The organism is Shewanella sp. 30m-14 (assembly GCF_052977125.1).
Genome location: NZ_JBRILW010000006.1, coordinates 1 through 57671 on the forward strand (window position 1 = coordinate 1; position 57671 = coordinate 57671).

55 protein-coding genes and 1 tRNA gene (1 of these 56 running past the window's edge) are annotated in these 57671 nt (G+C 43.0%); 38 read left to right on the plus strand and 18 right to left on the minus strand.

All coding sequences use genetic code 11. The features are described 5' to 3' along the window. Positions 1 to 120: 120 nt before the first annotated feature. The 3 genes from ACVBIU_RS06065 (at position 121) to ACVBIU_RS06075 (ending at position 1388) form a co-directional block, all read left to right on the plus strand. Positions 121 to 195: transfer RNA gene (locus ACVBIU_RS06065), tRNA-Gln, on the plus strand. A gap of 274 nt (positions 196 to 469) precedes the next feature. Then, on the plus strand, positions 470 to 928 hold the full coding sequence (locus ACVBIU_RS06070; RefSeq protein ID WP_447163302.1) for a hypothetical protein: 459 nt from the start codon (positions 470 to 472) through the stop codon (positions 926 to 928). 43 nt (positions 929 to 971) lie between these two features. After that, the gene (locus ACVBIU_RS06075) at positions 972 to 1388 is read left to right on the plus strand and encodes a hypothetical protein (RefSeq protein WP_447160189.1); all 417 of its coding nucleotides are present in this window, start codon (positions 972 to 974) and stop codon (positions 1386 to 1388) included. 83 nt (positions 1389 to 1471) lie between these two features. Here the strand turns inward: ACVBIU_RS06075 and ACVBIU_RS06080 are convergent, their stop codons facing one another. From ACVBIU_RS06080 to lolB, 3 genes are all read right to left on the minus strand, one after another. Then, positions 1472 to 2419 carry a ribose-phosphate pyrophosphokinase gene (locus ACVBIU_RS06080; protein WP_044556501.1) on the minus strand — a complete coding sequence of 316 codons (948 nt, stop codon included), beginning with the start codon at positions 2417 to 2419 and terminating at the stop codon, positions 1472 to 1474. A 66-nt stretch (positions 2420 to 2485) separates the two neighbouring features. Further along, positions 2486 to 3340, minus strand: coding sequence for a 4-(cytidine 5'-diphospho)-2-C-methyl-D-erythritol kinase (gene ispE / locus ACVBIU_RS06085; protein WP_447163303.1), 855 nt, complete (start codon positions 3338 to 3340; stop codon positions 2486 to 2488). Further along, a complete protein-coding gene (gene lolB, locus ACVBIU_RS06090; RefSeq protein ID WP_447160187.1) occupies positions 3337 to 3996 on the minus strand; it encodes a lipoprotein insertase outer membrane protein LolB in 660 nt (219 codons plus the stop codon). The genes ispE and lolB overlap by 4 nt, the downstream gene beginning before the upstream one ends. A 269-nt stretch (positions 3997 to 4265) precedes the next feature. Here lolB and hemA point away from each other — a divergent pair, with 269 nt between their 5' ends. From hemA to prmC, 3 genes are read left to right on the plus strand one after another with little or no spacing between them, the layout of a single operon-like run. Continuing rightward, the gene (hemA, locus tag ACVBIU_RS06095; RefSeq protein ID WP_447160186.1) at positions 4266 to 5516 is read left to right on the plus strand and encodes a glutamyl-tRNA reductase; all 1251 of its coding nucleotides are present in this window, start codon (positions 4266 to 4268) and stop codon (positions 5514 to 5516) included. A gap of 13 nt (positions 5517 to 5529) precedes the next feature. After that, positions 5530 to 6615, plus strand: coding sequence for a peptide chain release factor 1 (gene prfA, locus ACVBIU_RS06100; RefSeq protein ID WP_447160185.1), 1086 nt, complete (start codon positions 5530 to 5532; stop codon positions 6613 to 6615). A gap of 47 nt (positions 6616 to 6662) precedes the next feature. After that, positions 6663 to 7505 carry a peptide chain release factor N(5)-glutamine methyltransferase gene (gene prmC, locus ACVBIU_RS06105; RefSeq protein WP_447160184.1) on the plus strand — a complete coding sequence of 281 codons (843 nt, stop codon included), beginning with the start codon at positions 6663 to 6665 and terminating at the stop codon, positions 7503 to 7505. Between the two features lie 82 nt (positions 7506 to 7587). Here the strand turns inward: prmC and ACVBIU_RS06110 are convergent, their stop codons facing one another. Next, positions 7588 to 8010 carry a GNAT family N-acetyltransferase gene (locus tag ACVBIU_RS06110; protein ID WP_447160183.1) on the minus strand — a complete coding sequence of 141 codons (423 nt, stop codon included), beginning with the start codon at positions 8008 to 8010 and terminating at the stop codon, positions 7588 to 7590. 216 nt (positions 8011 to 8226) lie between these two features. Between ACVBIU_RS06110 and ACVBIU_RS06115 the strand changes: the two genes are divergently transcribed. From ACVBIU_RS06115 to ACVBIU_RS06140, 6 genes are all read left to right on the plus strand, one after another. Next, a complete protein-coding gene (locus tag ACVBIU_RS06115; protein ID WP_447160182.1) occupies positions 8227 to 8622 on the plus strand; it encodes a SirB2 family protein in 396 nt (131 codons plus the stop codon). Then, positions 8622 to 9410 carry a transglutaminase family protein gene (locus ACVBIU_RS06120; RefSeq protein ID WP_447163304.1) on the plus strand — a complete coding sequence of 263 codons (789 nt, stop codon included), beginning with the start codon at positions 8622 to 8624 and terminating at the stop codon, positions 9408 to 9410. The genes ACVBIU_RS06115 and ACVBIU_RS06120 overlap by 1 nt, the downstream gene beginning before the upstream one ends. A gap of 198 nt (positions 9411 to 9608) precedes the next feature. Beyond that, a complete protein-coding gene (locus tag ACVBIU_RS06125; protein ID WP_447163305.1) occupies positions 9609 to 10877 on the plus strand; it encodes a DUF819 family protein in 1269 nt (422 codons plus the stop codon). A 68-nt stretch (positions 10878 to 10945) separates the two neighbouring features. Beyond that, positions 10946 to 11794 (plus strand): 3-deoxy-8-phosphooctulonate synthase, encoded by an 849-nt coding sequence (gene kdsA / locus ACVBIU_RS06130; protein ID WP_447163306.1) that lies wholly within the window; start codon positions 10946 to 10948, stop codon positions 11792 to 11794. 218 nt (positions 11795 to 12012) lie between these two features. Further along, a complete protein-coding gene (locus ACVBIU_RS06135; RefSeq protein ID WP_447160178.1) occupies positions 12013 to 13575 on the plus strand; it encodes an AbgT family transporter in 1563 nt (520 codons plus the stop codon). A gap of 201 nt (positions 13576 to 13776) precedes the next feature. Continuing rightward, on the plus strand, positions 13777 to 14652 hold the full coding sequence (locus ACVBIU_RS06140) for a multidrug transporter (RefSeq protein ID WP_447163307.1): 876 nt from the start codon (positions 13777 to 13779) through the stop codon (positions 14650 to 14652). A gap of 80 nt (positions 14653 to 14732) precedes the next feature. Here ACVBIU_RS06140 and ACVBIU_RS06145 read toward each other — a convergent pair whose 3' ends face one another. The 5 genes from ACVBIU_RS06145 to ACVBIU_RS06165 all read right to left on the minus strand — a co-directional run bounded on the left by ACVBIU_RS06145 (position 14733) and on the right by ACVBIU_RS06165 (position 19092). After that, complete coding sequence (locus tag ACVBIU_RS06145) at positions 14733 to 15434, minus strand: phosphatase PAP2 family protein (protein WP_447163308.1); 702 nt, start codon at positions 15432 to 15434, stop codon at positions 14733 to 14735. A gap of 224 nt (positions 15435 to 15658) precedes the next feature. Then, a complete protein-coding gene (locus tag ACVBIU_RS06150) occupies positions 15659 to 15775 on the minus strand; it encodes a methionine/alanine import family NSS transporter small subunit (RefSeq protein ID WP_447160171.1) in 117 nt (38 codons plus the stop codon). Then, positions 15772 to 17271 carry a sodium-dependent transporter gene (locus ACVBIU_RS06155; RefSeq protein WP_447163309.1) on the minus strand — a complete coding sequence of 500 codons (1500 nt, stop codon included), beginning with the start codon at positions 17269 to 17271 and terminating at the stop codon, positions 15772 to 15774. Before ACVBIU_RS06155 ends, ACVBIU_RS06150 begins: the two co-directional genes overlap by 4 nt. A gap of 284 nt (positions 17272 to 17555) precedes the next feature. Then, on the minus strand, positions 17556 to 18671 hold the full coding sequence (locus ACVBIU_RS06160; protein ID WP_447163310.1) for a ketopantoate reductase family protein: 1116 nt from the start codon (positions 18669 to 18671) through the stop codon (positions 17556 to 17558). Positions 18672 to 18684: 13 nt separating this feature from the next. Continuing rightward, positions 18685 to 19092: a VanZ family protein gene (locus tag ACVBIU_RS06165; RefSeq protein ID WP_447160168.1), complete on the minus strand. Its 408-nt coding sequence runs from the start codon at positions 19090 to 19092 to the stop codon at positions 18685 to 18687. A 125-nt stretch (positions 19093 to 19217) separates the two neighbouring features. Here ACVBIU_RS06165 and ACVBIU_RS06170 point away from each other — a divergent pair, with 125 nt between their 5' ends. Then, complete coding sequence (locus ACVBIU_RS06170) at positions 19218 to 19703, plus strand: YajQ family cyclic di-GMP-binding protein (RefSeq protein ID WP_447163311.1); 486 nt, start codon at positions 19218 to 19220, stop codon at positions 19701 to 19703. A gap of 59 nt (positions 19704 to 19762) precedes the next feature. Here ACVBIU_RS06170 and ACVBIU_RS06175 read toward each other — a convergent pair whose 3' ends face one another. From ACVBIU_RS06175 to ACVBIU_RS06195, 5 genes are all read right to left on the minus strand, one after another. Continuing rightward, positions 19763 to 19996, minus strand: coding sequence for a hypothetical protein (locus ACVBIU_RS06175; protein WP_220764781.1), 234 nt, complete (start codon positions 19994 to 19996; stop codon positions 19763 to 19765). A gap of 206 nt (positions 19997 to 20202) precedes the next feature. Continuing rightward, positions 20203 to 21639, minus strand: a complete 1437-nt coding sequence (locus tag ACVBIU_RS06180) for an AmpG family muropeptide MFS transporter (protein ID WP_447163312.1) — start codon at positions 21637 to 21639, stop codon at positions 20203 to 20205. 171 nt (positions 21640 to 21810) lie between these two features. Then, complete coding sequence (locus tag ACVBIU_RS06185) at positions 21811 to 22131, minus strand: hypothetical protein (RefSeq protein WP_447160165.1); 321 nt, start codon at positions 22129 to 22131, stop codon at positions 21811 to 21813. Positions 22132 to 22248: 117 nt separating this feature from the next. Next, positions 22249 to 22845 carry a peptidylprolyl isomerase gene (locus tag ACVBIU_RS06190; RefSeq protein ID WP_447163313.1) on the minus strand — a complete coding sequence of 199 codons (597 nt, stop codon included), beginning with the start codon at positions 22843 to 22845 and terminating at the stop codon, positions 22249 to 22251. Positions 22846 to 22893: 48 nt separating this feature from the next. After that, positions 22894 to 23460, minus strand: a complete 567-nt coding sequence (locus ACVBIU_RS06195) for a YajG family lipoprotein (RefSeq protein ID WP_447160163.1) — start codon at positions 23458 to 23460, stop codon at positions 22894 to 22896. 222 nt (positions 23461 to 23682) lie between these two features. On the opposite strand from ACVBIU_RS06195, the gene ACVBIU_RS06200 reads away from it, so the two are divergent. From ACVBIU_RS06200 to ACVBIU_RS06210, 3 genes are all read left to right on the plus strand, one after another. Continuing rightward, positions 23683 to 24243: a porin family protein gene (locus ACVBIU_RS06200; protein WP_447160162.1), complete on the plus strand. Its 561-nt coding sequence runs from the start codon at positions 23683 to 23685 to the stop codon at positions 24241 to 24243. Between the two features lie 221 nt (positions 24244 to 24464). Then, positions 24465 to 25529: a DUF2804 domain-containing protein gene (locus ACVBIU_RS06205; RefSeq protein WP_447163314.1), complete on the plus strand. Its 1065-nt coding sequence runs from the start codon at positions 24465 to 24467 to the stop codon at positions 25527 to 25529. 119 nt (positions 25530 to 25648) lie between these two features. After that, a complete protein-coding gene (locus tag ACVBIU_RS06210) occupies positions 25649 to 26590 on the plus strand; it encodes a sterol desaturase family protein (protein WP_447160160.1) in 942 nt (313 codons plus the stop codon). Between the two features lie 121 nt (positions 26591 to 26711). Here the strand turns inward: ACVBIU_RS06210 and ACVBIU_RS06215 are convergent, their stop codons facing one another. Continuing rightward, on the minus strand, positions 26712 to 27971 hold the full coding sequence (locus tag ACVBIU_RS06215) for a methyltransferase (protein ID WP_447160196.1): 1260 nt from the start codon (positions 27969 to 27971) through the stop codon (positions 26712 to 26714). Between the two features lie 105 nt (positions 27972 to 28076). On the opposite strand from ACVBIU_RS06215, the gene ACVBIU_RS06220 reads away from it, so the two are divergent. The 16 genes from ACVBIU_RS06220 (at position 28077) to dinB (ending at position 43112) form a co-directional block, all read left to right on the plus strand. After that, complete coding sequence (locus ACVBIU_RS06220) at positions 28077 to 28763, plus strand: alpha-ketoglutarate-dependent dioxygenase AlkB family protein (protein WP_447160159.1); 687 nt, start codon at positions 28077 to 28079, stop codon at positions 28761 to 28763. Between the two features lie 126 nt (positions 28764 to 28889). After that, positions 28890 to 29189, plus strand: a complete 300-nt coding sequence (locus ACVBIU_RS06225; RefSeq protein ID WP_447160158.1) for a BolA family protein — start codon at positions 28890 to 28892, stop codon at positions 29187 to 29189. 329 nt (positions 29190 to 29518) lie between these two features. After that, entirely contained in the window at positions 29519 to 30028 is a 510-nt protein-coding gene (gene luxS, locus ACVBIU_RS06230) for an S-ribosylhomocysteine lyase (RefSeq protein WP_447160157.1), read from the plus strand. Between the two features lie 653 nt (positions 30029 to 30681). After that, positions 30682 to 32016 carry a Na(+)-translocating NADH-quinone reductase subunit A gene (locus tag ACVBIU_RS06235; RefSeq protein ID WP_447160156.1) on the plus strand — a complete coding sequence of 445 codons (1335 nt, stop codon included), beginning with the start codon at positions 30682 to 30684 and terminating at the stop codon, positions 32014 to 32016. Further along, on the plus strand, positions 32016 to 33215 hold the full coding sequence (locus tag ACVBIU_RS06240) for an NADH:ubiquinone reductase (Na(+)-transporting) subunit B (protein WP_447160155.1): 1200 nt from the start codon (positions 32016 to 32018) through the stop codon (positions 33213 to 33215). Before ACVBIU_RS06235 ends, ACVBIU_RS06240 begins: the two co-directional genes overlap by 1 nt. Continuing rightward, a complete protein-coding gene (locus ACVBIU_RS06245; protein ID WP_447163315.1) occupies positions 33208 to 34005 on the plus strand; it encodes a Na(+)-translocating NADH-quinone reductase subunit C in 798 nt (265 codons plus the stop codon). The genes ACVBIU_RS06240 and ACVBIU_RS06245 overlap by 8 nt, the downstream gene beginning before the upstream one ends. Then, entirely contained in the window at positions 34005 to 34637 is a 633-nt protein-coding gene (locus ACVBIU_RS06250; protein WP_447160153.1) for an NADH:ubiquinone reductase (Na(+)-transporting) subunit D, read from the plus strand. The genes ACVBIU_RS06245 and ACVBIU_RS06250 overlap by 1 nt, the downstream gene beginning before the upstream one ends. A gap of 5 nt (positions 34638 to 34642) precedes the next feature. Next, entirely contained in the window at positions 34643 to 35251 is a 609-nt protein-coding gene (nqrE, locus tag ACVBIU_RS06255; RefSeq protein ID WP_447160152.1) for an NADH:ubiquinone reductase (Na(+)-transporting) subunit E, read from the plus strand. Between the two features lie 47 nt (positions 35252 to 35298). Next, positions 35299 to 36546 carry an NADH:ubiquinone reductase (Na(+)-transporting) subunit F gene (gene nqrF / locus ACVBIU_RS06260; protein ID WP_447160151.1) on the plus strand — a complete coding sequence of 416 codons (1248 nt, stop codon included), beginning with the start codon at positions 35299 to 35301 and terminating at the stop codon, positions 36544 to 36546. A gap of 29 nt (positions 36547 to 36575) precedes the next feature. Next, positions 36576 to 37592 (plus strand): FAD:protein FMN transferase, encoded by a 1017-nt coding sequence (locus ACVBIU_RS06265; protein ID WP_447163316.1) that lies wholly within the window; start codon positions 36576 to 36578, stop codon positions 37590 to 37592. 12 nt (positions 37593 to 37604) lie between these two features. Next, positions 37605 to 37826, plus strand: coding sequence for a (Na+)-NQR maturation NqrM (gene nqrM, locus ACVBIU_RS06270; RefSeq protein WP_012156314.1), 222 nt, complete (start codon positions 37605 to 37607; stop codon positions 37824 to 37826). Positions 37827 to 38160: 334 nt separating this feature from the next. Beyond that, positions 38161 to 38628, plus strand: a complete 468-nt coding sequence (gene bfr, locus ACVBIU_RS06275; RefSeq protein ID WP_447163317.1) for a bacterioferritin — start codon at positions 38161 to 38163, stop codon at positions 38626 to 38628. Between the two features lie 12 nt (positions 38629 to 38640). Beyond that, positions 38641 to 39108, plus strand: coding sequence for a bacterioferritin (bfr, locus tag ACVBIU_RS06280; RefSeq protein WP_447160148.1), 468 nt, complete (start codon positions 38641 to 38643; stop codon positions 39106 to 39108). Between the two features lie 257 nt (positions 39109 to 39365). Next, positions 39366 to 39584, plus strand: a complete 219-nt coding sequence (locus tag ACVBIU_RS06285) for a hypothetical protein (protein ID WP_447163318.1) — start codon at positions 39366 to 39368, stop codon at positions 39582 to 39584. A gap of 239 nt (positions 39585 to 39823) precedes the next feature. Next, positions 39824 to 41824, plus strand: a complete 2001-nt coding sequence (locus ACVBIU_RS06290) for a methyl-accepting chemotaxis protein (RefSeq protein WP_447163319.1) — start codon at positions 39824 to 39826, stop codon at positions 41822 to 41824. Between the two features lie 211 nt (positions 41825 to 42035). After that, entirely contained in the window at positions 42036 to 43112 is a 1077-nt protein-coding gene (dinB, locus tag ACVBIU_RS06295; RefSeq protein WP_447163320.1) for a DNA polymerase IV, read from the plus strand. A 235-nt stretch (positions 43113 to 43347) separates the two neighbouring features. Here dinB and ACVBIU_RS06300 read toward each other — a convergent pair whose 3' ends face one another. After that, positions 43348 to 44808, minus strand: coding sequence for an aminoacyl-histidine dipeptidase (locus ACVBIU_RS06300; protein ID WP_447163321.1), 1461 nt, complete (start codon positions 44806 to 44808; stop codon positions 43348 to 43350). A gap of 309 nt (positions 44809 to 45117) precedes the next feature. Between ACVBIU_RS06300 and ACVBIU_RS06305 the strand changes: the two genes are divergently transcribed. The 4 genes from ACVBIU_RS06305 to ACVBIU_RS06320 all read left to right on the plus strand — a co-directional run bounded on the left by ACVBIU_RS06305 (position 45118) and on the right by ACVBIU_RS06320 (position 52761). Continuing rightward, positions 45118 to 46653 (plus strand): M17 family metallopeptidase, encoded by a 1536-nt coding sequence (locus tag ACVBIU_RS06305; protein WP_447163322.1) that lies wholly within the window; start codon positions 45118 to 45120, stop codon positions 46651 to 46653. 1983 nt (positions 46654 to 48636) lie between these two features. After that, on the plus strand, positions 48637 to 49422 hold the full coding sequence (locus ACVBIU_RS06310; protein WP_447163323.1) for a class I SAM-dependent DNA methyltransferase: 786 nt from the start codon (positions 48637 to 48639) through the stop codon (positions 49420 to 49422). 166 nt (positions 49423 to 49588) lie between these two features. Further along, positions 49589 to 51826 (plus strand): multiheme c-type cytochrome, encoded by a 2238-nt coding sequence (locus ACVBIU_RS06315; RefSeq protein ID WP_447163324.1) that lies wholly within the window; start codon positions 49589 to 49591, stop codon positions 51824 to 51826. Between the two features lie 83 nt (positions 51827 to 51909). Beyond that, entirely contained in the window at positions 51910 to 52761 is an 852-nt protein-coding gene (locus ACVBIU_RS06320; RefSeq protein ID WP_447163325.1) for a bile acid:sodium symporter family protein, read from the plus strand. On the opposite strand, the gene ACVBIU_RS06325 is transcribed toward ACVBIU_RS06320, so the two are convergent. Further along, complete coding sequence (locus ACVBIU_RS06325) at positions 52748 to 53725, minus strand: helix-turn-helix domain-containing protein (RefSeq protein WP_447163326.1); 978 nt, start codon at positions 53723 to 53725, stop codon at positions 52748 to 52750. The genes ACVBIU_RS06320 and ACVBIU_RS06325 overlap by 14 nt on opposite strands. 174 nt (positions 53726 to 53899) lie before the next feature. Between ACVBIU_RS06325 and ACVBIU_RS06330 the strand changes: the two genes are divergently transcribed. Further along, positions 53900 to 55651: a sulfatase-like hydrolase/transferase gene (locus tag ACVBIU_RS06330; RefSeq protein WP_447163327.1), complete on the plus strand. Its 1752-nt coding sequence runs from the start codon at positions 53900 to 53902 to the stop codon at positions 55649 to 55651. A 701-nt stretch (positions 55652 to 56352) separates the two neighbouring features. Further along, the gene (locus ACVBIU_RS06335; protein WP_447163328.1) at positions 56353 to 56775 is read left to right on the plus strand and encodes a GNAT family N-acetyltransferase; all 423 of its coding nucleotides are present in this window, start codon (positions 56353 to 56355) and stop codon (positions 56773 to 56775) included. 223 nt (positions 56776 to 56998) lie between these two features. On the opposite strand, the gene ACVBIU_RS06340 is transcribed toward ACVBIU_RS06335, so the two are convergent. Further along, positions 56999 to 57671 carry the 3' portion of a hypothetical protein gene (locus ACVBIU_RS06340; RefSeq protein WP_447163329.1) on the minus strand. Its footprint extends 140 nt past the window's final position, so only the last 673 of its 813 coding nucleotides appear in the window; the start codon falls outside the window, past its right edge; its stop codon occupies positions 56999 to 57001.

Here is a 57671-nt window from a genome sequence, read left to right on the forward strand (position 1 = left end):
ATTGGTAGACACGCCAGATTTAGGTTCTGGTGCCGCAAGGTGTGAGAGTTCAAGTCTCTCTTCCCGTACCATTTATTTAACATTGCTAGCTAAGGCTGGTTATGCGTTAGAAAGTTTGATTGGGGTATCGCCAAGCGGTAAGGCACCGGGTTTTGATCTCGGCATTCCCAGGTTCAAATCCTGGTACCCCAGCCATATAAAAGAAAGCCCATCCTCGGATGGGCTTTTTTGTTTTCTGCATTTTAAAACCTGCATTTTCAAGCTTATTCAAAACAGTGTTCGTCAGGCTCACTTTTTTCATCACTTTGTTCGTCTTCCATAAAAGAGCTTGTGGCTAAAGCTAGTAACTAACACTCTAAACTAAAGCTCAAAGCTAAAACTCGCAGTTAAAGCTAGAAACTAAAGCTAGAAACTAAAGCTCTAAATTTGTGCTAGGATTTTGCTCTGTATTTTTCAAGGAGTGAATACTATGAGGTTTGTAAAAACCTTGCTTATTACATATTTCATGTCTTTAAGTGCTTTTGTGCAAGCTGCGCCATCAACACTTGAAATCGATGACAATATCCAACCAAAGTCCTCAGATCGCTATATTCGCGCCGTTCATAAAGAAGTTGAGACGAATACTGATGATCTCAATAAGATCCGTTACGCCATTCTAGAGGGGATGTTGACCACAAAGGGCTTTGCTTGGGTGTATCAAGGTGAAGGCGATGGGTACATTTTGGCGCGCTTTGATTATCGAGGCGACACCAATGTGATACGGATTGAATATAACTCATCTTTAGTGCAGCTTAAATATCATGATGCACTTGGTGACTATGTGTGTAAGACATTGATTGATGACATCTGCTATAAAAATAGTCGTGGTTATTACAACTACATAAAAAATCTTAGAAATAGCATCAACAAGCAGCTGAAAGGGCTTTAATCATTTCAAATAATCATCGTTAAAGCCATTCAAAGGACAGAATATGAAAAAAATGAGTGCAGCTTTGCTTGTGGGGGCTTGCGGCTTAATGCCTGTGGCGGCAAGTGAGTTACAGCTTTATCAAGACCCCATTCCGTACGGTAGTTACGTTAAAGATTTAGATAGTATGCTGACGGATGCGGTTAAACGTAACCACTGGGTGTTTAGTAAAAATGAGGCAGGCCTTAGGTATGCTAATTTAGATTATAAGAGCTATAAAATAAAAACTGAGCTAGTGGTTAACAGCAACACAGTCGCTGTTAAGTTGATAAGCGCAGAACGTCCTGATTGTGGCAAAAAGAGCTGTAAAGTCGATATGGGTAGGGTTGATGGTTGGCTGGTTAAACTACGTCGTAGCATCGCTTATGATGTGACTCAGGCAGTTAGAGATGATGCACTAAAGCACAGATCTGTTGAGTGATCCCTAATCGCAAACTCTAGTCATAAAAAAACGCACTCAATTGAGTGCGTTTCTATTTATGTTACTGACTAACTCGTGGTGAATTAGTGCTTGAACATAGCAGAGATTGACTCTTCGTTGCTTACGCGGCGAATTGCTTCAGCCATAACCGTAGACATAGTCAACTGAGATACTTTCTCTAGAGCCGCAATTTCAGGGCTTAGCGGGATAGTATCTGTCACAATCACTTCATCAATCACTGATTCAGCGATGTTCTTAGCAGCGTTGCCAGAAAATACTGGGTGAGTTGCATAAGCGAATACGCGGTTTGCACCGTGCTCTTTCAGTGCTTCAGCAGCTTTACACAGTGTTCCACCAGTATCGATCATGTCATCAACAATGATGCAGTCACGGCCTTGAACATCACCAATGATATGCATAACTTGAGCAACGTTAGCTTGTGGGCGACGCTTATCGATAATTGCTAGATCAGAATCATCAAGCAATTTAGCGACTGCACGAGCACGTACAACACCACCGATATCTGGTGATACAACTACAGGGTTTTCTAGGTTTTTAGCTAACATGTCTTCTAGTAACACTGGGCTACCGAATACGTTATCAACTGGAACGTCGAAGAAACCTTGAATTTGCTCAGCGTGTAGATCACAAGTCAATACGCGGTCAACGCCAACGCTTGAAAGGAAGTCTGCTACAACTTTAGCTGTAATAGGTACACGAGCACTACGAACTCGACGGTCCTGACGCGCGTAACCAAAGTAAGGAATAACCGCTGTAATACGACCAGCTGATGCACGACGAAGCGCGTCAACCATAACGATAAGTTCCATTAGGTTATCGTTAGTAGGAGCGCAAGTAGATTGAATGATAAAAACATCCGCACCACGTACATTTTCATTAATTTGGACACTGATTTCGCCGTCACTGAAAACGCCTACTTCTGCGTCTCCAAGTTTACAAAATAGACGATCGGCTATCTTCTTAGCGAGACTAGGTGTTGCGTTACCGGCAAAAAGTTTAATGTCAGGCACTGTATGAACCTCAGGCGTATGCTTCATGATAGTGGCTGGGATTAAAAAAAGTATCCCAGAATGTGGTTAACACTGAGCTAATCTCAGCATTAACGGCGATATATTTGCCCCTTTCGCAACAAAGCCTTGAATCGATGCAGGCAACTTCGCCAATACATCTTTAGCCTCTTGCTCCTGTTCGAATTGACCAAAAACACATGCTCCTGTTCCGGTCATTCTGGACGGCGCATATTCTAGCAGCCAGCCTAAGGTCTTGGCAACTTGAGGGTGGCGTTTTGCGACTAATGCTTGGCAGTCATTTTGCCATGGGCTGCTCATTAACGTCTCAAGGCTGAGCTTGGGTGTGTTTCGCGGCAATTCTGGGTCTTGGAATACTTCCGCTGTAGAAACATGGACCTGAGGAATTAATACTAGATACCAAGGCTCGGCAGGTTCAACATTTTCTAGTTTTTCACCTACGCCTTCGGCAAAGGCTGAGAAACCATTAATAAAAACAGGTACATCGGCGCCAAGGCTTAAGCCTATCTCAGCTAAGTCTGTTAGAGACAACCCCGTTGCCCACAACTCGTTTAGTGCAACTAAGGTTGTGGCCGCATCAGAAGAACCACCACCCAAACCACCTCCCATAGGTAAGCGTTTATCGAGCCAAATTTCAGCGCCAAACTGACATTTTGTGTGCTGTTGTAGTGATTTTGCAGCTTTAAGAATTAAGTTATCGCTGTCGGCAACAACCCCTGCCATATTTGAGTGCAATTTGAGTTCGGGTTTATCTAACACTTTAAAGTCTAAGTAGTCACAATGTTCGACGAACTGAAACAAGGTTTGCAGTTCGTGATATCCATCATGGCGCCGTGCATTGATATGCAGAAATAGGTTAAGTTTTGCTGGCGCCGGCCAGCCTAGTGAAAGTGGCGCAGTCATAAAGAGCTCTCAGTATTTGAGGTTTGTTGTATAAGAATTTGGCTTTGTGGTGCTAAGGCCTGCCATTGATTCAATTGTAGCTTTAGATGAATATCACCACGTTGTAAATTGAGTAGTCGAGGTACCTCTGCACCGCTTTGAGCTTGCCAACTTTTAAAATCAACTTCCCAGGGGGGAAGTAGCTCTGCGTTTACCAGCTTAACTGGGCGCCCCTGGTTATCAGTGCTGATCAGTTTATCGCCTGGAGTGAGCTGGCCGGTGATCCATAGTGGTAGCGACTCGATAGGAATAGACCAGCCAGAGACGCGTGTCAACAGGCGCTGTGCATCTGTGTCGGTATAGGTTTTACCGTCAACTTCAAGTGTCGCGTTACCAGCATAGCTTGAAAGAGACAGCACCGTAGTACCTAGCATGGTCGTTAGTTTTAGTTCATCGCGCTCGGGGCTATGGAGCCAATATAGGTTAGTGCTAAACCTATCTTGCGGTGTTCTAACGGCAAGTTTCCCCTGCATTTCCCATGCTTTAGCCTGCTGCACTTTGTTAACAGAGACGGGAATTAGGTTGTCTGGTATGGTAGTTGAGCAGCCGCTAATGAAAATAGTGCTCAATATCAACCATAGATAAGTGTTTTTTGTGAACCGGCTCAAATTATTCATCTATTACTGATATAAAAGAGCCCTTATGATACGAGGGGTTGAATGAATTACCAATGCCCATATGCAAAAATATGCTTTTGCACAATGCTCAATGTCGTTTTAGCGTGACATAACTATATATGAATAGTTAAAAAAGTGATGCTAATTGAAAAAATGGGTAAGAACATAGATTATTATTCGGTTTTGTTAAGCGTATTCTGTTTTTAACAACACCAATTCAGTAGAATGGCACCAATAAATGAGATGCCCAAGAGTCCAGAACGAGTCAAATGAGCCTTGTAGCAATCGGAATTAACCATAAAACGGCCACGGTCGACCTACGTGAGAAAGTCGCATTCGCACCAGACAGAATTCATGATGCCATGAAGAGTCTAGCGTCTCGTACTCTAACGGGGGAAGCCGTCATCATTTCCACCTGTAACCGCACAGAACTTTACTGTAATAATAGTGAAGCTGCTGATGTCGTTGCTTGGCTGGAAGATTATCATCAACTATCCCATGAAGATGTTGAGCCCTGCTTGTACCAATATAAAGGTCAAGAAGCGGTTAAGCATTTAATGCGTGTATCTGCTGGTCTCGATTCACTGATTTTGGGTGAACCGCAAATTTTAGGCCAAGTGAAGCAATCTTTTGTGAAAGCAAAAGAAGCGGGTACCGTTGCAGCGACAATGGATCGCTTGTTTCAAAATACCTTTTCAGTCGCCAAAAAAATTCGTACTGATACCGAAATTGGTGCTGCTGCCGTATCGGTAGCCTTTGCTGCGGTGAGCATGGCAAAGCATATTTTCTCATCACTTAGCACGACTCAAGTATTATTAGTCGGCGCCGGTGAGACAATAGAGTTAGTTGCACGTCACCTAAAAGACAATGGTGTTAAAAGCATGGTGGTTGCAAACCGAACCATTTCACGTGCAGAAGCCATGTGTGACGAGTTCGGTGCCACAGCAATTACACTCGAACAGATCCCAGATTTTCTCCCTAAGGCCGATATCGTGATATCCTCTACGGCTAGCCCATTACCAATACTTGGTAAGGGCATGGTAGAAAAAGCGCTTAAACAGCGTCGTCATCAACCTATGTTATTGGTTGATATAGCAGTTCCTCGAGATATCGAGGCTGAAGTTGCGGATCTAGATGATGCATTTCTCTATACCGTAGATGACCTGCAAAGCATTATTGAACAAAATATGGCATCTCGAAGAGAAGCTGCCGAGCAAGCAGAATTAATTGCAGAAGATCAAGCTTATCTATTTATGGAATGGATCCGCTCACTAGAGTCGGTAGACAGTATCCGTGAATATCGCACTCAGAGTATGGCGATTAAAGATGAACTGGTAGAGCGAGCGGTCAACAAGTTGGCCCAAGGTGGTAATAGTGAGCAAGTCTTACTGGAGCTAGCCAATAAGCTGACCAACAAGCTGATCCATGCACCGACACAAGCGCTTACCGCTGCGAGTCGACAAGGGGATTTGAATTCTCTTGGACAATTAAGAGCTGTGCTTGGACTAGATAAAGACTAAGGTTAGCGTTTAAATGAAGGACAGTGTGATTCGTAAGCTTGAAGGCTTACTTGAACGTAACGAAGAAGTACTGGCGTTACTGAGCGATGCAGGTGTTATCGCTGATCAGGAGCGTTTTCGCGCCTTGTCTAAAGAATATTCTCAATTAGAGGATGTGGTCAGAACTTTTAAAGCATTTCAGCAAGCAGAAGAAGATTTAGAATCTGCTAAAGAGATGATGGAAGAAGATGACGCAGAGCTAAAAGAGATGGCTCAGGAAGAATTTAAAGTCGCTAAGTCGGCGATTGCAGTGCTTGAAGATGAACTGCAAATCCTGTTGCTGCCAAAAGATCCTAATGATGATAATAACTGCTTTATTGAAATTCGCGCAGGCGCGGGTGGAGACGAAGCAGCTATCTTTGCGGGCGATTTGTTCCGCATGTACAGCAGATACGCTGAAAGTAAACGCTGGCAAATTGAAGTCATGAATACCAATGAAGGTGAGCATGGCGGCTTTAAAGAAGTGATTGCTAAAATCAGTGGTGAAGGCGTTTACGGTAAGCTTAAGTTTGAGTCAGGTGGACACCGTGTGCAGCGCGTTCCAGAGACTGAATCTCAAGGCCGCGTACATACTTCTGCTTGTACCGTTATTGTATTGCCAGAAGTGCCTGAAGCTGAAGCCATTGAAATCAACAAGGCCGATCTGAAAGTTGATACTTTCCGCGCATCGGGTGCTGGTGGTCAGCACGTAAACAAAACCGATTCGGCTATTCGTATTACGCATATTCCTACAGGTATTGTTGTTGAGTGTCAGGATCAGCGTTCACAGCATAAAAACCGTGCCCAAGCGATGAGCGTGCTTTCTGCACGTATTCAAGCGGTTGAAGACGAAAAGCGCCGTAGTGCTGAAGAAAGTACGCGTCGTAACTTAGTCTCAAGTGGTGACCGTTCAGAGCGTATCCGTACTTATAACTTCCCACAAGGTCGCGTAAGTGAGCACAGAATTAACTTAACTCTGTACCGCCTAGGCGAATTTATGGAAGGCGATATCGATTGTGTTATCGAGCCTCTCATTCTAGAAAACCAAGCGGATATGCTTGCAGCACTAGGTGAAGGTTAATCCTTCACTCAAATAATTATTGTGCTACAGATGAATAAGGATATTCCTTGCAATTAACTATCTCAGGGGCACTTAAGTGGGCCTCTTCTCAGCTTGAAAGTATCTCTGACTCAGCATCGCTTGATGCTGAGGTCATGTTGCTTCATGTGATTAATAAACCTCGTAGTTATTTATATACTTGGCCTGAAAAAAGCTTAGAGCCAGAGCAAGTCTTTGAGTTTAAACAAATGCTCGCCAAGCGTTTACGTGGTAACCCCATCGCTCACATTGTGGGGGAAAGGGAATTTTGGTCACTGCCATTTAGAGTGAATCCAACAACGCTGATCCCACGTCCAGATACTGAAATTTTGGTAGAGACGGCGCTTAACTTACCATTAGCAGAAACGGCTAAAGTACTCGATTTGGGTACAGGGACTGGCGCGATAGCGTTGTCATTGGCCCATGAACGCAATGAGTGGCAAGTGTGTGCGATTGATAAAGTGGATGATGCGGTTGAATTAGCCAAAGAGAATCGTACCAATCTAAAGCTAGAGCAAGTCGATGTGTTTCAAAGTGACTGGTTTGATGCGGTTGAGTGTTATGACTTTAACTTGATCGTGTCCAATCCTCCTTACATTGATGAGGAAGACGAACACCTTTCTCAAGGTGATGTTAGGTTTGAGCCTCAAAGTGCACTGACTGCGCCGTTGAGAGGGTTTGCAGATCTGTTTCACATTGCCGAGTCTGCGCGTGATTACCTTGCTCCTGGTGGCTACTTGTTACTTGAGCATGGCTATCAACAAGCTATCGAGCTCAGAGATAAGTTAACCGAGCTGGGCTACGAAAATGTTGCCACAGTGCGTGACTTTGGTAGTAATGATCGCTGTACATTAGGCCGCTGGCCTCGTTAAGACTTTGGCGTTAAAACAGAAAAGGCACTATTAATAGTGCCTTTTTCTATGCTGATGGCTATAAGCGCTTACTGTCTGCTCGTTATAAAAGCTGTTTAACCATAAAGTGCTTACAACCTGTTTTAGGGTAAGTCTGTTGTGTCCACTGCAGTTGATAACCACGCTTTTCATAAAATGGCTTAGCTTGAAAGTTTAAAGTATCTAAGATTGCAGAGCGGCAGCCGCGGGCTAAGGCAATCGCTTCGGCTTGCTCAAGTAGTTGATGACCAACATTTTGCCCTCGCAAACCTTCATCGACCCAAAGGTTGTCAATCATCAGCCAATGGCCAAAGGTTCTACCAGAAAAGCCTGCGAGTAATTCACCATTTTCAGTCTCTAATTTTAAGCCTAACGGTAATCGTTCAGACACTTCCCAATGTTGCCAGTTAAATTCAGCGATTTTACGCTTAACGGCATCGGCAAATTCATCACTGTCATCAAGAACAAACTGAATCTTGTTGGTCATTAATAATGCCTCTATGGTGTTTAGCAACGAATTAAGGCCATTACGCTAACCCAAAGTTTGGCTAAATGACAAGCTGATAATAGCGAGAGACTAATGGGTAAAACTCTGGCTTGATTAAACTTTGTGCGGTTCAGCGTGTTGTCATCGCCTGATATTGGTTATGGATTAAGGTATGGGTTACACTAGCCGCCTTTATCGGCTAATAGACCTTTTTTCATGGAAACTTTTTACAGTTTATACCCTGCGTTTAAGCACCTGCATATGACGCTTATCGCGACTAGCGTATTGTTTTTCTTAGTCCGTTTTGTATTGCATTTACGTAAGTCTCCGGTACTGGAGAAGAAAGCGATTAAAATAGCACCTCATGTTATCGATACTTTCTTGCTGCTATCTGGATTGATTTTATGCTTCTCCATTAAGCAGTACCCTTTTGTTGATCCGTGGATGACAGAAAAACTGGGTGCCGTTGTAGCCTATATTGTTTTGGCAACCATAGCGCTTAAAGCGAATCGCAATACATTGTTTAAAGTGTTTGCAGCCTTTGGTGCTATTGGTTGGGTTGTTTACGCTGCAAAACTGGCGATATTAAAGCAATCGGTGTTACTTGGTTAATGACTGATTTAACAATTAACGACTCAATTCAGCTTCCAGAGACGGCTTTAGACATTGCTGAGCATTTAGGTTTTTCTAAGGCTAAGAATGGCAACTGGGCGTGGCTAGAGTTGGCTGGGTCAGTGCTCAGCTTCTATGTGGTTGATAGGCACGAGCGATTAAATGGGCTGCTTAACTGGTTTTATAATGACTTGGGCTTTTGCCCCCGCGAAGACTATTACAGTGCCGAGGCTGCCGATTTAGGCAAATGCTTAACCTCGAAGCAAGGTAATAGCACAACGCTAGCAACAGTATTGATGCTACTGGCAAAGCAGTTAGATCTTAAATTAGATTTACTGTTGTTGCCTGGGCAAACTGTACTTTGTAGTCAAATCGATGATCAGATCCGTTATATTGACCCGCTTACAGGCGCGGAGCTGAGCAAGCATCAGCTACATGTGTTTGTACGGGGTGAGCTAGGTAATGGAGCGAGCTTTAAATCTAGTTACCTAAAGCCTGCTAGCATTAAGCGGATAGTGTCTCGGATGCTGCATGAAATGAAAGCTGGCAGCATCTTGGCCCACAAGTTTGAGCCAGCGATGGAGTGCTGTAACTTGTTGCTTCAATGGCATAGCGATGATTTGAATCTAAATCGAGAGCGCGCCTTTATTGCGCAGCAACTTGGCTGTATAAGTGTTGCTGCGGCAGACTTAACTCACTTTGTAGAAAATAGTCCGCATGATCCGGTGATTGAGCTGGTGAAAATGCAATTAAAAGAACTTAAAGAGGAAGTTGAAACTTTCCATTAAGAATCACAATAGGGCCTAAGGGCCCTTTTGTGTTGATATAGCCGCTTCAAACTAGGGCAAAAGATTTAAACAGAGCGCATTGCTTGAAAAAGATAATAAAAACGCGCCGTTAAAAATAAGCTTAAAAATCACACCAACAAATTGAAATAAAAGAATAATAATTAGGCAAAGCATTGCCAATATTAAGGGAATAGGATCATGAGTAGTTCAGCTTCAGTGACCAGTGCACTGGTGACAAATGACGCTACCGCATTAGGTATTTTGGCGGTAGTACTGGGTTTTGTGTTTTATACCAGTAATAGCAACAATGCGTTTTGGAAGAAGTTTTATACTTTCATTCCAGCTTTGCTGATGTGTTATTTCTTACCATCGCTATTAAATACCTTCAATATTATCGATGGTAATACGTCACAGCTGTATTTTGTTGCGTCGCGTTACCTGCTGCCAGCCTGCTTGGTATTACTGATTTTAAGTGTCGACTTAAAGGCCATTCTCTCGTTAGGGCCGAAAGCGATTATTATGTTCCTAACCGGAACCGTGGGTATCGTGATTGGCGGGCCCATTGCACTACTGATTGTCTCAAGTTTAAACCCCGAAATACTTGGGGTGACAGGGCCTGATGCCGTTTGGCGTGGCATGACGACCCTTGCGGGTAGCTGGATTGGTGGCGGAGCGAACCAAGCCGCAATGAAAGAAATTTATGACGTAGGCGGTGATATTTTTTCCATTATGGTGACGGTGGACGTTATCGTGGCGAATATTTGGATGGCAGTTCTGCTATTTATGGCGTCGAAAGCCAAGCAGATTGATGCAAAAACAGGTGCCGATACCACCGCGCTTGAAGCTCTGAAAGATAAAGTCGAAAAGTATCATGCAGAGAATGCTCGCATTCCTAGCTTGAAAGACTTGATGATGATCGTGATGATTGGATTTGGTGTTACAGGTTTAGCGCATATAGTCGCTGACTTATTAGGCCCATTTTTCGAAACCAATTATCCGTGGACTCGAGATTACAGCTTAACCTCTAAGTTTTTCTGGTTAATCGTCACGGTTACTACGATTGGCTTAATTTTGTCGTTTACACGAGTACGACATATCGAAGCGGCGGGCGCTTCAAAAGTTGCGACAGCATTCTTGTATATTTTGGTCGCAACCATCGGATTGCATATGGATGTGTCAAAATTGGCCGATCCAGACAACCTGTGGTTCTTTGCTATTGGTATCATTTGGATGTTAGTACACGCTAGCTTTATGCTGATTGTGGCTAAGTTAATAAAAGCGCCACTGTTCTATATGGCTGTGGGTAGTCAAGCCAATGTTGGCGGCGCGGCATCGGCCCCCGTAGTGGCTGCAGCCTTTCACCCAGCTTTAGCCCCTGTAGGTGTACTACTAGCAGTATTGGGCTATGCTTTAGGCACTTATATGGCATGGATTTGTGGCCAGATTTTACAAGCTGTGGCGACTTAAGTCGCAGCGAAAACCTAGTTGATTAATGCCAAGGTACAGACCTTGGCTCACGAAGAGAGAAGAGATTGATGAGCAATAAAATCATTAGTTTAGGTTCGATTGAAATCGCAAACGATAAGCCTTTTGTACTGTTTGGCGGTATGAACGTACTTGAGTCACGTGACTTGGCAATGCAAATTGCAGAAACCTATGCCGAAGTCACTCAAAAGCTAGGGATCCCTTATGTGTTTAAGGCTTCTTTTGATAAAGCAAACCGCTCATCAGTTAACTCTTACCGTGGTCCAGGCATGGAAGAAGGCCTAAAGATTTTTGAAGAGATCAAGTCAACGTTTAACCTGCCTTTAATTACCGACGTACACGAAGTTTACCAGTGCGCACCAGTAGCTGAAGTGGTTGATATTATCCAGCTACCCGCTTTCTTAGCTCGCCAAACCGATCTTGTGGTTGCGATGGCAAAGACTGGCGCCATCATCAACGTGAAAAAACCGCAGTTTTTAGCGCCACACGAAATGCGTCATATCATCACTAAGTTTAATGAAGCAGGTAACGACGAAATTATTCTTTGTGAGCGTGGCTCAAGCTTTGGTTACAACAACCTAGTTGTCGATATGCTAGGTATGGATGAAATGAAGCAAACGGGTTACCCGGTGATTTTTGATGCGACCCATGCACTACAGCGCCCTGGCGGACGAGCTGACAGCGCCGGTGGACGCCGCGCTCAAGCGACAGAGCTTGCACGTAGTGGTATGGCATTAGGTCTAGCTGGCCTATTTATCGAGGCGCATCCAGATCCTGACAATGCTAAGTGTGACGGCCCATGTGCCTTGCCACTAAATCAGTTAGAGAACTATTTAACCCAAATGAAAGCGATTGATGATTTAGTCAAATCTTTTGACCCAATCGACACTAGCAAATAAGCGCTAAGTATTTTGCGCTGATTGTTGGTCGCTAAAGAAAATAAAGCCCTGCAGCTCGTCAGGGTTTTATTGTTTTTATCGGCAGCATTTAAGTTTAAATACAGACTAAGTCTTTATTCTATTAGGTTATAAAAATACTCGATGTTTTGTCTCGCAAGCAACCAAGGGGTGGTTAATTGCATGGCGGCATATGAGAAAACATAAAAATAGGTTGAATGATGAACACAGATAAACAGGCTCTTGGTGATCAAGGGCCACAAGGAATGCTAGGTAAAGCATTAGACAGCATTGAAAGGGTTGGTAATAAGCTGCCTGATCCTGCGATGTTATTTTTAATTTTGATGTTTGCGGTATGGGCGCTGTCAGCGCTGCTATCGGGCGTGAGTTTTGATGCCATCGACCCTACCACGAATTCTCCAATTGTGGTTAATAACCTGCTAACCGCAGAAGCGCTAACTAAGTTCTTAACATCGATGGTAACCACTTTTACCGCATTCGCCCCATTAGGTGTGGTGCTGGTCGCGATGTTAGGTGTGGGGGTTGCTGAGCACTCAGGTTTTATTAATACTGCGCTAAAACGCATGTTAAAAATCACTCCTGCTAAGTTTCTAACTCCGGCAGTGGTTTTAGTCGGTATTATTTCTCATACCGCAACTGATGCGGGTTATGTGGTGGTTATTCCGCTGGCAGGCGTTATTTTCTTCACCGTTGGACGCCACCCGCTAGCCGGTATTGCTGCAGCATTTGCTGGTGTGTCAGGCGGTTTTTGTGCCAACTTTATTCCTTCAGGTATTGACCCATTATTGCAGAGCTTTACTCAAGCTGCCGCGCAAATTGTTGATCCTACAATTGAAGTTAACCCGTTAAATAACTGGTTCTTCGCTGCGTCGTCTTGTATCCCTATTACGCTGGTTATTTGGTATCTAACCGATAAAGTATTAGAGCCTCGCCTAAATCGTACCCATAAGGTGAATCGCGAAGAGGTCGATTTACCAGCGATGGAAGAAGAAAAGCCATCTGAGATTAAAGCATTCCGCGTTGCAACCTTAGTGATGGTAGTGGCTATTGCAGCCTTCTTCTCGTTAACCGTGCCTGAAACTTCAACGCTGCGAGATGGGAATGGCTCCTTGACGAGCTTTAAAGCGCCATTGATGCAGTCAATTGTGCCGCTCATCTTCATCTTCTTTATGTTGCCAGGCCTTGTATATGGTTATATGACCGGCGCATTTAAGACTTCTGGTGATGTTGTACAAGCGATGTCTAAATCGATGAGCGGCATGTCGCACTACATCGTTATGGCATTTTTCTGTGCGCAGTTTGTGGCGGCATTTTCGGCATCAAACCTTGGCGCATTAATCGCTGTTGAAGGAGCGGGTGGCTTAAAAGCGTTAAACTTACCGGCTGAAATCACTGTCGTTGGTATGATTGTTCTAGTTGGCTTTGTGAACTTATTTGTAGGGTCATCATCGGCTAAATGGGCTTTAATTGGTCCAGTATTAGTGCCTATGTTGATGCAGTTAAACATTAGCCCTGACTTATCGCAAGCGGCATACCGCGTAGGTGATTCAAGCTCGAATATCATCACGCCTCTTATGCCTTATTTCCCGCTAGTAGTGGTTTACTGTCAGCGCTATGTGAAGAACATTGGTATTGGCACGCTTATCTCTATGATGCTGCCATTTAGCTTGGCATTGATGTCTATCTGGAGTGTGTGGCTACTGGCTTATTGGGCATTAGGCTTCCCGCTAGGCTTAGGTGCTAGTTACACCTATGGACTTTAACGCTCTAGTTTATTAGTGTTTAGCTAGCTAAATTACCGTGATGAATAAGGGCAACGTATCGACGTTGCTTTTTTTTTACGGTTTTGGCTCTGCTTTTACCCACTTCTCACTCTAGCACTAAGAGTTATTTTCAGTATTCTAATCCCCCTTAGGTTTGTTTCTACTGGCATAATAGCTTTTTTGATTTGGGCGCTTCTTTGCATGACATGGATTTTCTTTACCTTTTTAGCTGCATCAATGCAGGCGTGGCGCAATGCCTTTCAAAGCCAGCTGAGTAGAGATGTTAATATTGCAGGTGTCACCTTAGCGCGATTTATCTGGGCGACGCCTATCGCCATTGTCTATTTGGTAGGGCTATATCTCTGGCAGCCGGTAGGCTTACCCTTTATTACGCTTAAATTTAGTGCTTATGTATTAGGCGCGTCTGCGATGCAAATTCTAGCGACTGCCTTGATGGTCAAGTTGTTCAAGATGAAGAACTTTGCCGTGGGTGCAGGGCTTGCTAAGAGTGAAGCGTTAGTTGCTGCGATGCTAGGCGTGCTTTTTTTCGGTACTCATTTATCACCGCTTGGTTGGATAGGCGTGATGATTGGCGGTATTGCCGTGTTTATGATGAGTAGTAAGCAAGGCTTTAAGCAACTTTCGTTATCAACCGTCTTACTTGGCCTTGCTTGTGGCACCGCTTTTGCGCTGACATCTTTATGGGTACGAGAAGCCAGCCTTAGCTTAGATCTGCCTTTTCCTCATAGAGCCGCATGGGTGTTGCTATTTGTGGTTGCTATTCAGACAACCGTGTTATTGATTTACTCTTATGCCGTAGATAAAAATACCATTGACGGTTTACTGCAAAGACCAAAGCTAACACTGCTGACCAGTGCCACGAGTTGTTTGGGGTCAATCGGTTGGTTTAGCGCTATGTCTTTACAAGCTGTGCCATACGTTAAAACCTTAGGCCAAATAGAGGTGTTTTTTACGTTGCTCATAGCTACATTCTGGTTAAAGGATAAGGTGAAAATCAAAGATATGATGGGGCTTCTTCTTATTGCCCTCGCTGCGATGCTGGTTATGTGGAGTTAGGTGCTAACTCTTTAATAGTCTTTAAATGCTAGCAGTGTTTTCTACATTTAAGTGATACAAAAAAGTGATATAGATAAGCGTTACTCTCGCGCTTTATATGCGAAAGCATATTTGCTCAGAGCGATAGATAACTGGGCGCATAATACCCCAAGGGTTGCGCCGGCAATAAGGTCGCCAAGAAAGTGGTAATTTTGCCCTAATTGCCCAGCAATCGCCCCAAACATAGCTAATAACCATAACCAATATAGTTTTGGCAAGCGCCACCAAAATACGCTGACTAATGCGAAAGTGAATAGGGCGTGTCCTGATGGAAAAGAGTTATAGGCCGCCCCCAGAGTAAAAGGATAAAACCCTTCGACGCCATTATGGATCCAGGAAGGGTTACTGCCAGCTTGAGCATAAATCCAGGTTTCCGGCCAAGTGCGGCCAAATATAAATTTAGCGCTGACTCTGATGATGCTGGCAAAAATTAAGGTTAGCACCAAAGTGAGCGCCATCCTGGCCAGTTTTTTACGCCAGGCGGGATTTAAGCAAGCAAGAATAATGATAGCTGCGAGACATTCGAAAAATAGCGGCATTTGACTGAGAGGCTTAAAGATAGCGCTAGCATCAACATTGTGGTGCACCCAAGTTGATACAGGGCGGTCTAAAAACAGCACGCTAAATATAACGCCACTTATTGCAGCAAAGTATAGCCATACGCTGCTACGTAATGTAAGTGCTTGGCGCTGGGGGAGTGACACGCTATTAATGGTTGCTGGCTGTTTATCTGCTTGGTTCATTAATTCAAAGGGCATTGTATAGGAGAGTTGAGAGTGTATGAGCTACTAGAGTTAACTACAAGCTCATGCAGAGGGATATTGGTTCGCTAGCAAGTTAACTTATGTTTTTACATTCTCAGATACTTACCGATGTTAAGTGGGATAAAGGGTATTAAAATGATTAACGCCAATATCCTGAGACTGTAACTAACTGCGAGTCACTACATATTAGAGATGTTCATTGTTCATTGTTCACTGTCATTGTTTTTTGAGGCTCTCATCGCTATCGCAATGCAAACACCCGCGCCGCCCCAAGTAATGAGTAGCGCCAATACCATCATTATTATCGCCCCTGCACTCATTCTTTTGGCTCCTTTTCTTGGTTAGTACTTGAAATTAAACTGATAAAAATGGCGGCGAACAACATTACTGCGATAAGTCCCCATCCGAGAAGTAGTTGGTCAGCAATAGGATAATCACCATAGCCATTAGTAAGCGTATTCGTGAGGTTTTTAACTAATAAAATTGCCAACATGATAGGGCTGATAAAGCGTAGACAAATAACCAGCCAATGGCCAATACTAAACTCACTACACTGGTTGGCATACTCACGGATATCGGCAATGTTAAATAACCATGCAACAATGATTAGCTCGACCAGACAACTTGAGAGTAAGGCAATGTTATTAATAAAGTAATCTACAAGGTCGAGCAGTAATAAACCGCCGTGACTTGAAAACACCATCGAGATAACAAAGCCTGTTCCGCAAACCAGTAGCGCGGCTTTTTTTCTCGATATGGCCAGCTTATCGATGACCGCTGACACCACTGCTTCAATAATAGAGATATGCGAGCTTATGCCTGCTACGACCAAGGCGAGGAAAAACAGTGGTCCAAGAATATAAGGGATGGGCAGTATATTAATTGCTGCGGGTATGGTGACAAAGGCTAAACCTACTCCGGATGAAACAACATCTGTAATGGGCTTAGCTTGTTCTTGTGCCATATAGCCAAGTACGGCAAAGATCATAATACCGCTCAATGTTGAGAAACCACAGTTAATCAAAACGGTCATAAAAGCGTTATTATTAATATCTGATTTTTTAGGTAGATAGCTTGAGTAGGCTAGCATGATCGCAAAGCCGACACTCAAAGAGAAAAATATCTGTCCGTAAGCTGCCGACCAAACATTCGCATCTAAAATCATGCTGAAGTCGGGTTTAAATAGGTAGTTGAGCCCTTCCATTGCTCCAGGAAGAAAGACTATGCGGCCAATGAAGAGCAGCACCATAATAAACAACAATGGCATCATAATCTTACTGGCTCGCTCAATACCGCCTTTTACTCCACTATAAACAGCAAAGGTTGTGATGCTCCAGGCGATAGCCATTGGAATTGCGATATGAAATTGGATCGAGCCTAACTTTGTTGGGGAGTTGTCTTTAACTTGTAGGTATTCATTAAAAAAGAAAGCGTTAGTGTCAGTGCCCCAGCTTTGGCTAATGGAGAAGATTAAATAGGAGATAGCCCAGCCAATAATTGCGACGTAGTAGATAGCGATCACTGCGGCAATAAAGACCTGAAACCAGCCCAGCCATTCAAGCCTAAAGCCTAATGAGGCCCCGAGTTTGGCGAATATTTTTGGTGCGGCGCTGCGGTATTTATGACCTAGGCTAAACTCCATGATCATAAATGGAATACCGGCTGTAACCATGGCAAACAGATAGGGAATGAAGAAAGCGCCGCCGCCATTTTCGTATGCCATGTAGGGAAAGCGCCAAATATTGCCCAGACCGATGGCAGAGCCTACAGCAGCCAGAATAAAGCCTGTCCTTGAGTTCCATTGCTCTCTTTGCATTGAACGCGCCTGTCTATTCTCCAACTACATTATTGTAAATTGGGACAACAGAATTAATTTTAGTCAGGTTTATGGATCTTGCTTAGGCAAAAGGATTGTAGGTTATGAAATCACTACTTTTTTAGAGAGAGTGCGGTAGATGAAAAGGGGAAGCGGTGTGGTCATGTTTTTAAAGCTGAATACTCATATCAAACACCAAACATCAATTACTAAATCCTCATTACTGATGACTTAACTAGCCTCCCTTATCCCGTGCTCCTTAAATTAGCTTCTCTATTACTAATTTAACCTTGGTAAGCGGCTTCACACTGTTTTACCTGGTCAACAAGTGACTGGTTATAGGGCACATTCAATTTGTGTAACTTGGCTCGCTCTAAAACAAAGCCGTTAATCGCGTTAATTTCAGTTGCTCGCTGGTGGCTCACATCTTGCTGCATGGAAGAGTAATTCTGCGCAGTTAATTCAATGACTTGATAAACACGGTCAAGCAAATACTCCAAGTCTAAGTTGATACCATCGGCAGAAGCTACTTTTACCAGCTCACTTACGGCATTGAAGATAGTGTCGCGATACTCAAGATTGGCAAGTTGGCCGTTAGGGCAGCTGTGGATTGCTGTTAACGGGTTTATCGCCACATTGATGGCGAGCTTTTGCCATAGTAGAGGCAAGATATCATCATACCAACGACTTTGGGGGATGGTGCTGAGTAATATCGCTTTAAGCTCTGTACTTAGCTCTGTTCTTCGATCTGCGCTTAGCTCTGCACTTTTCTCAGGTTCTAGCTCTGCATTTTTCTCTGAATTAGGCTCAGTACTTTGCTCACAATCAAGAGTTGGCGCTTTATATGAACCTAATTGAGTGAGGCCCGCTCCGGTCTGTTTTACGTGCCACTTAGCCAGTTTTAACGCCCCTTGAGAGGTTGTACCAAGGCTTAAGCCTCGCTTGCCAAGGTAGGGCTTAACGTCTAAGTGAGGGCCCATGCCATTGTGCAGTAATAAAATATGCGTGTTGTTGGGCAGGTAAGGTAAAACAGCTGTCACAGCAGCAGTCACTTGATAGGCTTTTACACAGACGATTAATAATGTTGTGCGGGTTAAGCTTTGGCGGTAATCATCTTGGCCTATGAACTGGGCACTACGGGTAAGCTTTTGTCCATCAAGTGCAGTAAAACTGACTGGCTGAACATGCGAATGCGCCTCTCGGCTGATAAAACTTAACTCGTACTCAGGTTTATGACTTAGTGATTTAGGGTTTAGCGATTTAGCTTGCGGTGAAGTTGGCGCTGTAGTCAGCTCAGGTAGGCCATTACTGAGCTGGTGAAAAATAAGCTGTCCAATGGCACCCGCCCCCAAGATGGTGATCTGTTTGGCGCCTGAGTTTATCGGTGATGATGTTGGCATGTAAATTACTGCGTTATTCGCTATCGGGATCAATGAGTTTGGCGGCTTTAAAGTATCGACAGTAAATCCAGTGAGTAAAATAGAACAGTGATATTCCGATCATATCGGCAATAAAATCTGCAATAGAGGCGCTACGGTAGGATAACTGTGATTGCACCAGTTCAATAAACACAGCGTAGCCAGCTAAGATCACCGCAAGAATGTACCATTTGGGTCTAAACGCTAAGTAAGTTAAATAGGATAAGATAAAGAAGCTGCCAACGTGGCCAACTTTATCGAAATTGGGGATCCCAGTTTGATAGTAGTTTGGCTTAGAAAAAACCAAGTAACTGACCAAGATTAATGTTAACGCAAGCGCACACTTAAATATTGTTTGTCTATTTATCACGTCGAATGTATTTTTGTCATTTGCATCAATCATAAGAAAACCCGTAGATAAAGTCATCAATAACCCGCAAATTCATCAGCTTTTATGGTTTATTTACTTCAAGTTCGGGTGCTCTGTGCGTAAAATATGGCTACAAACATTTTTTAAGGACCAAACTTATGCCTTCAATGGATATTGTTTCAGAAGTAAATGAAGTTGAACTGCGTAACGCGGTTGATAATTCAGTGCGTGAATTGAAAGGACGTTTTGACTTTCGTGGCAAAGAAGCCAGCATCGAATATAAAGATCATATTGTGACCTTAACAGCCGAAGATGATTTTCAGTGCCGTCAGTTGGTCGATATCCTACGTATGCAGATGAGTAAGCGCGATGTGGATCCTAAATCGATGGATGTTGATGAAAAAGCGGTACACAGCGGTAAAACCTTCTCTTTAAAAGTGAAGTTTAAAGAAGGTATCGAAACCTTAGTGGCTAAAAAGCTGGTTAAGCTGATTAAAGACAGCAAACTTAAGGTGCAGTCTTCTATTCAAGGTGACTCGGTTCGTGTGACTGGCAAGAAGCGTGATGATCTGCAACAGGTTATGGCACTTGCTCGCGAAGCAGAGCTTGGTCAGCCATTCCAGTTTAATAACTTCAGAGACTAATCTTTAGTTGTATTCGTCTCGATTAGGGCTGCCATGGTGGCAGCCCCTTGTCTTCAAGGTTAATCTTTTAGTTTATTAATTTCTTCGTTAACCTCATAGCCCTTGTCGGTAATGATTTTTTCTAAAACCACTAAGCGGTGCTGGATGCTTTTTACCTCATCAATCAGCTTCATTTTGTCACTGCTGTCGATCTTCGCTTCAAGCTGTTTCATACGAAAACGGTATTTAAAAAAGTCAGTTCCAAAGATGGCAAAAACAATAATCGCAACGATAACAATCTGACCAATATCCATATTCTTTCCTTTTACTATTCCAAGTGAGTCTCATTATAAATAAAGATAAGCAAATAAAAGGCCAACAGTAAAAACTTTTTATTTTCATGTTGTTACGTTTTTACTGGCAAGTTTACATCATCTAAAATCAAATGAATTACCAATTTTACTCACTTGTTGGTTATTTATACCACTGCCTATCAAGACTGGTAACTATCAGTTTTCTTTTAGCTTCCTAGCTTTTTAGGATTATCTTGATCTACTAAGTCACTTTCACTTGGCTCACTTTGGTTGGGATTAGGCGCATACTTTTGTACTAGCATGATCAGCCCAAGTACTGGGAAACCAATCAAACTTGCAGCGATAAAGAAGCTGACATAATCATAAGCATCGATATAAGCGCCAGAGAACCCCGCTACAAATTTAGGGAACAGCAACATAATTGAAGATAACAGTGCATATTGAGTCGCGCTGTAACCACTACTGGTCAAACTCGATAGGTAAGCGATAAATGCCGCTGTTGCGATACCTGCACTGAAATTGTCTACCGAAATCGCAAAGGTTAAGAAAGACACGTTGTAACCAATCATAGCCTGGTAGGCAAATAATAAGTTAGTCACCGCAACCAGAAATGCGCCTAAAAATAGAATCTTCATTGTGCCATAGCGAGCGATTAATAGACCGCCAGCTCCCGCGCCGACTAATGTCATGATCAGGCCATAGATTTTACTTAATGTGGCAATTTCCGTTTTCGAAAAGCCCATATCCACGTAAAACACGTTAGCCATGATCCCCATGACGATATCGGATATACGGTAGCAAGAGATCAGTAATAAGATAAGGATTGCACTGCGGCCATAACGCTTAAAGAAATCGATAAACGGCAGTACACTCGCGGTATAAATCCAAGACAAACTAGCGGCGATGGCTTTGGGGTAGCGGGCTGCAAACTTAACTTTTAATTCAGCTTCTTTTTCATCAGCCTCTTTGGTTTCAACAATCGGCTCTTTACTAAATAGCGTAGTTAAAATACCGATAGACATGAGCCCAGCCATGACTAAGTAGGCTGTTTGCCATGACACTAAACTGTAGGCCTCGCTATTAGGTTCTATCCATGCAGCTATGGTCAGTGCACCTGCTGTCGCTATAATCATGGCGCTGCGATAGCCTACTTGATAAGCCGCTGCGAGTGCTGCCTGCATTTTTACCGGCGCAGATTCTATTCGAAATGCATCGATAACAATATCTTGAGTGGCTGAGGCAAAGGCGACCATTAAGGCAAACAGAGCCAGTCGCTCTAAATCGGCTAGGGGATCGCTTTGACTCATCCCGATAATCGCTGCCACAAGGAGTAGCTGCGCGAACATCATCCAGCCACGCCTACGACCTAGTAGCCGAGTAAATATCGGCAGCGACATCCGATCCACTAGCGGTGACCAAGCCCATTTGAAACCATAAGCTAGTGCTATCCAACTAAAATAGCCAATGGCAGTTCGGTCAACCCCGGCTTCTCTGAGCCAGAATGACAGGGTAGAGAAAACCAGCATCAAGGGTAAACCGGCCGAAAAACCAAGTAACAACAAAACGAGAACGCGTTTATGGCAATAAATTGAGGCGGCGTCTTTAAAGCGCTGAAAGAAAGAGGGCACGGATGCAGAAGACATAAGGGATCTTTGCTGGAATAGATTCGCTTAGCTTACGGCTGAGCGAGATTAGGTTCAAGAGATTAATCGGTGATTTAGTGAGATGGCAATAAAAAACCCAAACCGACAATAGTGGCTTGGGCTTTGGTAGAGCTTAATAAGCTCTTTTGTGGATATTCAATAGTATAGATACTAAGGTCTGATGCCGATACAGCCTTGAGGTATTTGACCACCAATGCTCAAGTAGTCACAGCAATCATGGATCTGCTTTCGCAAAAACTGATTACCTCGAATAGCCCAACTAGGCCATCTGTCAAAGGCGTGTAATAGGTGCCAAAACACACGTTCCATATCTGTCTGCGCATCACCCTGATGATTGTACATCTGCCATTCTTCAAGGGTGTCCCATAGGTATAACTGGATTTCATTGAAATCGAGTTGATCACTCAAAAACGCTTTTCCATAGAAAGCCAGTTGGGGCGCCTTACCATCAATGAACTCATCCGCTGTCATTGAGCCGCCTCCTTTACTTAACAAAATAAGTATAGGCACGAAATTAGGTTTTTAGCTCAAATAAATTCAAATAAATTCAAATTATTTCAAAATTAATATTGGTAAATCATACTTACGTTAGTCGCGCGGTAACAGTGTCGCCTTCTTAAGTACTACATCTTTAACCGGAAAGTCAGGCCACTCTATCTTGGTGTTAAACTCAGTTGGCACGAGTGACATTGCTTGTAGCACTTCCATGCCAGAGGTCACTTCACCAAAAACGGCATAACCCCAACGGCGAGAAGAGGGATCTAACTTCTCATTGTCGACGATATTGAAATAGAATTGGCTGGTGGCTGTATGTGGTTCGGCTTCACGGGCCATTGCGATAGTGCCCGTTAAGTTAGATAGGCCATTGCCAGATTCATTAACGATTGGCTTATCGGTGGGTTTCTCTTCTTTGTTTAAATCTAAGCCCCCACCTTGTACAACGAAATCGCTAATCACGCGGTGGAACAAAGTGTTGTCGTAATGACCTTTTACGACATAGGTGAGAAAGTTATCAACGGTAATTGGGGCGCGGGTTCTATCGAGCTCAACCACAATTTTCCCCATGCTGGTATCAAGTTCTACCTGGGGATAAAGCGTATTAGGCTGAATGTCCACCGCATAGGACAGTTGGCTTGCAGTTAATAAGACAAGTGATGTTAGTGCCTTTGTTATCCAAGTTTTCATAGTGTTCCTTTTAATGGCAAGTTGAATACAGCAAGCCTTGAGTTATATTTATTGCTGAATAAACTGGTTAAGCTCTGGATCGTTAATAATGTCGCGGGTTAGCTCGCCCAGTAGTTTGTTCATTTCTAGTTCAAGCGTAGCAAAGTCGGCGCTAAATGGGCCTTTCAATAGACCTTTAGCACGATAACGTTTGGTCAGTTCTTGATTGGCATTCTTAGCGATCACATTGATGATAATTTGGCTATTAGCTTCAAAGCCAAAGGTGCCTTCATCAACATCGGTTAATAATTGCTCCAACTGTATTTGCATATGATTGACTGAGCTTGGGTCAATTCGGTATCCAGCCTGGGTAAATCCCTCTCTAAAGACTTGATCCATTTGCACTCGAGGCGCTTCACTCGGGCTGATAAGGCGCGCGGCTTTATCACCATCGTTAAAGCGCACGATAAAGTTGGCCGAACGAGTATCAATCGTTTCTAGGGCGACAGGAAGCTCGGCTTCTGTTTGTTGGCTAATGCTAGGAACCTCAGGATTTAAAGCGATATGTGATGGCCCTTGACTAGCGCAACCAGCAGCCGCAAGAGCTGCAGTGATCAATATAAGTAAACGTTTCATTTTGACTTTCATAAACAAGTTTTTAATGGCATCAGCATACCAGAAGATGTAGGTGATTCCAGAGCAAGCCTAAACTTTTGCAATTTAGGTGGTTTTTACTGTTATAGCGGCTGGATAACCCAAGCAAGGCTATTGTAGTATGCAGTGGTAATGGTTTTAACTGTTTTTAGTTTTAATGGCAGTGTAAATCACTGAAGGATAAGAGTGTATGAAGGGAATGATATGCGTATTTTAACAATGCTTGTTGCAGGTTTACTCAGCTGTAATGCTATAGCCACGGAGGCTCCTCATATTTTTGGTGTCAGTGCTGGCTATGGTTTCCAAGATTTAGAACAATCAGATAATCACGATAGCAGTGCTGGTGATAACTTTGTCGTGGATATTTACTACCGCTATATGTGGCACGAAAATGTTGGTCTTGAGGCGGGGTATTTTACCGGAAGTGGTGGTGTGGCGAGTATTTTTACCGGAGTAATCACTCGTATTAACAATATCGAGTATTCAGGATACAGGGCTGCGCTTTATGGAGAATACATGCTATCTGACAGTAATCGCTTATACGCAAAATTAGGCGCGAGTGCGAATGAGCTTTCCTACCATGTAGGCAACTGGGGCAGTGATAAGGTTAATTATTTTGAAGACGATGGAACGGATGTTTATGCCGCAGTTGGCTGGGGAATTAGGTTTAATTCTGGCTTAGGAATGAATGTCGAGTATCAATATGTGCCGGTGCAGGCGTTAGAGGTGCAAAACCTCAATATTGGCTTGAGTTATCGCTTTTAACCGCAAGTAGATTAAGTTTCCGTCGCTGTCCGTCGCAGGTTTCTAAAGTGCTTAGGCGATGTTTTTGTGCTTAGTTGTCTTCAGTATACTTTTCAATTATCGATTAAATAGCAAGGTGTTTGTGGTTACACTTTATTAACAAAAAGTGGTTAAGCAGCTTTTAACCTGAGTCAGTTCCAGTTAGAGTAAAAGGTCGAATTTAATTCTGGAACTCAAGCTTTATGTCTGAGAATAATGTGCCATGGGCGCCTAATATATTGACCAGCTCAGCGGCTCCGCCAAGTTTGACTGATGAGCATGGTCGCGCTATCTACGGGCATTTCGATGGTCCGGTGCCTCACTTGGGTGTGGATCAGTTCAAGTACTTTGATGAGATGGACAAGCTCGCTTCAAGTCGGTCAAAGCATTTTGCCTATAAGCAGTTCCAGTTTGCTAGCATCGTTACGCCACATTACGTTATAGGGGTCGCACTGGCCGATATTCGCTATGTGGGCAGTGCCTTCTGTTACCTCTACGACATCAACACTGATCAGCTGATAGAAACGAGTTGGCTTAAGCCTTTGGGCCTAGGTTATCAGATGTCTGACTCTCCGATGCAAGGTAAGGCGAAGATAAAGAGTGCTAAGGGGCAAGTTGAGTTTGATATTGAACAAGGGCTTTGGCGCATCAGGATCAATACGTTAGGGATTGAAGCGGATTTAAGTTTACAGCCAGAGCCATTAAGCCTCCCCATGGCGATGTGTAACCCAACGGGCTATAGCGGCTGGACATATACCCAAAAACATAACGCCTTAAAGGTAGCGGGTAGCCTAATCATTAATCATGAGCCGCAACCATTACAAAGAGTCACGGCCGGATACGATTTTAGTGCAGGCTTTATGCGCCGAGAAACCAGTTGGCGCTGGGCAAGTATTAACTGTTTAACTGAAAGTGGAAGTTTGGGGTTAAATTTAGCTGCTGGAGTCAATGAGACTGGCTGTCATGAGAACGTGTTTTGGCATAACGGCGAAAGGCACCTTCTTGGGGCTGTGCATTTTGACTTTATCCGTCAACGAAATAAAACAGACGTTGCGGGAAGCTGGCGAGTGTATTCAGATAATGGTCAAGTGGAGCTGACTTTTACACCGAAAAACTGCCGTCAAGAGAAACTAAACTTATGGCTATTAAAAAGTAATTTTAGGCAGTATTTAGGCCATTTTGATGGCTGTATTATTGATAATTTGGGTCAGAGACATCAACTCGATAATGTTCTAGGGCTAACAGAAGACCATTTTGCACGTTGGTAACTTTGCTACGCCAGCAGGATTAATGACTTTTAGGTATTAGCAATGGATTTACCGCGATAATAAAAACGGCGAGGCAAACCCCTGATATAAGCGAAACAAAGGATAAAAGGATATATAAGATGGATTTTAATTCACTGATCGCACACCCCGAAGTACTACTACTCGTACTCGCCCCGATTTTCTTCATCTGTATTTTACTTGAGTGGTATATGGGCGATAGGCAAAACCGCTTACCTCTTAATGCCCGCTATCACTTGCCTGAGGTAATGTGTAACTTTGCTTTAGCTGCAATGCATCAGCTAACCGACATCCTAACTGGGCTGTTAGTTGCTAAGTTATATCTGATGTTCTTTGGTTGGCGTTTATTTGATATTGAAATGAATGGCGCCACGTTTATTGCGCTAATGGTGGCGCAAGATTTCTGTTATTACTGGTTCCATCGTGCCAGTCACCGCATTCGTTGGATGTGGGCGGCTCATGTTGCCCACCATAGTTCGGAGAATATGAACTTTAGCACCGCATTTCGTCAAAGCTTAATGTATCCAATGGCAGGGATGTGGATATTCTGGCTGCCGTTAGTCATCGTGGGTTTTGACCCTAATTGGGTGGTGTTTGTTGTGTTGTTGAATTTGGGGCTGCAGTTCTTTGTTCACACACAGGCGATCAAGTCTTTAGGTATTTTAGAGTGGGTCATCAATACGCCTTCCCATCATCGAGTGCATCATGGGCGTAACCCACAGTACATAGATAAGAACTATGCGGGGGTTTTGATTATCTGGGATCGCATGTTTGGCACGTTTGCCAAGGAAGATGAGACTGTTGAGTACGGGATCACTAAGCCCATTAACAGTTTTAACCCGCTAGTGGTGACCTTTACTGAATGGCGAGATATGTTTAAAGAGGCGTTTGCGGCTAATTTGACCCCTATGCAAAGGTTTAAGGTGTTATTTGCCCCGCCAGCAACAGCAGTCTCGCAGATAAGCGAGCCAATCCCTAGTAAGCAAGAACTTGGTAAACAAGATCCTAAACATGATGAACAGGTTGTAGACGTTAAATCGTGAGCTCGGTTAGCTAGGACCTGATAGAGCTGAGACTTAATTGAGCTGAGAGCAGATTGATAGGATAAAAAAACGGTGAGCAACAGGCTCACCGTTTTATGTTTACATCAGAATATTTCTTTGGTTAGGCTCTTGGCTTACCGTACAAAGCGCTTTGAGGGTGCGGAGCTTGGGGGCTCGCGTCAATTTCTGAGCCTTGTTCTGCTTCAAGTTCAGTTTCTTGGCTCTTCTTGCTGATTTTTTGTGCCTGCAAAATAACAAACTTGCCGTTCGATGCAACCGTGGTGCAATTCTTAAAAATCCGCTGTAACTTAACGTGATAGGCCAAGTGACGGTTACCGACCACATGTAAAATCCCGCCATTTTTTAAACGTCTAAAGGCATCTAAGAACATCTGCCAAGCGATATGGTCAGTAATGGCTTCACCTTGGTGAAACGGCGGGTTACATAGAACTAAGTCCGGGCGGAAGCCTTCACTCATATTCGTTAAGCAATCATCCCAACCAAAGGTTGCTTGCTCGCCTATCAGTGCTGGATTATCTAACTTATTGAGTGCCCAGTTTTCTCTAGCAGAGGCAACGGCCATTTCAGAGTCATCAATAAAGTGGACGTAGGCTTCTGGGAATACCTGTTTGGCATGTAAGCCTAAAATACCGTTACCACAGCCTAAATCGACTATCGATTTGAATTCACCTTTAGGCATGTTATCGAGCATGATCCGTGCACCAATATCGAGTTTATTGGCAGCAAAGACATTGCTCAGGTTGGTGATCTGCAAGTTAAACTCAGGTACCGACCAAGTTGTCGCTTTTGGTAAAGCACGTATTTTACCATCGCTAATACAAGTGATAACGCGGGTCTTTTTCCATGTCAGACTCGCACTTGCAGGCCCAAGATTTTGGCTAATGGTTTCTAATAATGACTTATTAATTGACTTGGCTTTAGCACCAATCAATATCTGTGTTCCAGCGGGTAAGACATGTGACAATCTATTTAGCTGGTGGGCAAAGTAGTTTAGGTTTTTTGGCAGTTTCATTAGCACGAGCTCAAGTCCTTGAGGGAGCTCATCACGACTATTTACCCAGGTAAGCGACTCATTCGGTAACTGATTACGGCTAAGGTTCTGCGTCGTGCCCAGTAAGCTGGTTTTTGCATCTGTTTCCAGTGTCAGCGGCCAGCTAGGGTCGATTGATATTAGACCGGCGGTCAACGCACCGAAGCTATCATTGACAATCGCAGTGTTAATGCTTGTTTGTTCTGTATCGATTAAATGCTTTATTAGGTGCTCATCGGCAGCGTCCCATGCCTGCAGATTAGACTCTTGTCTGCTAGGGTAACGGAGGAGTTCGAGTTCAATACCCGATACAGAAAAATGTGTCGTCATATGCCAATAAGTACCAAATAAATTAGGGCGCATATTATCGCAGATTTATGATCTCAGGTATATGATGTGAATTATGATATCTGCTGTAGGTTAGGAGGTTTAACGATGAAACAGGGTGATTTAGGGCTTAATCGGCCAGTTTTGTCCGATATTAAACCTTCTCAACAGGCATTATCGACAGCAATTGCTAGACCCCGCTCTGAATGTGAGCCTAGAATTGCAGTGCCTTACACCTTAATTAAGGGCTATCTCAATAGCGCGCAGCAAAAGGCGTTGCTAGACGAGTCTGCGACTTACCCGCTCAATCGTCCTGAAGTGGTTGTTTATGGTAAGCGTTACCCAATTCCCCGTAGCCAGGTATGGTTTGCCGATAAAGGGTGTGACTATTTTTATTCAGGCTTGTTTATACAGGCTGAGCCGTGGCCTAAATATGCCTATAAGTTGCGGCAGAAGTTAGCGCGAGAGTTCGAGCTTAATAGTAATGGTGTATTAGTGAACCGTTATGCCGATGGTCATGAGTCGATGGGCTGGCACAGTGATGACGAAAAGGAGATAGAACCCGGAAGTGATATTGCGTCGGTCACCTTAGGTGCAAGCCGTGACTTTTTTATTCGCCATAAAAAGACTCAACAAAAAATAAGTTTATCTCTTGATAGTGGGGACTTACTTATTATGCATTGGCCCATGCAAAAAGAGTGGCAACATTCACTCCCTAAGCGATTAAAGGTGACAGAGCCAAGATTAAATCTGACCTTTAGACGCTTAATTGTCGGTTTTCATCAGATAGCTTAATAAATCGGTAGCAGAGGGGGGGGACAAATTTAGTTCTAATCGATATCGATAGTGCTGCCAGTTGATCTTTAAAGATTATCGCAGTAACCTGCCGCAATCGCATTTATGCCTATTGAGAACATCGTTATGTCAGTTGAACAGATCATTACCGAAAAACTCACCGCAGCACTTTCACCATCTCACCTAGAAGTGATTAACGAAAGTCATAACCATCACGTACCGCCAAACTCTGAAACCCACTTTAAAGTGATCATCACTAGTAGCGAGTTTGAAGGCAAGCGCCTTATTGGTCGTCACCGTGCAGTTAATGAGGCATTGGCTGAAGAGTTTGCTCAAGGCTTACACGCGCTGTCTATGCACACTTTTACTCCACAAGAGTGGGCGGTTGAGGTAGATGTACCCGCGTCACCAAAGTGTAAAGGGTAAGCCATACTAAGTTAGCATCACTATTATCGGTGAGTTGATGTAATTAAAGCCACGGCATATCGCTGTGGCTTTTTTGTTTCTAGTCCAAACGACCTTCTTTAATAAGGTGGAGTCTAAGTGTTGGCGGCTAATGCCTTTGGGCGGTTTGTTGTGTTATTTGGTTAAGTGTGCGAAAAGTGATGCAACAATGAAAAAAGTTTATGGTGCTTTTATTGACTACGCAGCTGCAGTACGTAAGTATCACTTTAGAACAGTACAAGCTTACAGTCGATTAAGGCAGTAACGAACATTATGCTTATGAGCGATTAGGCCGAATTTGGAGAATTAACATGCCGTTATTAGATAGTTTTACCGTTGATCATACACGTATGAATGCACCCGCTGTGCGCGTCGCTAAATCTATGGTCACACCAAATGGCGATACGATAACGGTATTCGATTTACGTTTCTGTATTCCGAATAAAGAGATCCTAAGTGAACGAGGTATTCATACCCTTGAACACTTGTTTGCAGGGTTTATGCGTCAGCATTTAAATGGCGATGGCGTCGAGATTATTGATATTTCACCGATGGGATGTCGTACAGGCTTTTACATGAGCTTAATCGGCACACCGACGGAGTCGACCGTTGCTGATTCGTGGCTTGCTGCGATGCAAGATGTGCTAAAGGTCGCATCTCAATCAGATATTCCAGAGCTTAATGAATATCAATGTGGCACCTTTGAAATGCATTCTCTTGAGCAAGCTAAAGAGATCGCCCGCAATATTATCGCAGCCGGTATCAATGTTAACCGCAATGATGATTTAAGTCTGAGCGAGGCAATCTTAAAAGGGCTGTAACGGACAAGAATGGGTTACTCAAACACAAAAATGACGGCAGCAGCCGTCTTTTTTATGTTTGAGTTAAGTCTGTATTTTGAAAGCTTTAGCGCTATTTATGCTTAGATGGTCAATTTCATTGTTTTTCTGTTGTGCTTTTCTAGCGCAAAAGGGCAAGTTCACTTCGCTTTATTCAACTCTATTTTTGACCAAAACAAGCTTAAATATGCCTAAAATTATAGATTTAAGCCTGTTATCTGTATGAAACAGTGTTTTGCAACGCTATCCTCGCGAGCCTAATTAATCAGCACTTAGATAAATGTTTAATTTTTATTATATCTAGCCATTTTTTGGTGGAGTATCTGTGGCAAAAGTTAATTAAGCTCTTTAATTGTATGGAGAATGTGGCCTGTAGCTATATTAATAAAATCTTAATTTTCACTGGCATTTAACCTGTTTGTTCTCAAAACATTTGCAACCTTTTAAAACAGTCACATTTTTCATGGCGAGCTTGTGATATTTGGGGTAAAATGCGCGCGACCAGCGTGATTACGATCGCATTTCGACGATAAATCTGCGCTAGCTCAACACGAATTAGAGGTTTGTTTAAAAACTTGTGTGTTTAGCAGGAACGCGGCGCATTGTCTTTCCTTCATAACGTAGTGCTTGTGGATATGATTACAATAAAGAAAGGATTAGACCTACCTATAGCAGGTGGGCCAGAGCAAGTTATTCATGATGGTAAAGCCATCAAATATGTAGCTACTTTGGGTGAAGAGTATATTGGCTTACGTCCTACCATGAAAATTAAGGTAGGGGATAAAGTTAAAAAAGGTCAGATTCTTTTTGAAGATAAGAAGAATCTTGGCGTGATATATACTGCTTTAGCCAGTGGTACAATTTCCGAAGTTAACCGGGGCGCTCAGCGTGTTCTGCAGTCTGTTGTCATCGAAGTTGAAGGGGATGAAAGCATCTCTTTTGCTAAATATGACGCCACTGCTATCGACACGCTTGAAACTCAGCAAGTACGTGACAACCTGATCCAATCAGGCTTGTGGACGGCTTTGCGAACGCGTCCTTTCAGTCGAATACCAGGCGTTGATTCTACCGCTGCTGGTATATTCGTCACCGCTATTGATACTCAACCATTAGCAGCAGATCCTGTTGTCGTGATTGCAGAGCATAAAGCTGATTTTGAAATCGGTCTAAAGGTGCTTTCAAAGTTAACCGAAGGTAAGGTTTACCTTTGTAAGGCTGCTGGCGCTGATATTCCAAGTGCTAATGCTCAGGTTGAAGAGTTTGCCGGTCCACATCCTGCAGGATTGCCTGGCACACACATTCATAACCTATTAGCAGCGTCTGCAACAAGAACCGTATGGCATATCAACTACCAAGACGTGATAGCGATTGGTCAGTTGTTTGTGACTGGTGAGCTACATACTCAACGAGTAGTTGCTATTGCTGGCCCTAAGGCTGTTAAACCTCGTCTAGTCCGTACCCAAATGGGTGCAGCAATGGCGCAGTTGACTGAGGGGGAAGCAAGTGAAGGTAATGTTCGCATTATCTCAGGCTCAGTGTTAAACGGTCGCAAGGCTACGGGTCCTCACGCTTACCTTGGTCGTTACCATAATCAAGTAAGCTTGTTGGAAGAAGGCACTGAGAAAGAACTATTTGGCTGGGCTATGCCAGGCAGCGATAAGTTCTCTATTACTCGTGCATTCCTTGGACACCTTTCATCTTCTCGCTTGTTCAACATGACAACGAGTACAGGTGGCTCAGATCGCGCCATGGTACCTATTGGTAACTATGAGCGTGTAATGCCGCTGGATATTCTTCCTACCATGCTTCTTCGTGACCTAGTGTCAGGCGACTACGATGGCGCTGCAACACTTGGTGCATTGGAGTTGGATGAAGAAGATTTGGCACTGTGTACTTTCGTATGTCCTGGTAAATATGACTATGCGTCATATCTACGTGACTGCTTAGATACGATTGTGAGGGAAGGCTAATGGGCTTAAAACAGTTTTTCGAAAATATTGAACCGCAGTTTGAAAAAGGCGGTAAATATGAGAAGTTTTATGCGCTTTTTGAAGCTGCATATACTGTCTTTTATACTCCAGGTCACGTGAACAAGGGGCGTACCCACGTTCGTGATAACTTGGACCTAAAACGTATGATGATTACGGTTTGGGCATGTGCATTCCCGGCAATGTTTATGGGTATGTACAACGTAGGTTTGCAAGCACAAGACGCGTTAGTGGCAGGTTTTGCTGCTCCTGATACGTGGCAAGTTGCTTTATTCGGTATGTTTGGTACTGAGTTGACTGCAAGTTCAGGTGTTGCCGCATTATTGTGGTATGGCGCTTGTTGGTTCTTACCCATATATGCAGTGACATTTGCTGTCGGTGGTATATGGGAGGTGCTATTTGCATCGGTTCGCGGCCACGAAGTTAACGAAGGCTTCTTTGTTACCTCAATCCTTTTTGCACTAACACTGCCCGCAACGATTCCACTTTGGATGGTTGCCTTAGGTATTACCTTTGGTGTGGTTGTGGCGAAAGAGATCTTTGGTGGTACGGGCCGTAACTTCCTCAACCCAGCGTTGGCCGGTCGTGCTTTCCTATTCTTTGCTTACCCGCTAAATATGTCTGGTGACACAACTTGGGTTGTGGCTGACGGCTTCTCTGGTGCAACAGCACTGAGTCAGGCGGCGCAGGGCACATTAGAGTACGGTCTAACAACTGACTGGTGGAATGCATTCTTTGGTTTCATTCCAGGTTCTGTTGGTGAAGTATCGACACTGGCTATCTTGATTGGTGGCGCAGTTATCATCTACACCCGCATCGCTTCATGGCGTATCGTCAGTGGTGTTATGGTTGGTATGATTGCAGTTTCTTACCTACTTAACTTCATCGGTAGTGACACGAATCCAATGTTTGCAATGCCTTGGTACTGGCACCTTGTATTAGGTGGCTTTGCGTTCGGTATGATGTTTATGGCGACAGACCCTGTTTCAGCGTCTTTCACTAATAATGCGAAATGGGCTTACGGTATCTTAATTGGTGCTATGGCGGTATTCATTCGTGTTATCAACCCTGCTTTCCCAGAAGGCATGATGTTGGCCATCTTGTTCGCTAACCTATTTGCTCCATTATTTGACCATTTCGTGGTTCAGTCGAATATCAAGCGGAGGATTGCTCGTGGCTAGTAATAAAGATTCGTTCGGAAGAACACTGTTTGTTGTTGTTGGCTTATGTTTCATCTGCTCTATGTTCGTTTCGACGGCTGCAGTATTGTTGAAACCTATCCAACAAGAAAACAAATTACTTGATAAGCAAAAGTATATTCTTGAAGCGGCTAATTTGATTTCGACCAAAGATGGTGACGTCTCTAAGGCTGAGATCTTGGCGCTTTACGACAAAAATGTTGAAGCAAAAGTTGTTTCATTAAGCACCGGTGATTTTGTTGATGGTGTCGATGGCGATACGTTCGACATGAATAAAGCCGCTCGTGACCCTAAGTTATCTTTTGTACCTAAAAACGATATTGCATCAGTAAAGCGTGTAGCAAATGATGCTGTTATCTATCTGGTTAAAGACGATGCAGGTAATCTGGTTAGCGTGATTTTACCGATTAAAGGTTATGGTCTGTGGTCAACCATGTATGCATTTTTAGCATTGGATCCTGATCTAAATACTATCCAGAACTTAGTGTATTACGACTTTTCTGGCTCAGGTGAAACACCTGGTCTAGGCGGTGAAGTACAAAACCCACAATGGGTCGCTAAGTGGCAAGGTAAAAAGTTATACAACGACAAGGGTGAATTAGCGATTACTATCACTAAAAACCCTGCTATTGCAGAGACTGTTTATGGTGTTGATGCCCTTTCAGGTGCAACATTAACCAGTAACGGTGTGCAGTATTCGTTAGAGTTTTGGTTAGGTAAAGAAGGTTTTGAACGCTTTATCGACAAAGCCCGAGATGGAGGACTGAGCTAATGGCTGATGCTAAAGAACTTAAACAGGTTCTAATCGGACCTATCGTCAGCAATAACCCAATTGCACTACAAATTTTGGGTGTATGTAGCGCCTTGGCTGTAACCAGTAAGATGGAAACAGCTTTGGTAATGACAATTGCGTTAACGGCGGTAACGGCATTATCGAATCTGTTTATCTCAATGTTACGTAATCACATTCCTAGTAGTGTACGTATTATTGTGCAGATGACGATTATTGCTTCATTAGTAATCGTGGTTGACCAAGTACTGCAAGCTTATGCATATGATGTTGCTAAGCAGCTATCGGTATTTGTTGGTCTGATTATTACTAACTGTATCGTAATGGGCCGCGCTGAAGCTTATGCGATGAAGACGCCTCCTATGATGAGCTTCATGGACGGTATCGGTAATGGTTTAGGCTACGGTGCAATCTTGTTGTCAGTTGGCTTCGTACGTGAATTGTTTGGTAATGGTTCATTATTCGGCGTTGAGATCTTAAGCAAGATTTCTGACGGTGGCTGGTATCAGCCTAACGGCCTATTGCTGCTGCCTCCTAGTGCGTTCTTCTTGATCGGTGCATTGATCTGGATTATTCGTGTGATGAAGCCAGAGCAAGTTGAAGCGAAAGGATAAGCATAATGGAACATTATATTAGTCTATTAATTCGTTCTGTTTTCATTGAAAACATGGCGCTATCCTTTTTCCTTGGTATGTGTACATTTCTTGCGGTATCTAAGAAAGTAAAAACAGCCATGGGTCTAGGTGTTGCAGTTATCGTGGTACTGGCGATTTCAGTACCTGTTAACCAAATTATCTATCAAGGCATTCTTGCTCCAGGCGCATTAGCGTGGGCAGGTGTTCCAGATGCTGACTTGAGCTTCTTGAAGTTCATTACCTTCATTGGTGTTATCGCAGCTTTGGTTCAGATCCTTGAGATGGCATTGGATAAGTATTTCCCACCGCTATATAACGCATTGGGGATCTTCCTACCGCTAATCACCGTAAACTGTGCAATTTTTGGTGCAGTGTCTTTCATGGTTGAGCGTGACTACAACCTTAGTGAAAGCTTGGTGTTTGGTATCGGTTCTGGTATCGGTTGGGCATTAGCACTTGTGCTGCTTGCTGGTATCCGTGAGAAGTTAAAATATGCTGATGTTCCTGATGGGCTTCGCGGTTTAGGTATTACCTTTGTTACCGCTGGTTTGATGGCTCTAGGTTTCATGTCGTTCTCAGGTGTGTCTCTGTAAAGAGGCACCATAACGACGTCTTAATTTGAACCTTTAAGGATAATTTAATGGGTATTCTTGAATCTACTCCAATCGATGTATATCTCGGTGTGAGTATGTTTACCGCGATTGTATTAGTCTTGGTTTTGGTAATTTTATTTGCCAAGTCAAAGCTAGTTGCAAGCGGCGATGTCACTATCGGCATCAATGATGATGCGAGTAAAGCAATTAAAACAGCCGCAGGTGGCAAGCTACTAGGCGCATTAGCAGAGAGCGGTATTTTCGTATCGTCTGCATGTGGTGGTGGTGGTACTTGCGGTCAGTGTAAAGTCCATGTTAAGTCAGGCGGTGGTGATATTTTACCAACTGAAATGGACCATATCAGCAAAGGTGAAGCTCGTGGCGGTTGCCGTTTATCTTGTCAGGTAAACGTTAAAAACGACATGGAGATTGAGCTGGAAGAAGAGATCTTTGGTGTTAAGAAGTGGGAATGTGAAGTTATCTCTAACGATAGCAAAGCCACTTTCATTAAAGAGCTTAAGCTGCAAATTCCTGATGGTGACTCTGTGCCTTTCCGTGCCGGTGGTTATATTCAGATTGAAGCACCTGCGCACCATGTTAAATATGCAGATTATGATATTCCTGCAGAATACCGTGGCGACTGGGAACACTTTGGCTTCTTCAATCTTGAATCAACTGTTGAAGACGAAACAATCCGTGCATACTCTATGGCGAACTATCCTCTTGAGGAAGGTATCATCATGTTGAACGTACGTATTGCGTCGCCACCTCCACGTAACCTATCTCTGCCTTGTGGTAAGATGTCATCGTACATCTTTAGCCTAAAAGCGGGTGACAAGGTAACGATTTCTGGTCCATTCGGTGAGTTCTTCGCGAAAGAAACCGATGCAGAAATGGTATTTATCGGTGGTGGTGCAGGTATGGCGCCAATGCGTTCGCATATCTTCGACCAACTTAAGCGCCTTCACTCTAAGCGTAAGATGAGCTTCTGGTATGGTGCTCGTTCTAGCCGTGAAATGTTCTATGTTGAAGATTTTGATGGCTTAGCGGCTGATAACGCGAACTTCCAATGGCATGTAGCTCTGTCTGATCCACAGCCTGAAGATAACTGGGATGGATACACAGGCTTTATTCATAACGTACTGTATGAAAACTACTTACGTGATCATGAAGCGCCAGAAGACTGTGAGTATTATATGTGTGGCCCACCAATGATGAATGCTGCAGTAATTGCTATGCTAAAAGATCTTGGTGTCGAAGATGAAAACATCCTATTGGATGACTTCGGTGGCTAACCCTTCTCTTATTGGAGATCTAGGTCAATATGTTTAAGACCTTAGTAAACTGGCTGGCCCTTATCGGGTTAGCCTTTTTTATTTCAGCTTGTACTAAACAAGCTGAAGTGATTTCACTGTCTGGCAACACGATGGGAACGACTTATCACATTAAAGTTGTGCCTAACGAGAAGATGCCAGATCCCCAGTTACTGCAAGCTGAGATCGACCTAGCTTTAGAGCTGGTGAACGATCAGATGTCGACCTATCGACCCAATTCTGAGTTATCTAAGTTTAACCAGATGACTCGTCAAGATAAGGTTGAAGTATCGGCTGATACAGCCAAGGTAATTGCTGAAGGATTAGCATTATATAAAACAACCGATGGCGCCCTAGATATAACACTGGGACCTTTAGTTAACTTGTGGGGCTTTGGCCCAGATAAAAGACCGACGCAAATTCCATCAAAGCAACAGATAGATGCAGCGATGGAGCGTACTGGTATTAAGGATATTGCTGTTGACGGTAATAAGATCAGCAAGCAAGACCCTGATATCTACGTTGATCTTTCTTCGATTGCAAAAGGCTTCGGTGTTGATAAAATAGCCGCCTTGTTAGATAAGTATAATCCGACCGGATATTTGGTCGAGATTGGCGGTGAAATTAGCCTGCGTGGTACTAAAGCTGATGGTTCATTATGGCGTATTGCGATTGAGCAGCCTGGTGATAATGGTAATGGGATCCAGCAGGTCATAGCCCCCAAAAATATGGCGATGGCAACATCCGGTGATTATCGTAATTATTACGAGGAAGACGGACAGCGTTTTTCACACCTGATCGATCCGCGCACTGGCTACCCAATAAACCATAGATTAGCATCTGTGACAGTACTGCATGAAGAGTCTATGATTGCAGATGGCTACGCAACCGCTATGATGGTATTAGGTACTCAAGCATCACTAGAACTTGCTAAACGTGAGCATCTAGCGATAATGCTTATTGAAAAGCAGGATGATGGCTTTAAAGTTTTCTATAGTGAAGCCTTTAAACCTTTCGTTACTCAGTAGTTGGAGTCGAATATGAGCACATTTATTGCGGCTTTTGTCGTGTTATTAGGTTTCTTTTTCTTAATGTCGATAGGCTATTTAGTCAAACGACAAGCTGTTGCTGGAAGCTGCGGTGGTCTAGGTGCGCTCGGAATTGAGAAAGCATGTGATTGTGATGATCCATGTGATAAGCGTAAAGCTAGAATGGCAGAACAAGAACGCCGAGAAAAGTTAGAGCAGAACCGTATTATCTAGTTCTGTTGATGGTTCGGTGATTAAGGCTCCTTGGTAGGGGCCTTTTTTATATCTTTTTTATCTAAAGCTTTCCTCTGTTACATCCCGCATGGCAGCTTATGAGTTATGTATCTTACATTGTATTTGAGTTTTTTTATTTCTCTCCCGACTAAGCCCCTCGTTTCACAGTAGAAATTAGCGATTTAATCGCGCTACCCACTTGTTAAGAATTGTAGTGCTAATGAGAATTGTTTTTCTTAATAAATTGTTGAAATATAATGTTTATTTGAACTTGGTTGTTTTTTGCTCTAGCTTATAAAGATTGATATAGATCAATTTAACTAAGGATGAATAGATGAAAGGACAACCTAAGGTCATTAGTCAGTTAAACAAAGTACTGACCAGCGAGCTTACAGCTATCAATCAATACTTTCTTCATGCGCGTATGTATAAGAATTGGGGCTTAGGTGAGCTCGATGAAAAAGCCTATAAGAAATCGATTCAAGATATGAAGCATGCCGATAAACTGATTGAGCGGGTGTTGTTTCTGGAAGGGCTGCCTAATCTACAACAGTTAGACAAGATCCGTATCGGTGAGCACAGCCAGGAAATGCTTGAGTGTGACAAAGTGATGCTTGAAGAAGAGTTAGTGGTTCTTCGTGAAGCGATTGCACTGTGTGAATCAATGGCTGATTACGTTAGTCGCGATATCCTAGAAGATCTATTGGAAGACGAGGAAGAGCATTTAGATTGGCTAGAGGCTCAATTAGAGCTTATTTCATTAACCGGTATTCAAAATTACTTGCAGTCTAAGATGGGCTAACTGGAGAAGATTATGAAAGGTAACCAAGAAGTCATCGACACACTCAATAAATTGCTCACCGGCGAGCTATCTGCAATGGATCAGTATTTTGTACATGGTTTAATGTATGAAGACTGGGGGCTAAACGAGTTACACGAGCGGATCTCCCATGAGTCAGACGATGAACGTGAGCATGCTAAAAAGTTGGTGCAAAGAATACTGTTTCTAGAAGGCACGCCTGACGTTGCTAGCCGTGAAGCACTCAATATTGGTAAAGACACTCAAGAGATGCTCAAGAATGACTTAGCCTATGAATATCAAGTTGCCGATAACTTACGCAGTGCAATTGCTTTATGTGAGCTAAAAAGTGATTACGAGAGTCGTGAAATCTTAGAGGTGCTGCTTGAAGAAACAGAGGCAGACCATATGTATTGGCTTGAAAAACAGCTAGGATTAATTGATAAAGTGGGCTTACAAAATTACCTGCAAAGTAAAATGTAATCCTTCGAGTTTGCACAAAAAAAAGAGACGTTTATATACGTCTCTTTTTTTGTGCAAACTTTTATTTATAGACTAGGATTACATATTGTTTCGGATGATTTTTGTACAGGGACGTTTGTACAGCCCATATTCAGCTAGTGCAATCTATGCTAGTTGCATTCGTCGTTTTAATTTTCATATAACGACAGACAAGGATCAAGCCACTCTCTGTATCACTGTTGTATAGCCATGTTAGTGAATGATTAAGGGGCGAACTTATGTTTATTTCTGCAAAATCACCTCGGTTTGACCTCGATGCGCAAAGTCTTATCCAGGTTGAGTATCTCGTTAAATGCATTGAGACATTTGAAAAACAGCAAAATGACAATGAGCTCAACTCAAAAGCTTCAAGTAAAAAGTCGAGCGTTTATAGTGTGCAAAATATTCTATCTAGCGACGAGATAACGATGCTCACAGGCTTATTTAAGTTACGCTAAAATTGGCTAGCGATTTATTTTGCCTTTTGCCTTTCTATGTAGTCGATCTCACCTAATATCTTGCGTAAATGAAAGGCTTTAGCTTTATATCGTTACCTAGCTAACTTATGCCACTTTCTTCAATATCCTGTCGATACGCTTCTGTGCTTATTTCCCCTTTAATCTACATCTTTTTCTGTTAGATTTATGACTGCCTGATAACAAAACCTACTCATAAAATATAACAAAGAGGGGAGTCGATGCAGTGGTTTAAACGTTCATTGAGTCTACAGCTGGTGGTTACGATAGTGGGTGCACTTGCAGTGTTATTTACCGTCGTTGCGCTTTTACTGGTCAAAAATGAAAGCGCCAGCACACGTCAACAAATCGATAATGACTTAACCAGCCTAGTCCAATTAAAGTCTAACGAAGTACGCAGTTACTTTGCGGCCAAAGGTCAACTTATTCACGCGGTGTTTGCTAACCCAACAGTTGTAGATTGGTTTAGCCAATATAACAGCCGCTTAAGTGATGTTTCAGCTGATCAAGATTATCAATCTATCATCGATTACTTTAAGTATTTTTCAATTCAGGATAGCGATATTAAGTCAGTGTTCTTTGGCTCAGCCAATACCTTTGAGTACTTTGATCTTAATGGGCGCTACAACGATAGTGAGTACTTCACCAATAAGCGCCCTTGGTGGCAAGAAGCCATAGATAAAAACGGCATGTTCGTCGGCGATCCAGCCGTAGATGCTAATGATGGTTCTATATCGGCGACCATAAAAACCGTTGTTAAAGATGAGTCTGGCCGCTTTATTGGTATTGGTGGTATGGATATTCTCATCGATACCATCGGCAGTGAGTTGTTAGCACCGATTAAGTATCAGGATGCGGGCCAAGCTTTCTTAATGACCAATGCAGGCAAGTTGGTCTACTTCCCAGGCTTTTCTGAGGGTTTCCCCCCAGGCTCTAACGCTGCTTTAGTCGATAGCCAGTTTAATGATACCCAAGGCTTTGCCAAGTTGAGTCAACAGATGCAGACACAGGCGTCGGGATTTGGCGAGGTTATATTTAACGGCGAGGCTCAGCGGGTCAGCTTTATAGAGGTCGGCGGGAGTTATCCTGAGCAAAAATGGCACCTAGCCTTCATGCTGCCAACCGCAGTTATAGAAGCACCTGTTACCGATGCGATTGTCAGCTCGATATTATTGTCATTTTTGATTATGGCATTAGTTGGGATGACAGTTTGGGCCACGTTATTACCCTTTAGAAAGCAGGTAAATAATTTATTGTTAGCGATGGAAGACATTGCCGAGGGAGATAGCGATCTTGCTAAGCGCATCGACATGAATAGAGAAGATGAGCTGGGTAAGCTCGGTGATGCATTTAACCGTTTTGCGGCGAAGGTGCAGGGCATGCTGCAGGAGACTCGTGAGCTAACGCTGCAAGTAGAGCAAGGTGTGAATGATGCGTCTGCTGTGAGTCGTCAAGCATTGCAGTCGGTGAGTCAGCAAAAACAAGAGATAGCTTCTGTGGCCACGGCCGCAACCGAAATGGCACACACTAGCCAAGAGATGGCCGCAAGTGCCCAAAGAGCCAGTGAATTTGCTGATAAGGCGCAGATTCAGTCGAGTGAAGGCAGTGAGATTGTCGCTCAAGCGACTCAAGGCATGCAGGCGTTATCTAAACAGGTGATTGATGCGGCAAAGGTGGTTAAGCAACTTAGAACCCGTTCTGAGCAGATTGGCGAGGTACTTAATGTTATTCGTGGTATCGCAGAGCAAACAAACCTGTTAGCACTAAACGCAGCGATTGAAGCGGCGAGAGCGGGTGAACAAGGCCGAGGCTTTGCCGTTGTGGCGGATGAGGTAAGAACCTTAGCATCTCGCACGCAAGACTCGACCGCAAACATTCAAGAGATCATCCAGACACTACAACAAAATGCCAATGAGGCTGAGCAAGTGATGGAGTCAGGGGTTGAGCAAGCCAATATGGGGCAAGGTCTTACCGCTAAAGTTGAAGTGGCACTGGATAGCATCACGAGTGCCATCGAAGCGATTCAGCAGCAAACCATAGAGATCTCCACCGCTGTAGGTCAGCAAGCGATTGTGGCCGAAGAGGTTGCTTGTAATGTTGAAAATGTTCGCGCGTTATCGGATGAGTCGTTAGCAGCGAGTGAGGCACTATCAAATAACTTTGACGAATTTGCACAGGTGAGTCGATCCCTCGGTGACAACATTAAGCAGTTTAAGATCTAGACTTAAAATGACAGCATTTTGAAATCTGACTGAGTTTACATGTGACTGAGTGTTGAAATGGGAAGCCAAACGGCTTCCCTTTTTATTGCCTAGGATTAATCGATCGCCCTGATCAACAAGGGCGAATGGTTAGCTTAAAACAGGCTAAAGGTATGCTTTTTATTGAATACTGTTTTTATATACAGTAATATTCTGTACGGAGGATATTGGCTTGCAAAAAATTATTCACGTCGACATGGACTGCTTCTACGCAGCGGTGGAGATGCGCGACTTTCCTGAGTTAAGAGGCAAACCTATTGCTGTGGGAGGACGCAGTGATCGCCGTGGCGTGATCAGTACCTGTAATTACGAAGCTCGAGAATTTGGGGTTCGTTCAGCCATGGCGTCAGGCTATGCGCTAAAGCTTTGTCCTGACTTGATATTAGTCCCTGGGCGTATGCAGGTATATAAAGAGGTTTCTAGCCAGATTAGGGCTGTATTTGAACGATATACTGACTTGATAGAGCCTTTATCCCTTGATGAGGCTTATCTTGATGTGACAGAGAGTCCCCATTGTAAAGGCTCTGCGACCTTGATGGCCGAGGCTATTCGAGCCGATATTTTAGCCGAGACCGGTTTAACTGCTTCGGCAGGCATCGCGCCAGTTAAGTTTCTTGCCAAGATAGCATCCGATTTAAATAAACCGAATGGACAATATGTGATCCGCCCAGACATGATTGATGAGTTTATAAAAACCTTACCACTGATAAAAATTCCCGGTGTTGGCAAGGTGACCGCTAAAAAGTTAGCCGATCTGGGGCTGCATACCTGCAGCGACATTCAGCTTTATCCTGAAGCTAAGCTAATAGAAGGGTTTGGTAAATTTGGAGCAGTGCTGATTGAGCGCGCTAAAGGGATAGACAAGCGAGCGATTTCGCCCAATCGTGAGAGAAAATCAGTCGGCGTTGAAACTACACTGGCTAAAGATATCCATACCCTTGAGCAATGCCGTGCGGTGATGCCACAACTTATTCAAGAGCTCGCAGGGCGGGTGAGCCGTAGCGCTAAGGATAGAGTGATCAACAAGCAAGTGGTTAAGCTAAAATTTGAAGATTTTAAGCAGACCACGATTGAGCATCGCAGCGATGAGATCTCGGTGAATCTGTTTTATCAGCTACTGGAGCAAGCGATGGAAAGGCAAAATGAGCGAGGTATTCGCTTATTGGGTGTATCGGTCGGTCTCGCCTCGAATAGTGTCGCTTCTGAGCATGATGATATAGATAGCTCGCAGATGGATTTAGGTTTTTAAGCACACCGTCAGAAATAGCTCATATTTTAGTTTTACTTCGACGTTAAAGGCTAATAATAGCTGCCAATATTGGCCAACAGTTGTGATGTTAACGGTAATGTTAACTTTTTCATCAGGGCTGTGTGGGTAACAATTACTTAGGACTAAAGCGCCAATTGATACCTTATCCTCTGCTATAGATAGTAAAGGCCACTTATGACTAAGTGGCCTTATTCTTATAAAGCTGTTTTATTGATTAGCCTTTAACTGGTGTACGCTCCAGTACTGCTAACAATAGCTTCCAGTATTGGCCAACAGTAGTAATGTTAACTTTTTCATCAGGGCTGTGTGGGTAGCGAATGGTTGGGCCAATAGAAACCATATCCATTTCAGGGTAAGGCTTCTTAAATAGACCACATTCAAGACCTGCATGGATCACCATAATCGTCGGCTCTTTGTTATAAATTGCCTCGTAGGTTTCGCGTACGCTTGCCATAACGGGTGAGCTATTGTCTGGCTTCCAGCCTGGGTATGCACCACTAAATTCAACATTCGCTCCAGCAAGGTTAGCCAGTGAGCTCAATACGCCTTCAACTTCTTCGCGACCTGAATCAATAAGAGAGCGAATTAAGCATAAGATTTGCACGCTATTGTCATCGGTACTGATCACACCCACGTTAAGTGATGTCTCTGTAACACCTTCTACTTCGTCACTCATGCGAATGACGCCATTAGGGCAAGCATTAAGCACGTCAATTAAGATCTGTTGTGACTCTTCACTCATGACCTGTTTTTCTGCTGGGATCTCTTCTAGCGTTAGAATCGTACCTGGATCGGCGATGGCTAACTCTTGACGAACTAAGGCTTGAAACGCTGAAACACGCTCTTGCAGTAAAGCCAAGTTTTCAGGAGGAAGCATAAAATTAACGTCTGCTTCACGTGGAATGGCATTGCGCAGTGAGCCGCCAGTAAACTGAGTTAACTCAATAGCCAGTTCATCGCCATGGTCAAACAGGAAGCGGGCTAAAAGCTTGTTAGCATTACCACGACCTAAATGGATGTTAACCCCTGAGTGGCCCCCTTTTAGGCCCGAGATTGACAACTTATAGCTGGCATTGGTCGGTTCTGGCGATTGCCAAACCATAGGTACTGATAACTGTGCGTCAACACCGCCAGCGCAGCCCATGTAAATCTCACCTTCTTGCTCTGAGTCGGTGTTGATCAAGATTTCAGCATCTAACATGCCAGCTTCTAGACCAAACGCCCCAGTCATGCCTGCTTCTTCATCAATTGTCAGCAGTACTTCTAGTGGGCCGTGAACAATGTCATCGGCGCCTAAAATAGCCAGAGCAGATGCCATACCAATACCGTTATCAGCACCTAAAGTTGTACCATTTGCTTTGACCCAGTCACCATCAACATACGCTTCAATAGGATCTGTTTCAAAGTCGTGAACTTTGTCTGCGTTCTTTTGTGGCACCATATCAATATGGGCTTGTAACACTACGATTTTGCGGTTTTCCATGCCGGCGGTTGCGGGCTTTTTGATGATCAGGTTGCCAACTTTATCTTCGACAACGCTCAGCTGCTTATCTTTAGCCCAAGCTTGAATATGCGCACTCAATGCTTGTTCATGTTTAGATGGGTGTGGAATAGCACAGATCTGCTCGAACCATTGCCAAAGTGCTTGTGGTTGTAATTGGTTTAAAGTGGTCACTTAAAAATCCCCTGTTCTAATAAAATCACCCAAGTGCTATTAAGTCGTCGATTTTATTTAAATCGATAGCGCGCTGGTGCGGGTGTGGCGGAAAATGCACACAGTCTAGCATAGTCTTTGGGCGCCGCGGAGTCGTTTGCAATGGCTTTAAATCTTACGTGGCAGGCAAAGTTTCCATAATCATTTTCATGCACATTAAAGTCGTTGGTAATCTAAGCACAATAGAGGAATAATGCCTGAGCAAATGAGTCGTTTTGCCAAATGGGTTATGAGGCAAAATGGCAATATAAAATATAATAAGGAAGGGTTATGGGGTCAGTTAAGTTTATTGATGTAGTTGAACAAGATGCTATTTTTGAAGGTCATGGTTGGGATGCGCTGGTGGTGGTTACACCGGACTTGGACTCGATACAATTTGAAGAGATATCCTTGCTGGCTAATCATGGCCAGAAGGTGGATAAGCGAGTTGGCAAATCAGTCACTCTGCTTTTTGCGCCAGGCATGGCGGGTGGACGTCTTATTGTTGCACCGGTTACAAAGGCTGATGATGACTATCAAGATGTGCGGGTGTTTGCTGATGCAGCAAGGCAAGGGATCAAGCTTGCTAAAGAGGCGGGGGCAAGACGACCGCTGTTACTCGTTAATGGCTTAGCTGAGCATCGTTATCAACATGCCGAGCAGGTTGCAGCGCTCGCTTGTGGGCAGGAACTTTGGCAAGCACTAGAGCTTAGAGAAGCCGGTGGAGCCGATGAGCCGTTAGAGGCAATTGGCTTATTAGGCAGCGAACACACAGGTGAAATGTTAACGGCGATTGAGGCTGGTCGTAGCCTGGCTCGTGACTTATGTGGTACAGAGCCTGAGCGTATGTCAGCGCCAGCCTTTGCGGATTATTGTCTAGATGCGTTAAACGATCTTGGGCTGGCAATCAGCGTGGTTGAAGACCGAGATATTCTTGAGCGAGACTACCCGCTATTAAGTGCCGTTGGTCGCTCTTCGTTTGCCGTACTAAGGCATCAGCCTCGCGTAGTTAAGCTTGAATATGTTGGTGAAGGCCCAATTGAGCGTAGCTATTTCTTCGCTGGAAAAGGTGTGGTTTATGATACTGGTGGAGCAGACTTAAAAATTGCTGGTGGTATGGCTGGCATGAGTCGCGATAAAGGTGGTGCGGCAGCAGTAGCTGGACTAATGAAAACTATTGGTATGCTAAAACCTAAAGGTATACGCATCGTTGCTGAGCTGGGGCTCGTTAGAAATAGCATAGGTAGTGAGGCGTTTGTTACCGATGAAATTATCACCAGCCACGCAGGCAAGCGGGTGCGTATTGGTAATACCGACGCAGAAGGGCGTTTGGTGTTAGCCGATCTATTATCACATTTACGTTTAAAAGCCGTGAATGCCGTCAAGCCACAAATGTTTTCAGTGGCCACATTGACCGGCCATGTGGTTCGCTGTTTCGGCGGATATACCGCAGCGGTGGAAAACAGTGTTGCCAAGCAGGCTAATGTCGCATCTGTTATGCAGCAACAGGCCGCACTTTGGGGGGAGCCTATCGAGGTATCTCAGTTACGCCGTGATGACTTTAGTAAAATTGTCGACCCGTCGGCAGCCGCAGACATGTTGTCGTCTAACAACGCGCCATCTTCTGTCACCGCGCGTGGCCATCAGTATCCAGCAGCATTTTTGATTGAAGCTTCTGGATTGAGTGGTCATGGTTTAAATGCGGCTCTGCCGATTGCTTACACACATTTAGATATTGCCGGTAGTGCAACGGAAGGTCATCCACAATATGGATCACCAACCGCCACACCATTAGTTGGATTGTTTAAATACATAACGGAAAGTTAAACCGAGCAAGATTGCTCTCAAGCAACAACCTCTAACTGTCTAGCGCTTAACTGCGCTTGATAGTTTGCTTAAAGCTGGCGCTCAAGTGCCAGCTTTTTTATTTTAGGCCTGAAATAAGCACAAATTGAGCTACCTCTATTTAGCCCCGCTCGATTTAGCTCCCTTAATTTCAGATCTTTTCGTTCAGCCTCTGCGATAGCTGTAGATAAAGGTACAAAATGACTCAAATAGAGCAGAGTTACAGTTAGGTTTTGTAATAAAATAACGTAAAGTGGCTTTTTTACGCTTATTTAATAAAAAAGCTTGTAATAAAACTACAAATACCTATAATTGCTTTCGTCGGATAAGCAATGGTGCTTAACGACACTTAGTCTATCCAGGATGGATAATTCTCCAAGGAATCGAGCGACAAGTTGACTCTACAAGCCAGCGAACGGCTTTTACGAAAGTAGAGCATTAGGAATTCAACTTTGTTTGGAGTATTAATTATGTATTTTAGTAACACTATTTATTCGCAAAGCTTTTGGTTAAACACTGAGAGTATGCGTGGCGGTTTATACGCCATGACTTTTAAGGGCTAACCCTCCTTATATAAAGTCGCATCAGTTTCCATCAACCTTTATTGTATCTTTTAGATACTTATAGACCAAGTCGCAGATAGCCCGAGTTAGTATACTTCCGCTGTTTGCCATTGATTATCGCTAGCGCGCTAACCAATTTCCACTAGGAACACTTGAAATGTCTTGCCCGCTCATTGAGCGGGCTTTTTTTTAGCTTAAACTTGCACTTTTACCTGCTAAACGCTTAAATCCTGTTCGATAGTTGTAGTATTTTTGATCGCGAAAGATAGCGGGTTGTGAAGCTTCACATTATACACGGGTGTTTTGTGATATGTGTCACTACACTGTGTCGTAAAATTACCGCTGTGGCAGTTTTTGAGCATTATTTACAATAAATACTTGTAATAAAATTACACGGGCTTATAATTGCTCTCACTGGTTAAGCAGAGCTTTCCAGTTTGTAAGTCTATCCAGGACGGATCATTCTCCAAGGAATCGAGCGACAAGTTGACTCATTAAATTAGTTTGGCTCAACCCCATTGGCTAATTTAATTTGAGATGATATTAACAACTTTGTTAGGAGTACTGACTATGCCTTATACAGGGCAAACTACGATTTACTGGCAAAACACTTGGTTTAATTCAAATGTTTTGCGTGGCGGTTTATACGCCATGACTTTTAAGGGCTAACCCTCCTTAAAAGTAGTTCCATCATCCATCAACCTTATAACACCCTTTGGGTGTGTTTAGACCTCAAGTTGTATATTGACACAGTTGATATGCCATTGATTAACGCTGGCGCGCTAACCGATTTCCTTATGGAACACTTGAAACATGTCTTACCAGCTCTTTGAGCTGGTTTTTTTTGCCTAAATTTTAATGGATGCTAAAGGCTGGTGGGCGTCAATACCGATATTGCAATGAATTAACGCCAGCAACATTATGCCGATTTCCTTATAGCGCTTTGTTAGAGATAGTTGAAACATGTTTTGCCAGCTCTTTGAGCTGTTTTTCTGCTTTGGATTTAGAACTCTCATTTTATAAGCATTGCCAACACTGCAGTGGTGTTTAGTTTGGCCGCCAAAAAGTCGAGTAATCACTAATATCATCAAGCGGTAATTCACTTGTTGTTGCCAATATTTTCAGATAAGTTTAATCATCCCTTAAATTATTTTGCTTTATAGAGCATAAGATAAAGCAATGCTTACGACTTAAAACTCATTACGTTATAGAGTGATGTATCGCCAGCTCGAGTCTCGTCACTGTTAAATGACTCCTGTAAAAGTATGAGCCGACAACGTGGCATGCCTTGGAGTCTAAAAATGTAGTATCTTGTTGATTCTACATTAGGGGGGTTAGTTATATTGCGGGTGGTTTAGTAATATTGCTAGACGTTAGATTTCAACAAGACACGGAGCTGTTAGTGAATCTTCTTCAAGAATATGAAAAACAACAGCGTTGGCGAAACTGGCAGCGCTATCTTCAGTTTATACCTGTGAGTCAAGATGACTCGATGGTTGATCTTGGTTGCTCTGTTGGAGATGTGTTCCGCCTTTTTTCGTATCGAGTCAAAAATGTTTTAGGTGTCGATATTAATCAAGAATTCATTGATTTCTGTGAGTCAAACAAAGTCAGCAATGAAACCTTCATATGCACTGATATTCTGAGTTTAGATTACCTACCCGTTGGAGCTGTAAACGGAATTTGGAGCAGCTTTTCCCTTTCCTATCTTAGCAATCCACTCGACTTTTTAGTCTCTGTATATTCAAAAATGAACCAGGGAGCTTGGATAGCATTACTCGATGTCTCCTGCTTTATTTCTGGGAATCTCAGCAGCAATAGTAAGTACTACGACAAGGTGAGGAGCTTTGAACTTGAATCATACAAGTCTGGCATTTATGACTTTGATTTTGGTGCCAAAATGCAGAACTTATTGCAAAATGCCGGATTCGAAATCGTCTATGTTGACAATGATGTTGTCGATCCAGAGTTAAATTTCTCCGGTGCAGCGCCGACAGAAATTATTGAGAGTTGGGTAGCAAGGCTCGATAGAATGCAGAGATTAAAAGAAGAGTTAGGGACGCAATACACTGAATTTTGCGATGAACTACTTACCAGTCTTAGTTCTGAGCATCACCAAAAGCGAGAGAATGTTAGGTTCGTTGTTGCAAAGAAATCTAACTCATATCAGTCCAAACAAAGTGCGTAATACCAGAAGTTGCTAATGTATGCGGGAGCAATTTACGACAACTATTTTCGAGCGTTATTTGCGACCGGGATAAATGGAATCACGCTGTCATTTTTACCGCTATGTTAGGTGCGCTTTTTGCTACTGGGTATGAATGATGATTAAACAAAGGGATTTGGTGTAATTGATGAAAAGTGCGCTGTTTATATTTTTTATAGCCTTGATAAGCCACTCTGTACATGGCACTAATTTTGTAGGAGTGACTAATTTTGTAGGAGTGACTAAGTGTGTTGAATGTCATCAAAAAGAGGTGGCAGAATGGCAGACCTCCCAACATGCTCAGGCCATGAGCCACGCGAGTGATGAGACCGTATTAGCGGATTTTGATCAAGCATCACTTATGTTTCAAGGCAAACAAAATCGTTTTTTCCGCAAAGGGAAAGAGTTTTGGGTGAATATAGAAGGCCTCAATAATCAGTTCTTTGATTATCAGATAAAGTACACCTTTGGTGTATACCCATTGCAGCAATATATGGTGGAGTTTGGTGACGGTAGAGTCCAGCTTATTCCTTATACTTGGGATGCTCGCAGTAAAGAGGAGGGCGGTCAGCGCTGGTATCATCTCTACCCGCAATTTACTCAACAGTCTGATGAGTTTTTTTGGTTAAATGAAGGGCAAAACTGGAATTACATGTGTGCGGATTGCCATTCTACCAATATAAAGAAAGGCTATGACAAACAAAAAAACACTTACCAAACGACCTGGTCGGAAATCAATGTTGCTTGCGAAGCTTGTCATGGTGCCGCTTTCGAGCATGTAAAATGGGCTGGTCAAAAAAATAAAAGTGCCAATAAGGGATTTGACCGTACTTTACAGCCAAGTGTTACGAATTGGGGCGACAGCGGAACCGGTATTCTCGAGCCTCAAGGCTTGCAACCTAGCCAACAATTAACAGCTTGTGCCCAGTGTCATAGCCGAGGCGTACAGCTTAATGAAGGCTATGATAACATTGAAAATAATGAATATTTAGATAGGCAACAGTTAACACTGATTAACAGTGAACTTTACCATAGTGATGGGCAAATCTATGATGAAAACTATGTGTATGGCTCCTTTCTTCAATCAAAAATGAGTCAGGCAGGGGTTGTTTGCTCTAATTGTCATAACCCTCACACAGGAAAGATTAAAATGGCAGAGCCAGCTTTGTGCTTGCAATGTCATAGTCCAAGCCACTACGCCGCTGAAGTGCATTCTCGCCATGAGTCAGGTACCGAAGGCAGTTTGTGCAGTGACTGTCATATGGTTGAAGAAAAGTACATGCAAGTTGATCTTCGCAAGGATCATAGCTGGCAAATTCCACGCCCCGATTTAAGTGAGAAAATGGGTGTACCAAACGCATGTGTCAGTTGTCATAAACAGAAAGATAATAAATGGGCAAGTACACAATTAGCTAAATGGTTTCCAGATTCTGCCATTCAAAATAGTGCTCATTTCTCACAGGCTTTTTTTGCCGCAGATAATCTACATCAAGGAGCGGAGAGGCGATTAAAGGAGGTTGTGGAAAATAAGCAACTAAGCTCAATTATTACAGCGTCTGCTTTAGAGCGGTTGGCACAATATCCAGGGCAAGTGGCTTATAGAACGAGTCTAGCCTCTTTAAACAATAGTAGTAGCCTAGTCCGTTTTGGTGCTGTGCAAGCAATGGCCCCCTATTCACCAGAGCAGCAGTGGTACGCATTAAGCCCTATGTTAAATGATCCCGTGCTCAGTATACGGCTTCTTACGGCAAGTTTACTGGTACCACAATGGCCAAGGCTGACTAAGCAGCAACAGACTCTGCTTAAGCCGAGTTTAGACGAGTATTTAGCGGTTCAACATTACAATAGCGACCGCGCGGGTAGAACGAATATTGCGAATGTTTATCGTCACCAAGGCTTGTTGGCTCAAGCGGAAGAAGAGTATTTAGGCGCGATACAAGTCGAACCCATTTATGTACTTTCTTATATTAATCTAGCCGACCTTTATCGGAGTTTGCAGCGCAATGACCAAGCGATAGCGATATTAAAGCAAGGTCTGTTAGTGGTTAAGCAAAGTGGGATTTTACATCATGCATTGGGGTTAGCTTATATTCGAGACAAACGCATGAAAGTGGCCACGGAACATCTACTTAACGCAACCATATTTGAACCCGCTAATGCACGTTTCCATTACATTTATGCATTAGCTGTTGAGTCTCATGACCGAGTAAAAGCTGAGCAAGCATTAATAACGGCTTATGAATTAAGTCATGACCCACAGTATTTATACCAACAATGCGATTTTCTTATTCGGAATAAACGCAAGAATGCGGCTGTTTGTGTTGAGCAATTAGAAAAACTGGTGCCAGTAGGCGCCGTGAAAGCGCTCAAAAGAAAACTGCAATAGCGGTACTCTTCGCAATATTTTATGAGACTGATTTTAGGCCTACTAATGAGCATGCTATTGGTACAGTGTGAGGAGTCATAGTCATGGTGTACATTGCAGTGCAAAGCATCCTTTTTTACCTTATGTTATTGATAGGGTTGAATCTGACCATGAAGGATTTACGGCGTATCAAACGCCATCCCTATTTAGTGCTTGGCATCACCGTCGCTCAAATAGTCATGCTACCGTTATTGGCTTACCTATTAATATTGCTGTTTAAACCTCAAGAATCTATTGCTATTGGTATGATGCTGGTTGCGATTTCTCCAAGTGGGGCATTATCGAATTTCTATAGCCTAATGGCTAAAGGGGATGCGGCGCTATCATTAACGTTAACGGCTGTGAGTAGTTTTGTCTCCGTCTTTGTTTTACCTATTATTTTGATATTTTTCTACTCGCAATTTAGTGTCAGCTCATCTCAATTATCAAGCGTGGTTGTCACACAAGCGGTTCAACTCAGTTTGACGCTATTGCTGCCGGTGATGATGGGTATATTCATCCGAAATAAGTTTGAAATTAAGCTAATACCTCGATTAGCACAACTTGAGCGATGTGGTTTTATCGGTTTGTTATTACTTATTGCAGGGATATTGGTCAATAATTTTTCGGCGATTGGTGAACAGTTACTGTTACTGATTATTCTTTCTAGCACTTTTACGCTACTGGCTATGTTGTTAGCTTCTTGCTTATGCCGATTAGCTAAGTTAACAATAACAATGAGCCTAAGCATTCTTTTTGAATTCCCGGTTCGAAATTTGGCTGTCGCGACCTTTGTTGCTGTAAATGTTTTTGCTCGCTCAGATTATTTGTTATTTGCAGCTTTATTTTTGGTGATTCAAACCCCATTTATGTTGTTGTCTGTCTGGTGGGGGAGAAGATGGGTTAGCCTTGCTTAAGTGTTTGAGAAGGAAGTTCACCAAATAGTTGGCGATATTCTGATGCAAAACGGCCTAGCTCTAAAAATCCCCACTGCAGTGCAGCATGCGATACCGTGATTGAAGCATCGCTAGTTAATAGCGTTTCTCTGACTCCATTTAGTCGAACGACCTTAAGGTAACGGATCGGTGTTATTCCTAAGTATTCACGAAAACCATACTCTAAACTGCGTTCGCTGAGGTTTGCCACTGTGCACAACTCAGATATTGAAGGCAAGCATGATGCAAATGATTGAAGATAGTCTATTACTCGATAAACACCTGCTATCCTGCGTGAATGAGGGCTTAAGGTGCTGGTATTATGTTCACTATTTAGCACCGTCTTTAAGGTGATTTGAGTGACTGAATTGGCGATAAACTCGCAAGTTTTTACTGATTGAAATAGGTTGTCAGTACTTGCAATTAATTTGAATATATAAAGAATACTATTTGTATACAGATCTAAACTTTCTTTTCTATTCTTAATGGCTTTGCTTAACAGCCATTGAGAGGGGATTTCTCGTTGATATAAATGTTGATACTGCTGGTTTAGCGTATCGTAATCAAACACTAATCCGGCATAGTCTAAAAAACCTTCAGTACAAATGTCCCACTCGTCTCCTGTTGCTTGTAACAAGGTATATTCTTCTCTCTCTCGGCCGCAAAACCTAAGAGGTTTACTACTCGGCAGGGGGACGGCAATGGGCAGAAATTGTTTGGGTGGCGCTGCGTGGATATGTGTCGCAGTGGTTAACTGTTCACGTAGTAATTGAACACTACCTAAATTTGCCTCCATATAGCAGTGTTGGCCATCACCCGGCTTTAGTTGGGTATAACTTCTGTTTTTTCTGCTTTGAAATGTCGCTAAATCACTCAAGTAATAAGTTTGAATCTTTTGTTCACTTAAGCCGAATGGTGTTTGCGGGAATTGCATATTGCTGGCCATAAAAAACTGCTACCGTTACCGCTATGTAAATGTATTGTTAATGTATCAAATGCTGATCTTATAGCAAGGTTCGGGTTGAAGTTACGCATGGTTAATGTGATGAATAATTTCAATGTGAATGTTAGATACTTTTTCTTTGCGCCGCTAAGAGAAAATCAAACTAAAGGAACTAGAATGAAGTTGAAGTTATTAAGCCCACTCATCGTGCTAGCAATAAGTGCCTGTTCTACAGAAGCACCTGAAGATGTTGGGGGATTAAAGGAAGAAAAGCGCCCTAATGTACTGGTCTTGATCGCAGATGATATGGGATATAGTGATATCGGTGCTTTTGGTAGTGAAATTGAAACGCCTAATATTGATAAGTTAGCCAATGAAGGGGTTAGTTTTACAAACTTCCATGTGGGTGCAACGTGTTCTCCAACACGAACGATGCTGATTAGTGGTGTAGATAACCATCTAGCAGGATTGGGTAATATGCATGAAATTATGGCTGATAACCAATTTGGCAAGCCCGGCTATGAAGGGTATTTGAATAACTCTGTTGTTACTCTCGCAACCGTCTTAAAAGATGCGGGCTACCACACTTATATGGCAGGTAAATGGCATCTAGGTGGCAACCCTGAATCTATTCCTCATGCTCGTGGTTTTGAACAATCATTCGCTCTAGCAGAAAGCGGTGCAGACAATTGGGTTGAGCAGCCGTATGCTCCAATGTATGAGCGTGTTCATTATTTTGAAAATGGCAAAGAAGTCGAACTGCCAACCAAAGATTACTTTTCCTCTGACTTTTATACACAGAGGATCATCGACAATATCGAGAGTAATCGTAAAGATGACAAACCCTTTTTTGCTTGGGTAGGATACCAAGCAGTGCATTATCCTCATCAAGCACCTAAAGAGTTTATTGATAAATATAACGGTGTTTATGACGCGGGTTGGGAGGAGTTAAGAAAGAGTCGTCTGGCACGCCAAACAGAGATGGGACTGTTTCCTAAGGAAGTTAAACTGGCAGAAAACTTCGATAAAACAAGTTTCGAAGATTGGCAGTTACCTGATTGGGACACTCTGAGCGAAGAAGAGAAAAAGTTTAATGCTCGTCGTATGCAAACATACGCAGGCATGGCTGATAACATGGATCATAATATTGGTAAAATCTTAACTTATTTAAAAGATATCGGTGAGTTAGACAATACGTTTATCTTGTTCTTATCTGATAACGGTACCGATCCTAACTTACTGTCTGCGAAAGCTGAGTATGAAGCTTGGTACCGTAAGAATTACAAGTATACCTACATGGATGATTATGAAGGTGACTACTCTACAATGGGGCAAAAAGGCTCGTATGCTGACTATGGTCCGGGTTGGGCAGCAGCAGCGAATACCCCTAACAGTTACTTCAAAACGTTCTCAAGTGAAGGGGGATTACGTGTTCCTTTTATTGCACGTTTTCCTAAAACAATTCCAGCAAACAGTAAAGTTAATACCTTTGCTTTTGTTAAAGATGTTTACCCAACCATTTTAGAGGTGACGGGTGTTGATTTGCCGAGTCGTAATTATAACGGTAAAGAAATACATGTCCCTGATGGTAAAAGTGCATTATCAGTTCTTATGGGGGATAAGCCGTCCGTACATGGAGAGAAAGACGTAATCGGTTACGAACTGGCTGGTAGTAGTGCAGTATTTCAAGGTAAATATAAGTTATCTAATAACCCAGCACCTAAGGGAAATGGGGAATGGGAACTTTATGATATAAGCATAGACCCATCGGAAGTTAATAACCTAGCTCAAGAAATGCCTGAGTTAGTGGAAGAGTTGAAAGCTGCGTATGCTGTATATGAAAAAGAAAACTCTTTAGTCCCCGTTCCTGATGGTTATAACCCTTTAACGCAAGTATTAAAAAATAGTACTCGTCATTCATCTCACTAAAACTTAACTAGCTTGATAAAAAATGCCAGACAATGATTCATTGCTGGCATTTTTTTGCCTTGGATTTAAGGTTAGAAATCAGGTTGCACCTGGGCTTTGAAGTTAGACTTCGTCTAACAGCTAAAGTCGTGGCGCTTCGCCCACACCCGAGCCAATGGGGAAAGCGCTTGTCCCTCTTTATTTCATAAGAGTAAACCCTCAGCGCCCCAGACGAAGTTGTTGATCCTCATGCTAATGGATAAATCGCTAACGCTTCCGATGGGGAATTGGTGTTTCCTGTATGTTTGGTAACTCACTTTTGCCCCAAAATGTGTTTCGCAACTCAAAAGGCAAGTTGGCCGAATAAAGCTTTGGCTTTAGAAAAGCTAATGATAAATGGGTTTGCTTAGTCTATAAGTTATGCTTGTCTTATCTTTTCTAAGCTGTGTTTATACACAGTGTTATTGATTTTGATCAGATTTCTAGTCAATAGTTGATGAAATTGTGCGCGTATACACTTGTGGCTTAATATAATACTAAGTAACATCAGGCACATAGAAACATGTGAATGTAGATAATAGGTTTGGAAACCGCGCATGCGCGTTTAGCCTAACGGGTTATCTAGAGAAAATCTGATAATATAATTAGATACAGTAGGTTAGCGATGCGCATTTTTACTGGTCTATGCGCATGCGCACTATACAAACGTTAGGAGATTCAAGGTGATTTCATATCAACCTGCCTGTGATTTATCCAAATCGGCAGAAATTACATATAACAATATGCGCCCATATTATGAGCACTATTTAGTTGATTGGGAGCAGCCTAAAATACTCGAACAAATTTTGAGTTTAGATAATTGGGATATCTTATCTGAGGGGGAGGTGGTAGGAGCTATTCGCCTATCATTTGATAGCGACGAGTGTTATTTACGTGATCTTCAAGTCAACGAAGAATTCCAAAACAAAGGTATTGGCGCAGCAGCATTAGTAGAGTCAACTAGATTAGCTCAAGCCTCAGGAGTAAAAAAACTCAAATTAAGAGTTTTTAAAATCAGTCCAGCGCATCACCTATATAAAAGAAACGGTTTTACGTTGGTTAGTGAGGATGAAAGGTTCTACTACATGGAGCAAGACATCTCCTAACGAACGACTATGGCGTCAATAACTTATTTTTACCCAGAAGTCGGTTAGGAACGTAAAACGTTAATGCCCCATTGTGAGCTAGGGCCGTCTCGTATTTCATTCTCCTAATGTACTATTTGACCTACTTTCTCAGGGCAATCCATTTTTTAGACTGATACATTCACTAGGATGACAGAAGTAATATTTTATCGTTAATGTGAGATATCTATTAATTGAACTTGCTCTAAGAGTCAGAACTCGAGTTGATACTGCTTATGTTATCTTGTTCATGGATCATACAATATTGAAACCATCCATTAAACATTTCTATCATTTCGCTACCACCAAACTCATCATTTTTGTCATATACAAAGTATGTATCAGAACCTCCTCCCCTAAGTGTAAACTGTCCATGATGCTCGCCCCAACGAGAAAATGTTAAGAAAAGATAATTATCATTTACTAAAAAACCTATTACATTTGGCATGTGTTCGTACAAAGATAAGCGAATTTTTTGACCAGTCACTCCTGAATTTATGGCTCTAAGCACTTCTTCTTTGGTTCCCACTGTGCTATGCGTAAACCGTGTATAAACGCTACTTTTGTCCATTTGATACTCAGGTGACAGTAGCGCCACAGAAATATCTAATTTTTTACCTGATAAGTTGTAATCAGAATTAGGGTCCAAAAACCGTGAAATTACCGTCGTCCAACCGAATCTACCAGCGATACCTATATACTTGATAGATAAAGCTTTTTCATCACTAGCTAATGCATGTACCTTTTTAAGCAGTTCTTCTGAACTGACAATTTGAATAACACCTTTATCGACAGTTACTTTTTCATAAATTTCGAATAATACTTGAAGTATGATAAACCCTAAAAATAACGCAGCGGTATAAACTACATGTTCTGAT

Bases quoted from the DNA above. Each gene is read 5' to 3' on its own strand.
- ACVBIU_RS06075 (WP_447160189.1), top strand. From the start codon at position 972: ATGAAAAAAATGAGTGCAGCTTTGCTTGTGGGGGCTTGCGGCTTAATG.
- ACVBIU_RS06140 (WP_447163307.1), top strand. From the start codon at position 13,777: ATGACATGGATTTTCTTTACCTTTTTAGCTGCATCAATGCAGGCGTGG.
- ACVBIU_RS06170 (WP_447163311.1), top strand. From the start codon at position 19,218: ATGCCTTCAATGGATATTGTTTCAGAAGTAAATGAAGTTGAACTGCGT.
- ACVBIU_RS06190 (WP_447163313.1), bottom strand. From the start codon at position 22,845: ATGAAAACTTGGATAACAAAGGCACTAACATCACTTGTCTTATTAACT.
- hemA (WP_447160186.1), top strand. From the start codon at position 4,266: ATGAGCCTTGTAGCAATCGGAATTAACCATAAAACGGCCACGGTCGAC.
- nqrM (WP_012156314.1), top strand. From the start codon at position 37,605: ATGAGCACATTTATTGCGGCTTTTGTCGTGTTATTAGGTTTCTTTTTC.
- ACVBIU_RS06315 (WP_447163324.1), top strand. From the start codon at position 49,589: ATGAAAAGTGCGCTGTTTATATTTTTTATAGCCTTGATAAGCCACTCT.
- ACVBIU_RS06235 (WP_447160156.1), top strand. From the start codon at position 30,682: ATGATTACAATAAAGAAAGGATTAGACCTACCTATAGCAGGTGGGCCA.
- ACVBIU_RS06210 (WP_447160160.1), top strand. From the start codon at position 25,649: ATGGATTTTAATTCACTGATCGCACACCCCGAAGTACTACTACTCGTA.
- ACVBIU_RS06110 (WP_447160183.1), bottom strand. From the start codon at position 8,010: ATGACCAACAAGATTCAGTTTGTTCTTGATGACAGTGATGAATTTGCC.
- ACVBIU_RS06305 (WP_447163322.1), top strand. From the start codon at position 45,118: ATGGGGTCAGTTAAGTTTATTGATGTAGTTGAACAAGATGCTATTTTT.
- nqrE (WP_447160152.1), top strand. From the start codon at position 34,643: ATGGAACATTATATTAGTCTATTAATTCGTTCTGTTTTCATTGAAAAC.
- ACVBIU_RS06265 (WP_447163316.1), top strand. From the start codon at position 36,576: ATGTTTAAGACCTTAGTAAACTGGCTGGCCCTTATCGGGTTAGCCTTT.
- kdsA (WP_447163306.1), top strand. From the start codon at position 10,946: ATGAGCAATAAAATCATTAGTTTAGGTTCGATTGAAATCGCAAACGAT.
- ACVBIU_RS06120 (WP_447163304.1), top strand. From the start codon at position 8,622: ATGACTGATTTAACAATTAACGACTCAATTCAGCTTCCAGAGACGGCT.
- ACVBIU_RS06320 (WP_447163325.1), top strand. From the start codon at position 51,910: ATGGTGTACATTGCAGTGCAAAGCATCCTTTTTTACCTTATGTTATTG.
- ACVBIU_RS06250 (WP_447160153.1), top strand. From the start codon at position 34,005: ATGGCTGATGCTAAAGAACTTAAACAGGTTCTAATCGGACCTATCGTC.
- ACVBIU_RS06220 (WP_447160159.1), top strand. From the start codon at position 28,077: ATGAAACAGGGTGATTTAGGGCTTAATCGGCCAGTTTTGTCCGATATT.
- ACVBIU_RS06145 (WP_447163308.1), bottom strand. From the start codon at position 15,434: ATGAACCAAGCAGATAAACAGCCAGCAACCATTAATAGCGTGTCACTC.
- ACVBIU_RS06215 (WP_447160196.1), bottom strand. From the start codon at position 27,971: ATGACGACACATTTTTCTGTATCGGGTATTGAACTCGAACTCCTCCGT.
- prfA (WP_447160185.1), top strand. From the start codon at position 5,530: ATGAAGGACAGTGTGATTCGTAAGCTTGAAGGCTTACTTGAACGTAAC.
- ACVBIU_RS06285 (WP_447163318.1), top strand. From the start codon at position 39,366: ATGTTTATTTCTGCAAAATCACCTCGGTTTGACCTCGATGCGCAAAGT.
- ACVBIU_RS06195 (WP_447160163.1), bottom strand. From the start codon at position 23,460: ATGAAACGTTTACTTATATTGATCACTGCAGCTCTTGCGGCTGCTGGT.
- ACVBIU_RS06290 (WP_447163319.1), top strand. From the start codon at position 39,824: ATGCAGTGGTTTAAACGTTCATTGAGTCTACAGCTGGTGGTTACGATA.
- ACVBIU_RS06180 (WP_447163312.1), bottom strand. From the start codon at position 21,639: ATGTCTTCTGCATCCGTGCCCTCTTTCTTTCAGCGCTTTAAAGACGCC.
- ACVBIU_RS06205 (WP_447163314.1), top strand. From the start codon at position 24,465: ATGTCTGAGAATAATGTGCCATGGGCGCCTAATATATTGACCAGCTCA.
- ACVBIU_RS06200 (WP_447160162.1), top strand. From the start codon at position 23,683: ATGCGTATTTTAACAATGCTTGTTGCAGGTTTACTCAGCTGTAATGCT.
- ACVBIU_RS06330 (WP_447163327.1), top strand. From the start codon at position 53,900: ATGAAGTTGAAGTTATTAAGCCCACTCATCGTGCTAGCAATAAGTGCC.
- ACVBIU_RS06165 (WP_447160168.1), bottom strand. From the start codon at position 19,092: ATGATTGATGCAAATGACAAAAATACATTCGACGTGATAAATAGACAA.
- bfr (WP_447160148.1), top strand. From the start codon at position 38,641: ATGAAAGGTAACCAAGAAGTCATCGACACACTCAATAAATTGCTCACC.
- ACVBIU_RS06155 (WP_447163309.1), bottom strand. From the start codon at position 17,271: ATGCAAAGAGAGCAATGGAACTCAAGGACAGGCTTTATTCTGGCTGCT.
- luxS (WP_447160157.1), top strand. From the start codon at position 29,519: ATGCCGTTATTAGATAGTTTTACCGTTGATCATACACGTATGAATGCA.
- ACVBIU_RS06175 (WP_220764781.1), bottom strand. From the start codon at position 19,996: ATGGATATTGGTCAGATTGTTATCGTTGCGATTATTGTTTTTGCCATC.
- ACVBIU_RS06150 (WP_447160171.1), bottom strand. From the start codon at position 15,775: ATGAGTGCAGGGGCGATAATAATGATGGTATTGGCGCTACTCATTACT.
- nqrF (WP_447160151.1), top strand. From the start codon at position 35,299: ATGGGTATTCTTGAATCTACTCCAATCGATGTATATCTCGGTGTGAGT.
- ACVBIU_RS06135 (WP_447160178.1), top strand. From the start codon at position 12,013: ATGAACACAGATAAACAGGCTCTTGGTGATCAAGGGCCACAAGGAATG.
- bfr (WP_447163317.1), top strand. From the start codon at position 38,161: ATGAAAGGACAACCTAAGGTCATTAGTCAGTTAAACAAAGTACTGACC.
- lolB (WP_447160187.1), bottom strand. From the start codon at position 3,996: ATGAATAATTTGAGCCGGTTCACAAAAAACACTTATCTATGGTTGATA.
- ACVBIU_RS06070 (WP_447163302.1), top strand. From the start codon at position 470: ATGAGGTTTGTAAAAACCTTGCTTATTACATATTTCATGTCTTTAAGT.
- ACVBIU_RS06240 (WP_447160155.1), top strand. From the start codon at position 32,016: ATGGGCTTAAAACAGTTTTTCGAAAATATTGAACCGCAGTTTGAAAAA.
- ACVBIU_RS06185 (WP_447160165.1), bottom strand. From the start codon at position 22,131: ATGACAGCGGATGAGTTCATTGATGGTAAGGCGCCCCAACTGGCTTTC.
- ACVBIU_RS06225 (WP_447160158.1), top strand. From the start codon at position 28,890: ATGTCAGTTGAACAGATCATTACCGAAAAACTCACCGCAGCACTTTCA.
- ACVBIU_RS06125 (WP_447163305.1), top strand. From the start codon at position 9,609: ATGAGTAGTTCAGCTTCAGTGACCAGTGCACTGGTGACAAATGACGCT.
- ACVBIU_RS06115 (WP_447160182.1), top strand. From the start codon at position 8,227: ATGGAAACTTTTTACAGTTTATACCCTGCGTTTAAGCACCTGCATATG.
- ACVBIU_RS06160 (WP_447163310.1), bottom strand. From the start codon at position 18,671: ATGCCAACATCATCACCGATAAACTCAGGCGCCAAACAGATCACCATC.
- ACVBIU_RS06325 (WP_447163326.1), bottom strand. From the start codon at position 53,725: ATGGCCAGCAATATGCAATTCCCGCAAACACCATTCGGCTTAAGTGAA.
- ispE (WP_447163303.1), bottom strand. From the start codon at position 3,340: ATGACTGCGCCACTTTCACTAGGCTGGCCGGCGCCAGCAAAACTTAAC.